At 74.4% G+C, this 54,655-nt stretch carries 51 protein-coding genes and 1 pseudogene; 31 read left to right on the top strand and 21 right to left on the bottom strand.

Annotated features, from left to right (window positions below):
* Positions 1–374: 374 nt before the first annotated feature.
* Entirely contained in the window at positions 375–1,001 is a 627-nt protein-coding gene (locus tag ACI79S_RS18300; protein ID WP_456594870.1) for an alpha-ketoglutarate-dependent dioxygenase AlkB, read from the bottom strand.
* 56 nt (positions 1,002–1,057) lie between these two features.
* Entirely contained in the window at positions 1,058–3,280 is a 2,223-nt protein-coding gene (locus ACI79S_RS18295) for a DEAD/DEAH box helicase (protein ID WP_456594869.1), read from the bottom strand.
* Positions 3,281–3,360: 80 nt separating this feature from the next.
* Between ACI79S_RS18295 and ACI79S_RS18290 the strand changes: the two genes are divergently transcribed.
* Positions 3,361–4,194, top strand: coding sequence for a PHP domain-containing protein (locus ACI79S_RS18290; RefSeq protein WP_456594868.1), 834 nt, complete (start codon positions 3,361–3,363; stop codon positions 4,192–4,194).
* Between the two features lie 12 nt (positions 4,195–4,206).
* Here the strand turns inward: ACI79S_RS18290 and ACI79S_RS18285 are convergent, their stop codons facing one another.
* Complete coding sequence (locus ACI79S_RS18285) at positions 4,207–5,388, bottom strand: benzoate/H(+) symporter BenE family transporter (protein WP_456594867.1); 1,182 nt, start codon at positions 5,386–5,388, stop codon at positions 4,207–4,209.
* Between the two features lie 104 nt (positions 5,389–5,492).
* Here ACI79S_RS18285 and ACI79S_RS18280 point away from each other — a divergent pair, with 104 nt between their 5' ends.
* From ACI79S_RS18280 to bar, 3 genes are read left to right on the top strand one after another with little or no spacing between them, the layout of a single operon-like run.
* Positions 5,493–6,026 carry an N-acetyltransferase family protein gene (locus ACI79S_RS18280; RefSeq protein ID WP_456594866.1) on the top strand — a complete coding sequence of 178 codons (534 nt, stop codon included), beginning with the start codon at positions 5,493–5,495 and terminating at the stop codon, positions 6,024–6,026.
* A 54-nt stretch (positions 6,027–6,080) separates the two neighbouring features.
* The gene (locus ACI79S_RS18275; RefSeq protein ID WP_456594865.1) at positions 6,081–7,034 is read left to right on the top strand and encodes a carbamate kinase; all 954 of its coding nucleotides are present in this window, start codon (positions 6,081–6,083) and stop codon (positions 7,032–7,034) included.
* Between the two features lie 11 nt (positions 7,035–7,045).
* Positions 7,046–8,149, top strand: coding sequence for a barbiturase (gene bar / locus ACI79S_RS18270; protein ID WP_456594864.1), 1,104 nt, complete (start codon positions 7,046–7,048; stop codon positions 8,147–8,149).
* 81 nt (positions 8,150–8,230) lie between these two features.
* Here the strand turns inward: bar and ACI79S_RS18265 are convergent, their stop codons facing one another.
* The gene (locus ACI79S_RS18265) at positions 8,231–8,662 is read right to left on the bottom strand and encodes a hypothetical protein (protein WP_456594863.1); all 432 of its coding nucleotides are present in this window, start codon (positions 8,660–8,662) and stop codon (positions 8,231–8,233) included.
* Positions 8,663–9,070: 408 nt separating this feature from the next.
* Between ACI79S_RS18265 and ACI79S_RS18260 the strand changes: the two genes are divergently transcribed.
* Both ACI79S_RS18260 and ACI79S_RS18255 read left to right on the top strand, forming a co-directional pair.
* On the top strand, positions 9,071–10,213 hold the full coding sequence (locus tag ACI79S_RS18260; protein ID WP_456594862.1) for a Cache 3/Cache 2 fusion domain-containing protein: 1,143 nt from the start codon (positions 9,071–9,073) through the stop codon (positions 10,211–10,213).
* Positions 10,214–10,302: 89 nt separating this feature from the next.
* Positions 10,303–11,394, top strand: a complete 1,092-nt coding sequence (locus ACI79S_RS18255; RefSeq protein ID WP_456594861.1) for a PP2C family protein-serine/threonine phosphatase — start codon at positions 10,303–10,305, stop codon at positions 11,392–11,394.
* A gap of 4 nt (positions 11,395–11,398) precedes the next feature.
* Here ACI79S_RS18255 and ACI79S_RS18250 read toward each other — a convergent pair whose 3' ends face one another.
* The 3 genes from ACI79S_RS18250 to rpsD form a co-directional block, all read right to left on the bottom strand.
* The gene (locus tag ACI79S_RS18250; RefSeq protein ID WP_456594860.1) at positions 11,399–11,920 is read right to left on the bottom strand and encodes an RNA 2'-phosphotransferase; all 522 of its coding nucleotides are present in this window, start codon (positions 11,918–11,920) and stop codon (positions 11,399–11,401) included.
* 17 nt (positions 11,921–11,937) lie between these two features.
* Positions 11,938–13,701, bottom strand: a complete 1,764-nt coding sequence (locus tag ACI79S_RS18245) for a SpoIIE family protein phosphatase (RefSeq protein WP_456594859.1) — start codon at positions 13,699–13,701, stop codon at positions 11,938–11,940.
* 297 nt (positions 13,702–13,998) lie between these two features.
* Complete coding sequence (rpsD, locus tag ACI79S_RS18240; RefSeq protein ID WP_456594858.1) at positions 13,999–14,601, bottom strand: 30S ribosomal protein S4; 603 nt, start codon at positions 14,599–14,601, stop codon at positions 13,999–14,001.
* 63 nt (positions 14,602–14,664) lie between these two features.
* Between rpsD and ACI79S_RS18235 the strand changes: the two genes are divergently transcribed.
* From ACI79S_RS18235 to ACI79S_RS18225, 3 genes are all read left to right on the top strand, one after another.
* Complete coding sequence (locus tag ACI79S_RS18235; RefSeq protein WP_456594857.1) at positions 14,665–15,420, top strand: DUF2470 domain-containing protein; 756 nt, start codon at positions 14,665–14,667, stop codon at positions 15,418–15,420.
* Between the two features lie 132 nt (positions 15,421–15,552).
* Positions 15,553–16,113 carry an RNA polymerase sigma factor gene (locus ACI79S_RS18230; RefSeq protein ID WP_456594856.1) on the top strand — a complete coding sequence of 187 codons (561 nt, stop codon included), beginning with the start codon at positions 15,553–15,555 and terminating at the stop codon, positions 16,111–16,113.
* A gap of 26 nt (positions 16,114–16,139) precedes the next feature.
* Positions 16,140–17,015 carry a hypothetical protein gene (locus ACI79S_RS18225; protein ID WP_456594855.1) on the top strand — a complete coding sequence of 292 codons (876 nt, stop codon included), beginning with the start codon at positions 16,140–16,142 and terminating at the stop codon, positions 17,013–17,015.
* A 79-nt stretch (positions 17,016–17,094) separates the two neighbouring features.
* On the opposite strand, the gene ACI79S_RS18220 is transcribed toward ACI79S_RS18225, so the two are convergent.
* Positions 17,095–18,516, bottom strand: coding sequence for a DUF1116 domain-containing protein (locus tag ACI79S_RS18220; RefSeq protein ID WP_456594854.1), 1,422 nt, complete (start codon positions 18,514–18,516; stop codon positions 17,095–17,097).
* A complete protein-coding gene (locus ACI79S_RS18215; protein WP_456594853.1) occupies positions 18,513–20,018 on the bottom strand; it encodes an FdrA family protein in 1,506 nt (501 codons plus the stop codon). Before ACI79S_RS18215 ends, ACI79S_RS18220 begins: the two co-directional genes overlap by 4 nt.
* A gap of 181 nt (positions 20,019–20,199) precedes the next feature.
* On the opposite strand from ACI79S_RS18215, the gene ACI79S_RS18210 reads away from it, so the two are divergent.
* The 8 genes from ACI79S_RS18210 to ACI79S_RS18175 all read left to right on the top strand — a co-directional run bounded on the left by ACI79S_RS18210 (position 20,200) and on the right by ACI79S_RS18175 (position 29,234).
* A complete protein-coding gene (locus ACI79S_RS18210; protein ID WP_456594852.1) occupies positions 20,200–21,705 on the top strand; it encodes a uracil-xanthine permease family protein in 1,506 nt (501 codons plus the stop codon).
* A 278-nt stretch (positions 21,706–21,983) separates the two neighbouring features.
* Positions 21,984–22,856, top strand: coding sequence for an FAD binding domain-containing protein (locus tag ACI79S_RS18205; protein ID WP_456594851.1), 873 nt, complete (start codon positions 21,984–21,986; stop codon positions 22,854–22,856).
* Complete coding sequence (locus ACI79S_RS18200; protein ID WP_456594850.1) at positions 22,853–23,374, top strand: (2Fe-2S)-binding protein; 522 nt, start codon at positions 22,853–22,855, stop codon at positions 23,372–23,374. The genes ACI79S_RS18205 and ACI79S_RS18200 overlap by 4 nt, the downstream gene beginning before the upstream one ends.
* A 109-nt stretch (positions 23,375–23,483) precedes the next feature.
* Positions 23,484–25,907, top strand: coding sequence for an aerobic carbon-monoxide dehydrogenase large subunit (gene cutA, locus ACI79S_RS18195; protein ID WP_456594849.1), 2,424 nt, complete (start codon positions 23,484–23,486; stop codon positions 25,905–25,907).
* The gene (locus tag ACI79S_RS18190) at positions 25,904–26,593 is read left to right on the top strand and encodes an SRPBCC family protein (RefSeq protein WP_456594848.1); all 690 of its coding nucleotides are present in this window, start codon (positions 25,904–25,906) and stop codon (positions 26,591–26,593) included. Before cutA ends, ACI79S_RS18190 begins: the two co-directional genes overlap by 4 nt.
* 269 nt (positions 26,594–26,862) lie before the next feature.
* The gene (locus ACI79S_RS18185; RefSeq protein WP_456594847.1) at positions 26,863–27,495 is read left to right on the top strand and encodes an NYN domain-containing protein; all 633 of its coding nucleotides are present in this window, start codon (positions 26,863–26,865) and stop codon (positions 27,493–27,495) included.
* Positions 27,496–27,629: 134 nt separating this feature from the next.
* Positions 27,630–28,262, top strand: coding sequence for an MMPL family transporter (locus ACI79S_RS18180; RefSeq protein WP_456594846.1), 633 nt, complete (start codon positions 27,630–27,632; stop codon positions 28,260–28,262).
* 141 nt (positions 28,263–28,403) lie between these two features.
* Positions 28,404–29,234 carry an SDR family oxidoreductase gene (locus tag ACI79S_RS18175; RefSeq protein WP_456594845.1) on the top strand — a complete coding sequence of 277 codons (831 nt, stop codon included), beginning with the start codon at positions 28,404–28,406 and terminating at the stop codon, positions 29,232–29,234.
* 6 nt (positions 29,235–29,240) lie between these two features.
* Here ACI79S_RS18175 and ACI79S_RS18170 read toward each other — a convergent pair whose 3' ends face one another.
* A complete protein-coding gene (locus ACI79S_RS18170) occupies positions 29,241–29,711 on the bottom strand; it encodes a GNAT family N-acetyltransferase (RefSeq protein ID WP_456594844.1) in 471 nt (156 codons plus the stop codon).
* 218 nt (positions 29,712–29,929) lie between these two features.
* Between ACI79S_RS18170 and ACI79S_RS18165 the strand changes: the two genes are divergently transcribed.
* Together ACI79S_RS18165 and ACI79S_RS18160 are read left to right on the top strand one after the other, a co-directional pair.
* On the top strand, positions 29,930–30,376 hold the full coding sequence (locus ACI79S_RS18165; protein ID WP_456594843.1) for a MarR family winged helix-turn-helix transcriptional regulator: 447 nt from the start codon (positions 29,930–29,932) through the stop codon (positions 30,374–30,376).
* Entirely contained in the window at positions 30,373–31,047 is a 675-nt protein-coding gene (locus ACI79S_RS18160; RefSeq protein ID WP_456594842.1) for a hypothetical protein, read from the top strand. Before ACI79S_RS18165 ends, ACI79S_RS18160 begins: the two co-directional genes overlap by 4 nt.
* 19 nt (positions 31,048–31,066) lie before the next feature.
* On the opposite strand, the gene ACI79S_RS18155 is transcribed toward ACI79S_RS18160, so the two are convergent.
* Complete coding sequence (locus ACI79S_RS18155) at positions 31,067–31,813, bottom strand: thioesterase family protein (RefSeq protein ID WP_456594841.1); 747 nt, start codon at positions 31,811–31,813, stop codon at positions 31,067–31,069.
* A gap of 92 nt (positions 31,814–31,905) precedes the next feature.
* On the opposite strand from ACI79S_RS18155, the gene ACI79S_RS18150 reads away from it, so the two are divergent.
* Together ACI79S_RS18150 and ACI79S_RS18145 are read left to right on the top strand one after the other, a co-directional pair.
* Positions 31,906–32,376, top strand: coding sequence for a winged helix-turn-helix transcriptional regulator (locus ACI79S_RS18150; RefSeq protein ID WP_456594840.1), 471 nt, complete (start codon positions 31,906–31,908; stop codon positions 32,374–32,376).
* Between the two features lie 10 nt (positions 32,377–32,386).
* Complete coding sequence (locus tag ACI79S_RS18145) at positions 32,387–32,842, top strand: hypothetical protein (RefSeq protein WP_456594839.1); 456 nt, start codon at positions 32,387–32,389, stop codon at positions 32,840–32,842.
* Between the two features lie 38 nt (positions 32,843–32,880).
* On the opposite strand, the pseudogene ACI79S_RS18140 reads toward ACI79S_RS18145, so the two are convergent.
* Positions 32,881–33,444, bottom strand: a pseudogene (locus tag ACI79S_RS18140) (peroxiredoxin family protein); the annotation flags it as partial.
* Between the two features lie 328 nt (positions 33,445–33,772).
* On the opposite strand from ACI79S_RS18140, the gene ACI79S_RS18135 reads away from it, so the two are divergent.
* Positions 33,773–34,441: a maleylpyruvate isomerase family mycothiol-dependent enzyme gene (locus ACI79S_RS18135; protein ID WP_456594838.1), complete on the top strand. Its 669-nt coding sequence runs from the start codon at positions 33,773–33,775 to the stop codon at positions 34,439–34,441.
* An 81-nt stretch (positions 34,442–34,522) separates the two neighbouring features.
* Here the strand turns inward: ACI79S_RS18135 and ACI79S_RS18130 are convergent, their stop codons facing one another.
* Both ACI79S_RS18130 and ACI79S_RS18125 read right to left on the bottom strand, forming a co-directional pair.
* Entirely contained in the window at positions 34,523–35,077 is a 555-nt protein-coding gene (locus tag ACI79S_RS18130; protein ID WP_456594837.1) for a hypothetical protein, read from the bottom strand.
* Positions 35,077–36,210 carry a serine hydrolase domain-containing protein gene (locus ACI79S_RS18125; protein ID WP_456594836.1) on the bottom strand — a complete coding sequence of 378 codons (1,134 nt, stop codon included), beginning with the start codon at positions 36,208–36,210 and terminating at the stop codon, positions 35,077–35,079. The genes ACI79S_RS18130 and ACI79S_RS18125 overlap by 1 nt, the downstream gene beginning before the upstream one ends.
* Positions 36,211–36,398: 188 nt before the next feature.
* Here ACI79S_RS18125 and ACI79S_RS18120 point away from each other — a divergent pair, with 188 nt between their 5' ends.
* Positions 36,399–37,040, top strand: coding sequence for an NAD(P)-dependent oxidoreductase (locus ACI79S_RS18120; RefSeq protein WP_456594835.1), 642 nt, complete (start codon positions 36,399–36,401; stop codon positions 37,038–37,040).
* Between the two features lie 583 nt (positions 37,041–37,623).
* Here ACI79S_RS18120 and ACI79S_RS18115 read toward each other — a convergent pair.
* The gene (locus ACI79S_RS18115; protein WP_456594834.1) at positions 37,624–38,532 is read right to left on the bottom strand and encodes a GGDEF domain-containing protein; all 909 of its coding nucleotides are present in this window, start codon (positions 38,530–38,532) and stop codon (positions 37,624–37,626) included.
* Between the two features lie 162 nt (positions 38,533–38,694).
* Between ACI79S_RS18115 and ACI79S_RS18110 the strand changes: the two genes are divergently transcribed.
* The gene (locus ACI79S_RS18110; RefSeq protein ID WP_456594833.1) at positions 38,695–39,903 is read left to right on the top strand and encodes a globin domain-containing protein; all 1,209 of its coding nucleotides are present in this window, start codon (positions 38,695–38,697) and stop codon (positions 39,901–39,903) included.
* Positions 39,904–39,941: 38 nt separating this feature from the next.
* Here ACI79S_RS18110 and ACI79S_RS18105 read toward each other — a convergent pair whose 3' ends face one another.
* Together ACI79S_RS18105 and ACI79S_RS18100 are read right to left on the bottom strand one after the other, a co-directional pair.
* Positions 39,942–41,024, bottom strand: coding sequence for an alkene reductase (locus tag ACI79S_RS18105; RefSeq protein WP_456594832.1), 1,083 nt, complete (start codon positions 41,022–41,024; stop codon positions 39,942–39,944).
* Positions 41,025–41,188: 164 nt separating this feature from the next.
* Positions 41,189–43,036 carry an ABC transporter ATP-binding protein gene (locus tag ACI79S_RS18100; protein ID WP_456594831.1) on the bottom strand — a complete coding sequence of 616 codons (1,848 nt, stop codon included), beginning with the start codon at positions 43,034–43,036 and terminating at the stop codon, positions 41,189–41,191.
* An 87-nt stretch (positions 43,037–43,123) separates the two neighbouring features.
* Between ACI79S_RS18100 and ACI79S_RS18095 the strand changes: the two genes are divergently transcribed.
* The 4 genes from ACI79S_RS18095 to ACI79S_RS18080 all read left to right on the top strand — a co-directional run bounded on the left by ACI79S_RS18095 (position 43,124) and on the right by ACI79S_RS18080 (position 48,291).
* Entirely contained in the window at positions 43,124–43,540 is a 417-nt protein-coding gene (locus ACI79S_RS18095) for a MarR family winged helix-turn-helix transcriptional regulator (RefSeq protein WP_456594830.1), read from the top strand.
* A 117-nt stretch (positions 43,541–43,657) separates the two neighbouring features.
* On the top strand, positions 43,658–44,239 hold the full coding sequence (locus ACI79S_RS18090; RefSeq protein ID WP_456594829.1) for a DUF421 domain-containing protein: 582 nt from the start codon (positions 43,658–43,660) through the stop codon (positions 44,237–44,239).
* Between the two features lie 99 nt (positions 44,240–44,338).
* Positions 44,339–46,411 (top strand): hydantoinase/oxoprolinase family protein, encoded by a 2,073-nt coding sequence (locus tag ACI79S_RS18085; protein ID WP_456594828.1) that lies wholly within the window; start codon positions 44,339–44,341, stop codon positions 46,409–46,411.
* Positions 46,408–48,291, top strand: coding sequence for a hydantoinase B/oxoprolinase family protein (locus tag ACI79S_RS18080; protein WP_456594827.1), 1,884 nt, complete (start codon positions 46,408–46,410; stop codon positions 48,289–48,291). Before ACI79S_RS18085 ends, ACI79S_RS18080 begins: the two co-directional genes overlap by 4 nt.
* Before the next feature lie 135 nt (positions 48,292–48,426).
* Here the strand turns inward: ACI79S_RS18080 and ACI79S_RS18075 are convergent, their stop codons facing one another.
* A complete protein-coding gene (locus ACI79S_RS18075; protein WP_456594826.1) occupies positions 48,427–48,594 on the bottom strand; it encodes a hypothetical protein in 168 nt (55 codons plus the stop codon).
* Between the two features lie 116 nt (positions 48,595–48,710).
* On the bottom strand, positions 48,711–49,187 hold the full coding sequence (locus ACI79S_RS18070) for a DnaJ family domain-containing protein (RefSeq protein ID WP_456594825.1): 477 nt from the start codon (positions 49,185–49,187) through the stop codon (positions 48,711–48,713).
* A 38-nt stretch (positions 49,188–49,225) separates the two neighbouring features.
* On the opposite strand from ACI79S_RS18070, the gene ACI79S_RS18065 reads away from it, so the two are divergent.
* From ACI79S_RS18065 to ACI79S_RS18055, 3 genes are all read left to right on the top strand, one after another.
* Positions 49,226–49,759 carry an NUDIX domain-containing protein gene (locus ACI79S_RS18065; RefSeq protein ID WP_456594824.1) on the top strand — a complete coding sequence of 178 codons (534 nt, stop codon included), beginning with the start codon at positions 49,226–49,228 and terminating at the stop codon, positions 49,757–49,759.
* Positions 49,760–49,880: 121 nt separating this feature from the next.
* Entirely contained in the window at positions 49,881–50,891 is a 1,011-nt protein-coding gene (locus ACI79S_RS18060) for an ATP-dependent DNA ligase (RefSeq protein WP_456594823.1), read from the top strand.
* 69 nt (positions 50,892–50,960) lie between these two features.
* A complete protein-coding gene (locus ACI79S_RS18055; protein ID WP_456594822.1) occupies positions 50,961–52,802 on the top strand; it encodes a diguanylate cyclase domain-containing protein in 1,842 nt (613 codons plus the stop codon).
* Positions 52,803–52,817: 15 nt separating this feature from the next.
* Here ACI79S_RS18055 and ACI79S_RS18050 read toward each other — a convergent pair whose 3' ends face one another.
* Both ACI79S_RS18050 and ACI79S_RS18045 read right to left on the bottom strand, forming a co-directional pair.
* Positions 52,818–53,321, bottom strand: a complete 504-nt coding sequence (locus tag ACI79S_RS18050) for a MarR family winged helix-turn-helix transcriptional regulator (RefSeq protein WP_456594821.1) — start codon at positions 53,319–53,321, stop codon at positions 52,818–52,820.
* A gap of 46 nt (positions 53,322–53,367) precedes the next feature.
* Entirely contained in the window at positions 53,368–54,372 is a 1,005-nt protein-coding gene (locus ACI79S_RS18045; RefSeq protein ID WP_456594820.1) for an anti-sigma factor RsbA family regulatory protein, read from the bottom strand.
* Between the last annotated feature and the right edge of the window lie 283 nt (positions 54,373–54,655).

The following is a 54,655-nucleotide window of genomic DNA, read 5'->3' as shown; positions in this document are numbered from 1 at the left end:
GAGCTGACACTCGCGATATCAATCAACCAAAGGAATCCCTGCCACAACCACAAGAGCCATGGCACGGGGTATTACTTGGCACTGACTTTCGGCACGCTGTTGAGTTCTCAAGGAGCGGACGCGCAAGGATTCTGGCCAATTTCTTGGCCTTCGTTCGAGGCGGTTTCTCCACTGTACACCGGGCTCCGCATCGGTGAACCTCGGGGGTTCGACCGGCGGTTTCCCGGGCCTCGCGGCCCGGTCCGTTCTCGCTCGGTGCAGGGAGAACCATACACGCCTCGGGAGGGGTCGTGCAGGGGGGTCCCCCGCCCCCCGTCGGCCCCGCCGCAGAGCCTCGTCGCGGGCGTGCGAGCGGTGGGGGAACGGGGCCTCCCTCAGGCGACCCCGGCCGGCCGGAACTGCACGCTGACCCGGGGCCCGACCGGTCGTGTCGTCTTGGGGATGCAGTGCTCCCAGGTGCGCTGGCAGGAACCACCCATGACCACGAGGTCGCCGTGGCCGAGGGGGAAGCGCAGCGACTCCCCGCCGCCCACCGGCCGCAGGAGGAGCGGGCGGGGTGAGCCGAACGAGACGATCGCGACCATCGTGTCGGCCGACCGCCCGCGGCCGATGCGGTCTCCGTGCCAGGCCACGCTGTCCCGCCCGTCCCGGTAGAGGCACATCCCCGCGGTGACGAACGGCTCGCCCAGCTCGGGCAGGTAGTGGCGGCTCAGCCGCTCGCGGGCCTCGACGAGCAACGGGTGCGGCAGCTGCTCGCGGCCGGAGTACCAGCGGAGCAGCCGGGGGACTGCGACCTCGCGCTCGTACATCTGCCGGCGGTCCTCCCGCCAACCGATGTCACCGAGCAGCACGTCGAGCACCTCGTCGGACCCGGACACCCAGCCCGGGAGGTGGTCGACCCAGGCACCACCACCGAGCACGTGCCGCGTCACGCCGTCCAGGGGCTGGAGCGTCACCTCGTCGGCGAGGTCCCACATCGAAGGCTGGTGCGCCAGCGTCATGGAAGGCACGCTACCCGGACCTTTCGCACATGTGTGCGAAAAGCTGTGGACAAGGTTCAGGCGGTGAGAGCCAGGGCGAACGGGAGGACGGCCGAGGCGCCGGCCCGGCGGAGCTCGCGCCCCGCGACGGTCATGGTCCAGCGCGAGTCGGCCAGGTCGTCGACCAGCAGCACCGGGCCGGCCAGCTCCGCCAGCCGGTCGCGCAGCTCCGGGCCCACGACGATCCGGTCCCACACGGCCGCCAGCCGGAAGGCGCTGTTCCCGCCGGGCTGCCCGGTCGGCCCACCGTGCGCCAGGGAGAGCTCGCCCAGGTAGGGGAGCCGACCCATGCGGGCCAGCCCCTGCGCGACGCCCGCCACCAGCCGGGGGCGACGGCGCGAGGGCACCGCCACCACGGCCGCCGGGCGCTCCGCCCAGTCCCAGGCGGCGAGCACCCGGCCGCACGCCCGGAGCAGCTCCTCGTCCGGCGGGACGTCGGAGACCGAGCGGCGCACCGGCACGTCGAAGGCAGCGTCCGGGTCCTCCTCGATGCTGGGCGCCTCGAGGTCGAGCTCCACCACACCGCCGACGCCGTCGTCACCGAGCAGGGAACGCAACCGCTGGCCCCAGCCGAGGTCGGTCAGCCGGGCCACCGCCCGGCCGGTCGCCAGCTGCTCCCCCGGCGGGATCTTCCCCTTCACCTCGACGCCCAGCCGGTCCGCTCCGGTGGGCCACATCGCCCGCGGCGCCAGCTCCACGCCCGGCCGGTCGAGCGCGGCCGACGCCTTCTCGGACGCCGCCTCCGGCACGTCGGTGGCGTACCAGGGCCCGGCGCAGACGTCGCACCGCCCGCACGGCGCCGCCGTCGGGTCGTCCAGCGCCGCCTGCAGGAAGGCCATGCGGCACTCGGCCTCGTCGACCGGCTTGGCGTAGGCGAGCATCGCGCGCTGCTCGGCCTCCCGGGTGCGGGTGACCCGGGCGTAGCGGTCGGCGTCGTAGACCCACGGCTGCCCGGTCGAGCGCCAGCCGCCCTGCACCCGCTCCACCGCGCCGTCGACGGCGAGGACCTTGAGCAGCAGCTCCAGCCGGGACCGCCGGACGTCGGCCACCGTCTCCAGCCGCGCGACCGACCAGGCCTTGCCGTCGGCCATCGCCGTCAGCACCGCGGCGGCGTGGTCCTCCCGCGGCATGGACGACGTGGCGAACCACTGCCAGATCGCGATGTCCTCGGGGCCGGGCAGGAGCAGGACGTCCGCGTGCTCGACGGCGCGGCCCGCACGGCCGACCTGCTGGTAGTAGCTGACCGGCGACGACGGCGCGCCGAGGTGGACGACGAAGCCGAGGTCGGGCTTGTCGAAGCCCATGCCGAGGGCGGAGGTGGCGACCAGCGCCTTCACCTCGTTCTTGCGCAGCGCCTCCTCGGCGTCCTTGCGGTCGGCGTCGTCGAGCCGGCCGGTGTAGGCGCGCACCTCGTGGCCGGCGTCGCGGAGCAGGTTCGCCGTCTCCTCCGCCGCCGCCACGGTGAGCGTGTAGACGATGCCGCTGCCCGGCAGGTCGCCGAGGTGCGCGGCGAGCCAGGCCAGCCGGGCCCGGTCGCTGGGCAGCCGCAGGACCCCGAGGCGCAGAGAGTCGCGGGAGAGCGGGCCGCGGACGGTGGTCACCTCGACGCCCCCGGCGCCCAGCTGCTCGGCGACGTCGGCCACCACCCGCTCGTTCGCCGTCGCGGTGGTGGCCAGCACGGGAGTCCCCTCCGGCAGTGTGCCCAGCAGGTCGCGGATGCGGCGGTAGTCGGGGCGGAAGTCGTGCCCCCAGTCGGAGACGCAGTGCGCCTCGTCGACGACGACCAGCCCGCAGCGGGCGACCAGCCCGGGCAGCTGCTCCTCCCGGAAGCGGGGATTGGTGAGCCGCTCGGGCGAGACGAGCAGGACGTCGACGTCGTCGGCGGCCAGGCGGGCGGCGATGTCGTCCCACTCCGTCATGTTGGCGCTGGAGATCTCGACCGCCCGGATGCCGGCGCGGGCCGCGGCGGCCACCTGGTCGCGCATCAGCGCCAGCAGCGGCGACACGAGCAGCGTCGGGCCGGCCCCGCGGCGGCGCAGCAGCGCGGTGGAGACGAAGTAGACCGCAGACTTGCCCCAGCCGGTGCGCTGGACGACCAGCGCCCGCTGGGAGCGCTCGACCAGCGCGGCGACGGCGGCGTCCTGCCCTTCGCGGAAGACCGCGTCGGGGCGGCCGGTCAGCTCGCGGAGGATCTCCAGGGCCTCGTCGGCGATCGAGGACGGCGGTGCGGCGGTGCTCATGCCGACGACAGTAGGCACCACCGCCGACAGCGACGGCCCCCCGCGCGCGACCGGTGGACGACGGGGAGAATCCACAGTCGATGGACCACCAGGGGCAGCTTCCGGCCGACAACCACGTGCACACCCACTGGTCGTGGGACACCCCCGACTCGTCGACCATGCGCCGGGCGTGCGAGCGGGCGATCGCCCAGGGCCTGCCCGCGGTCGCGTTCACCGAGCACCTCGACTTCACCGTCTGGCACGACGAGGACCGGGCCACCGCGGAGGGGCTGGTCGACCGCTACCCGGCCCACCAGCTGCCGATCGACGTCGAGGGGTACTTCGCCGAGCTGGCCGAGGTGCGCGACCGGTTCCCGGAGCTGCGCATCTGGTCGGGCATCGAGACCGGCGAGCCGCACCTGTTCGCCGCCAGCATCGCCCGCCACCTCGAGGACTCCCCGGTCGACCGCGTCCTCGGCTCGCTGCACTCGCTGTCCGACCAGGGCCGGCTGGTCGGCGTCGGCCGGCTGCTGCACGTCGACCCCGACGCGACCATGCGCCGCTACCTGGGCGAGATGGTCGGGATGATCGAGAGCAGCGACGTCTTCCAGGTGCTCGCCCACGTGGACTTCCCGCGCCGCTACTGGCCCGGCGGCTCGCACCGGTACGTGGAGAAGGACTACGAGGAGGAGTACCGGGCGGTGTTCCGGGCCCTGGCCGGCACCGGCCGGGCGCTGGAGATCAACACCAGCAGCCCGCTGGCGTCGGCGGACCAGGTGCGCTGGTTCTACGAGGCCGGCGGCGAGGCGGTCAGCTTCGGCAGCGACGCGCACGCGCCCGCCGCCGTCGGGCAGAAGTTCGACCTCGCCGTCGCCGTCGCGGAGGCGGCCGGGTTCCGCCCGGGACGGGACCGCTTCGACTTCTGGCGGCGCTGACGGGGGCTCCCGTCAGGCCGGGGCGGCGGGCTCCGCTGCGGCCGGGGACGGCCGGTACCAGGCCCAGCAGGCCAGTCCGACGACGAGCGACCAGAACGCCGACCCGATGCCACCCACGGTGACGCCGCTGATCGCCACCAGGAAGGTGGCGACGACCGGGATCCGGTCCTCCGCCCGCGCCAGCGCCGCGCTGAGGGACGAGGCCAGGACCGGCCACAGGGCGAGGCCGGCGGCCGCCGCGACGAACCCGGCGGGTGCGGTGACCACCAGGGCGGCGACGGCGGCCGAGACGAGCGCGAACCCGACGTAGGTCAGGCCTGCGGTGCGGGCGGCGAGGTAGCGGCGCGACGGGTCGGCGTCCGCCTCGGGTCCGGCCGCCAGCGCCGCGCTGATGGCGGCCAGGTTGATCGCGTGGCCGCCGAACGGGGCGCCGAGCAGCGTGCCGGCGCCGGTGACGGCCATGGCCGGGCGCCACGGCGCCCGGTAGCCGTAGGCCGCCAGCACCGCCATGCCGGGCACGTTCTGCGAGGCCATGGTGACCAGGAACAGCGGCAGGGCCAGCCCGACGACGGCGGTCGAGGTGAAGTCCGGCGTCGTCCACTCGAGGACGGGCACCAGGGCGGCGGCGTCGACCCCGCCCTCGCGGGCAGCCAGCCAGCCGATGATGCCGAGGGTGACGGTGAACGCGGCCGGCACGGCCCAGCGCGGGGAGAACCGCAGGAGCACCACCCAGACCAGCACGACGGGCACCACCAGCCAGGGGATCTCCAGCGCGGCCCGGACCGGCTGCAGGCACAGCGGGACCAGGACGCCGGCCAGCATCGCCTGCGCCAGCACCGGCGGGATGGCCGCGATCGCGCTCCCCAGCCGGGGCCACGCCGCGGTGAGCAGGACCAGGACGCCGACCAGGGCGAAGGCGCCGACGGCCACCTCCCAGGACGGCGCCGAGGCCGTCGCCAGCAGGGCCGCGCCGGGCGTGGACCAGGCGACGGTGATCGGCATCCGCGTCCGCTGGGCCAGCAGCACGGTCGCGAGCCCCATCGCCAGCGACAGCACGACCAGGCCCGAGGCCGCCTGCCCCGGTGTCGCGCCGACCGCGCGGAGCCCGGTGAGCACGACGGCGAAGGAGCTCAGGAAGCCGACGAGCGCGGTCACCAGCCCCGCGACGGTCGTCGACGACGGAGCGGCGGGCACGGCGCGGGACGCTAGCCCAGCGGACCGCAGCGCTCCGGCTGCGGCGGGGCGAGGTGGCGGAGCTCACCTCCGTGCGACGACGCGCCCCGCCTACGTTGCTGCTCATGGGTGCCTCCGCTCCGACGATCCGGGACGCCACCGAGGCCGACGCCGCGGCGTGCGCCGCCATCTACGCGCCCTACGTCACCGGCACCGCGATCACCTTCGAGCTCGAACCCCCGACACCGGCACAGATGGCGGAGCGGATCGCGGCGGCCCGGCGGGCGCACGCCTGGCTGGTCCTCGAGGACGACGGCGCCGTCGTCGGCTACGCCTACGCCGGGCCGTACAAGGAGCGCGCCGCCTACCGGTGGAGCTGCGAGGTGAGCGTCTACCTGGACGGCGGGCGACGACGGCGCGGCGGCGGGCGCGCCCTCTACGAAGCGCTGTTCGAGCGGCTGGCCGCCCGCGGGTTCCGCACCGCGATCGCCGGGATGACGCTGCCCAACGAGCCGAGCGAGGGCCTGCACACGGCGATGGGCTTCGAGCCGATCGGCACCTACCGGCGGATCGGGTTCAAGCACGGCCGGTGGCGCGACGTGCTCTGGGCGCAGCGACCGCTGGGCGCCTACGACGACGACCCGGCCGAGCCGAGCTGACCTCCTTCGGAGAAGTACTTCACCGCTAAGGGAAATGCGGCTAGGGTCGGCGGGGTGACGTCGACGCGCGTGGTGATCGCCCTGGGCGGCAACGCCATGACCGGGGCCGACGGCTCCGCGACCCCGCAGGCGCAGCGCGATGCGATCCGGCAGGCCGCCGGGCACGTCGCCGAGGTCGTCGCCGCGGGCGTCCAGGTGGTGCTCACCCATGGGAACGGCCCGCAGGTGGGCAACCTGCTGGTCAAGAACGAGCTCGCCGCCCACGAGGTGCCCCCGGTGCCGCTGGACTGGAACGTGGCGCAGACCCAGGCCACCATCGGCTTCACCGTCGCCGACGAGCTGGACGCCGCCCTGGCCGTGCGCGGCCTCCCCCAGCGCACCGCCGCGCTGGTCACCCGCACCCGCGTCGACGCCGACGACCCGCGCTTCGCCGAGCCCTCCAAGCCGGTGGGCCGCTTCCTGCCGCGGGAGCGGGCGGAACAGTTCGTCTCGCTCGGGCAGACCTGGGAGGACCGCGGGGAGAAGGGCTGGCGGCGCGTCGTCGCCTCGCCGGAACCCCGGGCCGTCGTCGACTCGCCCGCCATCCACGCCCTGGCCGCGGCCGGGTTCGTCGTGGTGTGCGCCGGCGGTGGCGGCATCCCGGTGATCGACGACCACGTCGACGGGCACGCGCTGCGCGGCGTCGAGGCGGTCATCGACAAGGACCTGACCGCCGCGATCCTCGCCCGCGACGTGGACGCCGACACCCTGGTCATCGCCACCGACGTCCCGAACGTGATGGTCGACTTCGGCGCCCCGTCACAGCGACCGCTGGGCCGGGTCACCGTCGCCGAGCTGCGTGAACTGGCGGCGGCCGGGCAGTTCGCCCGAGGATCGATGGGCCCGAAGGTGGAAGCAGCTCTCCGTTTCGTCGAAGCCGGCGGAGCCCGCGCCGTCATCACCTCGCTCCAGCACATCGCCGACGCCGTCCGTGGCGACGACGCCGGCACCGTCCTCACCCACTCCTGAAGGGAACCCGCATGCCCGCACCGATCGAGGTCCGCAAGGTCCCGCTGCACAACGTCAGCGACGCCTCCGAGCTCGCCAAGCTGATCGACGACGGCGTCATGGAGGCCGACCGCGTCATCGCCGTCATCGGCAAGACCGAGGGCAACGGCGGGATCAACGACTACACGCGGATCATCGCCGACCGCGCCTTCCGCGAGGTGCTGCTCGAGAAGGGCTCGCGGAGCAAGGAGGAGGTCGGCGACATCCCGATCGTGTGGTCCGGTGGCACCGACGGCGTCATCAGCCCGCACGCGACCGTCTTCGCGACGCTGCCCGAGGACTCGGTCGAGAAGACCGACGAGCCGCGGCTGACCGTGGGCTACGCGATGAGCGACGTCCTGCTGCCCGAGGACATCGGCCGCGTCGCGATGGTCGAGAAGGTCGCCGAGGGCGTGAAGAAGGCGATGGAGGCCGCGGGCATCACCGACCCGGCCGACGTGCACTACGTGCAGACCAAGACGCCGCTGCTGACGATCGACACGATCCGCGACGCCCACCAGCGCGGGGAGACGACGATCCTGGAGGAGCCGCACGGCTCCATGGACATCTCCAACGGCACGACGGCGCTGGGGATCGCGGTGGCGCTCGGCGAGATCGAGATGCCGAAGCAGGAGCAGATCATGCGCGACCTGTCGCTGTACTCCTCGGTGGCGTCCTGCTCCTCGGGTGTGGAGCTGGACCGGGCGCAGATCGTCGTCGTCGGCAACGCCCGCGGGCACGGCGGCAGCTACCGCGTCGGCCACTCGGTCATGACCGACGCCCTCGACCAGGACGGCATCTGGAACGCCATCCGCGACGCCGGCCTCGAGCTGCCCGAGCGCCCGCACCACACCGACCTCGGTGACCGGCTGGTCAACGTGTTCCTCAAGTGCGAGGCCTCGCCCGACGGCAAGGTGCGCGGGCGGCGCAACGCGATGCTGGACGACTCCGACGTCTCCTGGCACCGCCAGATCAAGGCGTGCGTCGGCGGCGTGACCGCCTCGGTGACCGGCGACCCGGCCGTGTTCGTCTCGGTGGCCGCGGTGCACCAGGGCCCGTCCGGCGGTGGCCCGGTGGCCGCGATCGTCAAGGCGTAGTCCCCAGCTCTGGCCTGCTTCGGGGAAGTGGGGCTCCGGACGACGTTCCGGAGCCCTGCTTCCCCGAAGTCGTCCCGGGGATCAGGCGTAGCTGCCGCGCAGGCCGACCGGCGGCAACGGTGACGTGAGGTCCTCCTCCGCGAGCGCCTGCGCGCGGGACGGTGCCGGTACCGGCGGCCGCCCGCGGCGCTCGGCCCCACCGGGGACCACGAAGCGGTAGGTGGCGTCGACGTCGCGGACGGCGAAGACGTCCGCGTCCGGGCCAGCGTGGTGCAGGACGACGGTGTCGAAGCGCTCGGCGACCCGGCGCAGGGAGTCCGCGTCGGAGACGTCGATGACGGTTCCGCTCGCGGCGAGCCCGGCGACCGGCACGATCCGGTCGGCGTGCCGCACGAGGAACTCGTCGGCGGCGTCGCCCCGGCCGGCCCGGCCGAGCAGCGCCCCGACCCCGGCGACGAGCAGCGCGAGGGCAGCCAGGGCGAGGACCGCGCCCCGCGCGACGCCGATCGGCACCGACAGCGCCAGGACGTCGAACGAGCGGGCCCGACCGTCGTCACCGGCACCGACGTCGGGATCACCGCGGTCAGCACGGTCTCGGGGTCGCCGGCCAGGCGCAGCGCCGTCGGGTCGAGCGCGAAGTCCAGGGTCGCCGGGGAGCCGGCCTCGAACGCCGCGCCCCGCGCGGTACCGGTCGGAATGGTCGCGCCGCTACGGGGTCGGCCGGCGCCCGGCGCGCCTTCCCGGGCCCGGCGACGGGCGGCCTACGGTTCCGGAACGGCCCGTCCGCGGGCCGGTCCGCCGGTCGACTGCAGGGAGGAACAGGTCGTGCGCTCGCCCACGTCGTCAAGCTCCGTGCCCCTGCCCCCGGCGGTCGCCCCCACACCCCCGGCCCCGCGGCGCGCGCCCGAGCGGGACACGAGCTTGGAGGACGCGGCGCAGCAGGCCGGCGTCCTCGCCCAGGCCTCCCGGGAGGTCTCCGGCACCTCCGCCCAGGCCGCCGCGTCCCTCGCCGAGCTGCGGGCCGCCATCGGCGACATCTCCGCGAGCACCGGCCGCGCGTCCGCCGTCGCCGAGGAGGCGGTGCGTGACGCGCAGGCGGTGGACGACCGCATCGTCGCACTGCAGGCCGCCAGCGAGTCGATCACCCAGTTCGTGCGCCTGATCAGCGCGATCAGCCAGCAGAGCCGCTTCCTCGCGCTGAACGCCTCGGTCGAGGCCGCCCGCGCCGGCGACCTCGGCCGCGGCTTCGCCGTCGTCGCCGACGAGGTCAAGGAGCTCGCCGACCGGACGGCCCAGGCCGCCCGGGACATCGACGCCCAGATCACGGCGGTGCAGCGGGAGACGCAGCAGGCCGTCGAGGCGGTGCAGCGGATCACCGGGACGCTCGGCTCCATCGCCGAGGCGCAGGACACCATCGCCGCCGCCGTCGAGCAGCAGCGGGCGGCCACCGAGCGCGTCGTGGAGAACGTCGACCGCGCGGCCAGCGGCTCCGCGCGGATCAGCGAGGCCGTCGGGCAGCTGGCCGAGAGCCAGCGGGTCGTCTACGTCCGCCGCGCCCTGGCGGTGGCCGAGCAGCGGCTGGCCGACCTGGGTGGCGCACGGCTCGGCGACGCCCGGGCCCCCTTCACGGTGCGCGACCAGACCACCGGCGCCACGCACACCGCCGCGCTGCCCGACCTGCTGCTCGGCGACGCGCCTCTGGAACGCAGCGACGACCCCCGACGGCCGTCGCTGCTCGTCGACGAGGTGGTGCGGCAGGTCGGGGGCAGCTGCACGCTGTTCCAGCGCCTGGACGACGGCGGCATGGTGCGGGTGGCGACGACGGTGCTGAACCCCGCCGGCCGGCGCAACGTCGGCACCGCCATCGCGCGGACCGGTCCCGACGGCCGCCCGAACCCGGTGCTCGCCGCCGTGCTGGCCGGCGGCACCTACACCGGTGCGGCCACGGTCGCCGACCGGCCGTACTTCACCGCCTACACCGGTCTGCGGGACGACGGCGGGACCCTCATCGGCATGCTCTACGTCGGCCTGCCCCTGGACTCGATGCCCGGCACCGGCAGCTGATCGCTCCGGGGGTCGACGGCGAGCCCGCCGCCGTCCTCTAGGTTGACCGGGGGACGCGCCGCGCTGCTGGCGGGCACGAGGGGGATGCGGTGAAGCGGTTCGGGCGCGTGAACACCGCGCTGCCGGCCATCGTGCTGCTGCTCGTCGTGGTCGCCGAGGTGATCACCGGCCGCGGCCAGGTGGTGCTGGGGCTCACCGTCATCGCCCCACTCGCGTCGGCGACCTTCCTGAGCCGGCAGGCCACCGTCGCGTACGCGGCGTCCGCGTTCGTCGTCACCACGCTCCTCGGCCTCTACAGCCAGCAGTACACCGCCGACACCGCGGTGGCGCAGACCGTCCGGCTGGTCGCCGTCGCCCTCGGCGGCATCCTCGCCGTGGTGACCTGCGAGCTGAGGCTCCGGCGGGAGGCCCACGTGGCCCGGCTCGGCGCCGAGGCCGCCGCGACACGGGCCGCCGTCCGCACCGGCGAGACGCTGCAGCGGGCGCTGCTGGGTGGCGTCCCGCAGGTCCCGGGGCTCGAGACGGCCGCCCGCTACCTCCCCGGCGCGCGGGAGGCGCAGGTCGGCGGTGACTGGTACGACGCCTTTCCGCTGACCGACGGCCGCACCATGCTGGTCATCGGCGACGTCGCCGGCCACGACGCCCCCGCGGCAGCCACCATGGCGCAGACCCGCGGGATGCTCCGCGCGCTCGCCCGGGTGGGGCACGGCTCCCCCGCCGCCGCGCTGACCGTGCTGGACGACGTCCTCGAGGGCCTGGGGCTGGACACGTTGGTGACCGTGGCCGTGGCGTCCGTCGACCCGCGGGGCGTGGCCGGGGACGCGGTGCCGCTGCAGTGGTCGAACGCGGGGCACCCGCCCCCGGTGGTCGTGCGGGCCAACGGCTGCGTGGAGGTGCTGGAACGGGAACCCGACCGGCTGCTCGGAGCCGGCCCGGCCGACGGGCCACCGCGCACCGACCACGAGCTGGTGCTCCGGCGGGGTGACACGCTGCTGCTCTACACCGACGGGCTGGTCGAGCGGCGCGGCATGACCCTCGACGACGGCACCGCCTGGCTGGTGCGAGCGCTGGAGGAGCGCGGCCGGGAGCCGCTGGACCGCATGTGCGACGGCCTGCTGAGCGCGCTGGGCACCCGTGGCGACGACGACATCGCCCTGCTGGCGCTCCGGGTGCCGTCCTGACCGGTCAGCCGCCGAGCACGGTCAGGTAGCGGGGCGGTACCGCGGCGACCAGCCAGACCCCGTTGGCCGAGCGGGTGAACCGGGCGCCCTCGCGGGCCATCGCGGCGGCGTCGACGCGCAGCACGACGGGGGCGCCGCGGCGGCTGCCCACGGCGCGGGCGGTGACGACGTCGGCGCTCAGGTGGACCGCGTGCCGCCGTCCCGGGCGCAGCCCCTCGGCGAGGACGGCCGCCAGGAACCGCTCCACGGTGCCGTGGAAGAGCTCGTCCGGCGGCGTCTCGTCCGCGTAGCCCAGGTCGACGGCGACGCTGTGCCCCTGGCTGGCGCGGATGCGGTCACCCCGGAGCTCGTACCGGCGCTTGTCGTCGCCGGCCACGACGCGCTCGAGCTGCTCGCGGGTGAGGTGCAGCGCCGCCAGCAGCTCGTCGACGTCGGCCCAGCCGGCGGGGTCCAGGGTGATCCCCACCGAGTCGGGGCGGTGCCGCAGGACGAAGGAGAGCCGCTTGCTCACCCGGACGACGTCCACCCCCGGCTCCGCGGGCCTCAGCTGCAGCGGAAGAGCACGAAGGCGACGTCGTCGTCCGGCGCGTCGCCGAGCAGCCGCTCGGTGAGCCGCGCCTTCAGTTCGGCGGGGCCGAGGTGCCGGCCGTCGACCAGCGCATCGACGGCCCGGCCGATCCCCTCGTCCAGCGCCTCGCGCCGTCGCTCGACCAGGCCGTCGGTGTAGAGCAGCAGCGTCGAGCCGGCCGGCAGCGCCATCTGGACCTCCAGGCGGACGCCCCCGCCGGCGACCGCGAGCGGCAACCCTCGCCCGGCCTCCAGCAGCTGGACGGCACCGCCGTCCTCGACGAGGATCGCCGGCAGGTGCCCGGCGCTGCTGTAGCAGAGGGTGCCCGCGAGCGGGTCGACGACGGCGCAGAACACCGTGCTCACAGCCGCACCAGGGACCAGCGCGGCGAACCGGTCGAGGGCCGTCAGCGCGTCGGCGGGCGACCGGCTCTCCAGCAGCAGCGCCCGGCCGGCGCTGCGCAGCTGACCCATCACCGCCGCGGCCGGCAGGCCGCGGCCGACGACGTCGCCCACCATCACGCCGTAGCCGGCGCCGGGGAGGTCCACCACGTCGTACCGGTCCCCACCGACCTCGAGCGTGCCGGTGGCTGGTTCGTAGTGGACGGCGAACCCCTCGGGCAGCGCGGTCGGACCGAGGACCGCGCGCTGCAGGGTGACGGCGACGTCGGTGAAGAACTGGGCGCGGGCGCGTTCGGACCGTGCCCGCTCCTCGGCCCGGCGGCGCTCGGCCGCGACCGCCTGCGCATCGGCGACCGCCGCGGCGACCTGCCCGGCGGCCAGCGCCAGGAAGATGCGGTAGTCCCCGTCCAGGGGGAGGTGCGGGCTGACGCCCAGCACCAGGGCGCCGATCGGCCGCTCGGCGCCGGCGGCGGTGAGCGGCAGCGCGACGGCGGTGTCGACGTCGGCGTGCCCGGCCGGGCTCGCGCCGGCGCTGGACAGCCCCGGCAGGACTCCCGCCAGCCCGGTCACCGTCTGCGCCTCGCCGGTCGCCATCGCGCGGAGCACCTGCTCCGGGATGGCGCTCGTGGCCAGGTCCCCGTGCACGCCCAGGCCCTGCCCGGCGACGAAGCGCGGCTTCCCGTCGTCGTCCACCAGGTAGACCCGCCCGAACGGGCAGTCCGTGCGGGCGTCGGCGAGCACCCCGAGCGCGCTGGACACCGCCTCGGTCGTGTCGCCGTGCGAGGCGCGCGGCAGGCTGCCCAGCCGCTGCAGAATGCCGAGGCGGCGCGCCGCCAGCACCCGGCTGGTGGTCTCGACGACCGTGTCGAGCAGGCCGACGACGGCGCCGCCCGGCTCGGCCACCGGGCTGAACGAGAAGGAGAAGTAGGTCTCCTCCTCGAACCCGTGGCGGGTCATGACCAGGGGCAGGTCCTCCGAGTACGTGGCCCGCCCCGCCATCACCTCGGCGACCATCGGGTCCAGGGCGGGCCAGATGTCGGCCCAGACCTCCCGCGCCGACCGGCCCAGGGCCGCGGGGTGCCGGGCGCCGAGCATGGGGGCGTAGTCGTCGTTGTAGACCATGACGAGCTCCGGTCCCCACATCAGCAGGAACGGGAAGCGGGAGTTCAGCGCGGTGCTGACCGTGGTCCGCAGCGTCGGTGACCAGTCCGCCTGAGGGCCGAGGGCGGTCGTTCCCCAGTCGCGCTCGAGGACCAACCGCTGCAGCTCGGTACGGGGGCCACCGGGGATCTGCTCCGCCAGGTGCCTGTTCAGCGCCGCCTCCCGATGGCCCGGCACGCGCCGGACCACCGTGGCGGCGGCCGTTCGTTCGTGCTGCAGGCATCCTCGCACCCGTGCCCGCACCGGATGCATTGGGCACGATCTTTCCCCACGACAGGGTCCGCGGGCGCCGTTCTTCGCCCTCGCCGACGACCTGCTCGCGGCAGCCCGGGAGCCAGCCGGTGAACCAGCTGTCCGGCGGCACGTCGGGGTGGCACCGCCCCGGCGCCACCCCGACAAGGCTGACCGCCGGGCGGGATCTGCGCACTGGCCCCTCAGGCGGCCGATGGGCGGTGCGCAGCTCCCGCCCGGCGGTCAGCGGGAGTAGTACTCCACGACCAGCTGCTCCTCGCAGACGACCGGCACCTCGTCGCGGGTGGGGATCCGGTCGTAGCGGGCCACCAGGTCGGCCAGCCGCACCTCCAGGTACTTCGGCGCCTCGGCGTGCGCCCCGGACGCGGCGACGACGAACGGCTCCTTCGTGCGCGACTTCTCGGCGATCTGCACGAAGTCGCCGGGCTTGAGCCGGTAGGAGGGGCGGTCGACCCGCTTGCCGTTGACCAGCACGTGCTGGTGGGTGACGAACTGGCGGGCCTGGTAGATGGTGCGGGCGAACCCGGCGCGCAGCACGGTGGCGTCCAACCGCGACTCGAGGTCCTGGATCAGCGCCTCGCCGGTCTTCCCGCCGGTGCGCTTGGCGCGGTCGAAGGCGGCGCGCAGCTGCGTCTCGCTGATGTCGTACTGCGCGCGCAGCCGCTGCTTCTCCTTGAGCCGGGTGGAGTAGTCGCTGTCCTTGCGACGCTTCCGCCCGTGCTCGCCCGGCGGGTACGGGCGGCGCTCGAAGTACTGGACGCACTTCGGGGTGAGCGGGATGCCCAGCGCGCGGCTGAGCCGGACCTTGGGACGGGGCGTGTTCACTCGGGACCTCCGGTTTGGTTAGGCTCACCTTACTACTCGCCCACGAGCTCTCCGAGGTGGTCCATGACGGCCGGTCCGACCCACTCGTCCGCGGCCGTCGACCGGCAGCCGCCGGCGGCCGAGCGCGCCCGCACCGTCGCCGCGCGCCCGGCGGCCTCCCTGCACGTCGCCGGGGTCGGCGCCTGCCAGGTGACCGCGGCGACCACCACCGACGTCGGCGACGTCCTGCTCGTCGTGCCGGCCGACGGCGGTGTGATGACGGCGCTGCGCTCCTCCCCGCTGGGCGACGTCCCCGCCCGGTTGACCGTCGCCGACCGCGCCCCCCTCCCGCTGCGCCACCCGGTCCGGGGCCTCGTGCAGTTGACGGGCTGGCTGACGCCCGTGGCGGGGCAGGAGGTCCCCGAGCTGGTGCTGGCCTTCGCCGACTCCTCGCCCGTCGACGCGCTCTTCGACGTGGGTCTCGGCGCATCGCTGGTGCGGCTGGACCTGGCCGAGGTCGAGCTCGAGGAGTCCGGGACGCGCGCCGAGGTGGATCCCGACGACTTCCGCGCCGCCCGGCCCGACGTGGTCAGCGGCGCGGAGACCGAGCTCATGGCGCAGCAGGCCCCCGCGCTGGGCCGGCTGACGAGGCGGGTGCAGCACTGGGCCGGGCGGCACGACGACGTCCGGCTGCTGGGGCTGGACCGGTTCGGCGTCCGGTTCCGGGTGCAGGGCCGGAACGGCTGCTACGACCTGCGGGTGCCGTTCGCCGAGGGGCTGGACGCCGTCGACGGGTTCGCCGCCGCCGTGGACCACCTGCTCACCTGCGGCCCGGCCTGACGTCGTCCCCTCGCGGACGTCGTCTCCCCTCGCCGCGGACAGGCCTCCGGAGGCCGGGGTCCTCCGGAGGCTCACGTTCCCGCACCGACTTGCCGATGACGTGGCTGACCCCACGCCGGCAGGAGGTGCGCGATGGCGATCGGGACGACGTTCCCCGAGGTCCTCGCGGCCGCCCGCACGGGGGCCGCCTGGGCCTTCGAGGTGCTGTACCGCGACCTCGCGCCGTCGGTGACCGGGTATCTGCGGCTGCACGGTGCGCTGGAGCCGGACGACCTCGCCAGCGAGACGTTCATCGGCCTCTTCACCGGCCTGTCCTCGTTCGACGGGGACGAGGGCGCCCTGCGGGCGTGGGTCTTCACCATCGCCCACCGGCGGCTGGTCGACGACTGGCGCAGGCGCAGCCGCCGTCCCCAGCTCTCCGGCACTGAGGACGACGACCTGCTCGGCGCGACCCCGGGCGGGAACGTCGAGGACGACGCGCTCGCGGCCCTGGGGTCCGGCGCCGTGCACGAGCTCTGCGCCACGCTCCCCGACGACCAGCGCGCGGTCATCCTCATGCGGATCGTGGGCGACCTCTCGCTGGATCAGGTGGCCGCGGCGATGGACCGCTCGGTCGGCGCGGTGAAGGCGCTGCAGCGTCGCGGTCTCCTCACTCTCCGGAGTGAGCTCGAGCGCACCGGCGTACCCCGGTGAACCGCGCCGGCGATGTGGGGGATGAGATGACCACCAGCCAGCTCGACGAGGCCTTCGAGGCCTACTTGGCCGGACGCCCCGTCCCGGTCCAGGCGGCACCGCTCGTGGGGTTCGCCGACTCGGTCCGGGAGATGTCCTCCCGGCCGGGCCGACCCTCCGCGGGGCTCGCCGAGCTGCTGGCCACCGGTCTTCTCACCGATCCCGCCGCCCCGTCGGCGGACTCGGTCCACACCGCCCGGAGAGCGGCCACCACCGCTCGCGGGCGCTCCAGAAGGAGACCCCGCATGTTCACGATCCTCGCTGCCGCCATCGCCAAGTTCGGCGCCGCCGGAGCCGTCGCCCAGGCCGCCGCCGGGCTCGGTGTCGCCGTCGCCGGTGTCACGTCCGCCGGGGCGATCGGCGTCCTGCCGGGCGCGCTGCAGGACGGCGTCGCCGCCACCATCGAGGCCGTCACCCCGTTCGACGTGCCGGACTCGGCCGACGCCGAGGGCACCACCCCGGACCCGGCCTCCGAGGAGGGCACGACCGAGGAGCAGCCGGAGCCCGGCACCGGCCCGGCCGACATCCCCACCGTCCCCGACTTCGGCACCTCGGTCAGCGAGGACGCGAAGGACGGCGGGGTGGACGGCGCCCAGGTCAGCGAGGACGCCCGTACCGCTCACCAGCCCGAGCAGACCGGCGCGCCCGCGGACCGGGCGACCACGGAGCGTCCGGCCACCGCTGTCCGGCCGACGCAGGCCCCGGCGCCCGCTGTCCGGCCGACGCCGGCCCCGGCCCCTGCGCCGGCCCCGGCCCCTGCGCCGGCCCCGGCTCCGGCTCCGGTCGAGCGCCCCGCTGCGGGGAACGACGCCGGCACGGTGACCCCGGGCGGCCCGGCGCAGGCCGGCACCGGTCGCCCCTGACCCGACGCTCCCCGAGTGCGACGAACTCGTGGCCATCAGCTGCTGATGGCCACGAGTTCGTCGCATTCGTGAGTCGGTGTCAGGCGGTGCGGGCCTCCTCGGCCAGCGCCGCGAGCGCCTGCTCGAAGCACTCCTGCGGCGGCTGCACCAGGCCCGCGCCCACCTGGCCGGTGCCGGCGATCCGCCCGGCCATGCCGGTGTTGATCTGCGGCAGCCAGCCGGTGCGCGCCACCTTGAGCACGTCGATGCCGGTCGGCGAACCGCGGAAGCCCATGATCGGGATCTGCATCGCCGGGTTCTCGGCCAGGGTCAGCTGGTACATGCGCTCCGTCGTCGCCAGCGCGTCGGGCACCGTGCCACCCACGAACCGGACGATCGCCGGCGCCGCCGCCATCGCGAACCCGCCGATGCCGTAGGTCTCCATGATCGCGGAGTCGCCGATGTCGGGGTTGGCGTCGTCCGGCCCGTAGTCGCCGAGGAACAGCCCGACCGGGGTGTTCGCCGGCCCGGTGAACCAGCGGTCGCCGGTGCCGGCGGTCTGGATGCCGAACTCGGTGCCGTTGCGCGACATCACGGTCAGCATCGTCGAGCCGGGGATGCCGCGGGCGGCGTCGAGCGCGAGCTTCGCCGTCGGCATGCCGAGGTTGAGGAAGAAGTGCTCGTTGCCGCCGATGAACTTCAGGACGGCGGCGATGTCCGACGACGGCACGCCCTCGACGGCCACGATCGACGGCGAGAGCTCGCGCAGCGCCATGAGCGACCCGGCACGGTTGCGGTTGTGCCCCTCGTCCCCCATCTGCAGCATCTGGGCGAGCACGGCCTTGACGTCGAGCGGGTCGTTGCCGGCGTCGATCGAGCCGCGCACCGCCTTCGACAGCACCGGGCCGAGGACGTCGCGCATCCAGCGCAGCCGGGTCAGCACCTCCTCGTTGAAGGCGCCCATGCGCAGCACCTTGCCCAGGCCCTCGTTGAGGTTGCAGTAGGCCGTGCCACCGGTGACCGGGTCCTCCAGGCACCACATCCACATCGACGGGCTGGTCACGCCCGCCATCGGGCCCACGGTGCGGTGGTGGTGGCACGGGTCGAGGGTGACCGCGCCGGTGGAGAGCAGGATCTCCGCCTCCTCGACGTCGGCCGCCCACCCCTCGAAGAGGCAGGCGCCGATCAGCGCACCGCGCATCGGCCCCGAGGCGTTCTCCCACGCCAGCGGCGGGCCGGAGTGCAGCAGCGTGCGGTCGGTCAGGCCGATGACCTCGCGGGCGGGGCGGACGTCGACCAGCACGGAGCCGGCGGCCATCAGTCGCTCCACGGCGGTGCGGTTGGCCGCGGCCCGGCGGGCGTCGAGAGCGAGGGCGGCGAGGTCGGCCGGGTCGCCGAAGCCCGGCGGGCGCCAGTCGACGTCGTGCACGTCGGCGCCCTGGGCGCGCAGCGCATCGGAGAAGACGTCGACGCCGGCGGCGACGATCGCCGGCGGGCCGGAGAGCAGGTTCCCGAGGGTCATGCCGAGGCTCCCAGCAGGTCGAGGGCGTACCGCGTGGCCGCGGCGTTGGACGAGAAGACGGCGGCGCCGGCGGCGGCGAGGGCGTCGGCCTGCCGGGACCAGCCCTGCGGATCCCCCTCGGTGCCGATCAGCGCGACGACGACCGGGAGCTGCTTCTGCGCCCGCGCCGCCTCCAGCGCGGGGACGAGCGCGCCCGCCGGGTCGGGGTCGGCGCCGTGCCCGAGGACGACGTCGAGCAGCAGGACGGCGGGCTCGTCGCTCGCGGCCACCCCGGCGATCGCCTCGAGCCGCAGCGTCGGGTCGATCATCGGGTGCGCGCGCCCGACGGTGAGGGCGTCGTCGCCGAAGTCGACGACCAGGTGGCCCGAGGCGGACAGGTCCGTCCCGACATCGAGCCCGGGCTCCAGCGGCGTGTTCGAGCGGATGCCGCCGAGCACCGGCGAGGCGATCAGCATCGCCTCGTCGGCGAGCGTGCCGCCGGAGAAGAGGCCCTTGAGCACCGCGCCGGGGACGGCCGCCTCGGCCGGGCCGGGGCGGGAGGGCCACACCGGCACGTCGAGCCCCATGTCGGTCAGCAGCGCCTCGACGGCGGCGGTGAGGTCGGGCGTCTCGGCGGACAGCGCTGCGCTGCGGACCGGGACGGAGAGCCCGTCGGCGAAGGACGTCACCGCGGCGGCCACGGACGGCGCGGGGGGCTTGGACACCAGCAGCACCCGCTCGGTGGCGGGGTCGGCGTCCAGGGCGGCCAGCGCGTCGAGGGTGGCCAGGCCGCCCACCGCCTCCGAGAGGTCCCGCCCGCCGACGCCGAGCACGTGCGAGACGCCGACGCCGGCCATGTCGAGCAGGCAGGAGACCTGCTGGGCGCCGGTGCCGCTCGCCGCGACCAGACCGACCGGCCCGGGGCGGACGACGTTGGCGAAGCCGAGGGCGACGCCGGAGACGATCGCCGTCCCGCAGTCGGGACCCATGACCAGCACCCCGGCGTCGTGGGCGGCGCGCTTGAGCGCGACCTCGTGCTCGACCGGGACGCCGTCGGAGAACACCAGCACGCTGCGCCCGGCAGCGATGGCGTCGGCGGCCTCGGCGACCGCGTAGGCGCCGGGCACGCTGACGATCGCCAGCACCGGCGCCTCGGGGGAGAGCTCGTCGAGGCCGGCACCGACGGTGCGGTGCGGGATCGCGGCGGCGCTGCCGGTGGAGCGCTCGCGCTCGGCCAGGGCGGCGTCGACGTCGGCGAGCGCAGCGGCCAGCGTCTCGTCGTCGGCGGCGCGGATGGCGATCAGCAGCTGCTCGGGGCTCGGGGCGCCCTCGGGCGCCAGCCCCATGTTCGCCGCGAGCTCGAGGTTCAACGGGGTGGCCATGGCGACGAGGACGGCGCCGACGCCCTCGCGGGCACTGATCCGGCGGCTCACCTGCATCAGCTTCACCGAGTCGGCGTACACGCCGGATCGCAGCTGCACCGAGACCGCGGCGTCTCCACCGGGAGGGGCTGAGGAGCTCATGCCCGGACCGTACCGAGAGATCTCTCAACGGTGAAGTATCGGCATCTCGATGCAACAACGATTTAGCACTGAGGTACTTCCGCCAGGCGTGTGCCCAGTGACACAGTGGCGCCTCGCGATCGGGCCGACAGCCGTCGACCGACGCCGGACCGAGTCGGACAGGCACGTCGAGGAGGCACTCATGTCGTTCGGGTGGAAGCTCTACGGGGACGGTAAGACGCCCCCACTCGGAGAGGCCGTCGCCCCCGACGAACGCCTCTCCTGGCCGCGCACCGTCGGGATCGGCGCGCAGCACGTCGTCGCCATGTTCGGGGCGACCTTCGTCTTCCCGATCATCATGGGCCTGGACCCCAATCTCGCCATCATGATGAGCGGCGTCGCCACGATCATCTTCCTGCTGATCGTGAAGAACCGGGTACCGAGCTACCTGGGCACCAGCGCCGCGTTCGTCGGTGGCGTCGCCGCGATCCGGGCCAACGGTGGTGACTCCAGCGACGTCGTCGGCGCGCTGCTCGTGGCCGGCGTCGTGCTCGCCCTGGTCGGTGTGCTGATCCACTTCGCGGGCCTGGGCCTGATCAACAAGGTGCTGCCGCCGGCCGTCACCGGCGCGGTGGTCATGCTGATCGGCTTCAACCTCGCGCCGGTCGCCGCCGGCGTGTACTGGCCGCAGGACCAGTGGGTCGCGCTGGCCACCATGACCTTCGTCATCGTCGCCTCCCTGGCGCTGCGCGGCTTCCTGGCCCGCATCTCGATCCTGCTCGGCCTGGTCTTCGGCTACCTGCTCTCGGTGCTGCTCGACGCCACCGCCGGCCAGATCACCTCCGTCGACGGCACGGGCGCGGTCAGCACCCGGGACCGGATCAACTTCGACTCGGTGGCCGAGGCCGACTGGTTCGGTCTTCCCGACTTCACCGGCCCGTCGTTCTCGCTGAACTTCAGCCTGCTGGTCATCCCCGCGGTGATCGCACTGGTCGCCGAGAACGCCGGGCACGTGAAGGCCGTCGCCGAGATGACCAAGCGCGACCTCGACCCGTACATGGGCCGCGCCGTCGCGGCCGACGGCATCGCGACCGTCGTCGCCACCTCCGTCGGCGGCTCCCCCACCACCACCTACGCCGAGAACATCGGCGTCATGGCCGCCACCCGCGTCTACTCGACGGCGGCCTACTACGTGGCCGCGCTGGTGGCGATCCTGCTGGGCCTGATCCCCAAGTTCGGCGCGCTGATCAACATCGTCCCGGGTGGCGTGCTCGGCGGGATCACCGTCGTCCTCTACGGGATGATCGGCCTGCTCGGCGCCAAGATCTGGAAGGAGAACCGGGTCGACTTCGCCAACCCGATCAACCTGGTGCCGCTGGCCGCCGGGATCATCATCGGCATCGGCAACGTGACCCTCACCTTCACCGACGACTTCGTGCTCAACGGCATCGCGCTCGGCTCGATCGTCGCCGTCGTCGCCTGGCACGTCGCCCGCGCCCTGGCCCCGGCGGACATGAAGGCCGCGCTCCTGCGCGAGGGCACGCACCCCGCCGCCGGCAGCACGTTCGGCCACGGCGCCGGCGCGGAGGGCCCGGCCGGCGGCTACGCCGACGAGCGGGGCGGCACGGACCCGTCGTCGGTCGACGAGGTCGGCCGCCCCGGCGTCCTCGGCGGGCACACCCCCGGCAGGGACACGCGCGACCGGTAGCACCCGCCCCTCCGCCGCCCCCGGCCCCCGGACGACACAGCCCGTCGTCCGAGGGGCCGGGGGCGGCGTGCGTTCCGGCGCCGGGGCGCCGACGGGAACGGGTCGACGACCCGCTCGCCGTCGACGACGGGCGTTACCGGCCCCTGCCCAGCGGGAACGGGACGGAGCCGGAACGGGAAGCAACTCCGCAACAAAGTTTTAGCGCTGAGGTACTTTCGCCCGCTCCGTGCCGGTGACAGAGTGACGTCTTCCAGCACGCACGGAGGTGACCGCAGCCGGTGAAGCCCGCCCCCTTCCGCTACGCGGATCCGAGCACGCTCGACGAAGCCCTCGCGCTCCTGTCCGAGGACGGCGCCAAGGTGCTGGCCGGCGGCCAGTCGCTGCTGCCCCTGCTGTCCATGCGGCTGGCGGCACCGGCCACGCTGGTCGACATCAACCGGATCCCCGGCCTGGACACCGTCGGGGTGACCGGCGAGGGCGTGACGGTGGGTGCCCTCGTGCGGCACGACGCGCTGCTCCGGCACGAGGGCGCGGCCGCCACCCAGCCCCTGCTCGGCCGCGCCACCGCGAACGTCGCCCACCCGGCGATCCGCAACCGGGGCACCACGGTGGGCTCCATCGCGCACGCCGACCCCTCGGGCGAGATGACGTCGGTGCTGGCGCTGACCGACGGCTCGGTCACGGTGGCGACGACGTCGGGCACCGAGGTCGTCGGCTGGCGGGACTTCTTCGTCGGCCCGCTGGAGACCTCCATCCCCGGCGGCGCCGTCGTCACCTCCGCCACGTTCCCGGCCCTGCCGGCGCGCGCGGGCACCGCGTTCGCCGAGGTCGCCCGGCGCAAGGGCGACTACGCGGTCTGCGGCGCGGGCGTCGTCGTCACGCTGGACGCCGACCGCCGGGTGGAGTCGGCGCGCGCCGCCTACGTCTCGGTGGGGCTCACCCCCGAGGTGCACGACCTGACCGAGGCCGTCGCCGGCTCGCCGGTGGAGCAGGCCGACTGGGCCGCCGCCGGGGCGCTCGCGCGCACCCTGGTCGACCCGGACACCGACATCCACGCCAGCGCCGACTACCGGCGGCTGCTGGTGGGGGTGCTGACCGAGCGAACTCTGGCCGAGGCTGCCGCCGAGGCTGCTGGGAGGACCGCCGCATGACCGCCTCCGTCGACACCGAGCGGACCATCACCGTCACCGTGAACGGTGTTCCACGTGAAGCCACGGTGCCGGTGCGCCGGCTGCTGTCGGACGCGCTGCGCCACGACCTCGGGCTGACCGGCACGCACGTCGGCTGCGAGCACGGCGTCTGCGGGGCCTGCACCGTGATCGTGGACGGCGCCCCGGTGCGCTCGTGCCTGATGCTCGCCGTCCAGGTGGACGGCGCGGAGGTGCGCACGGTCGAGGGGCTGGCGCGCGAGGACCACCAGGGCGGGCAGGTGCTGCACCCGGTGCAGGAGGCGTTCCGGGAGTGCCACGCGCTGCAGTGCGGGTTCTGCACGCCGGGCTTCCTCATGACGATCGCGGCCGGGCTCGAAGAGCGCGACAACTCGGCGGAGCTGACCGAGGACGAGGTCGACGACATGGTCGGCGGCAACCTCTGCCGGTGCACCGGCTACGCCAACATCAAGAAGGCCGTGCACCACGCGGCCGCCGCGATGAAGGACGGCGCCCCGTGACGCCGTCCGGCTACGGCCGCGTCGGCCGACGTCCAGCCGCGCCACGGCCCGGCTGCACGTTCCCTGCCGCGGCTGTCACCCCGTCCTGCGCGGCCGAGGAGGGCACCCGATGACCACGAAGCTGTTCGGCGAGCCGGTCCGCCGGCGCGAGGACCAGCGGCTGATCACCGGCAAGGGCCGCTACCTGGACGACATCGGGGCCCGGGCCCTGGCCGCCGCCTTCGTGCGTTCGCCGCACGCGCACGCCCGCATCGTCTCCATCGACGTGGACGAGGCGCTCGACGTCGAGGGCCTGGTCGCGATCTACACCTACGAGGACCTCACCGGCCCGATGGCCGAGCCGCTGCCGGTGCTCATCCCGCACCCGCAGCTGACCTCCCCGCGCACCGGCTTCCCGCTCGCCAACGGCGAGGTCAACCACGTCGGCGAGCCGGTGGTCATGGTCATCGCCACCGACCGGTACATCGCCGAGGACGCCGCCGAGAAGATCGTCGTCAGCTACGAGGAGCAGCCCGTCGTCGTCGGGGTGGACGCCGCCCGCGCCGCGCAGCACGCCGTGCACGAGGAGATCCCCGACAACGTCGCGGCCCGGCACCACCAGGAGACCGGCGACGTCGAGCCGGTGCTGGCCGCCAGCCCGCGCACGCTGAGCTTCACCCAGTACATCGAGCGCAGCGCCTGCATGCCGATGGAGGGCAAGGGCGTGCACGCGAAGTGGGACGCCGACGACTCCTCGCTGCGGGTCTACACGAGCACCCAGGCCTCGACGTCGGTGCGCGCGGCGATCGCGGCGAAGCTGGACCTCTCGCTGGACAAGGTCGAGGTGATCGCGCCCGACGTCGGCGGCGGCTTCGGCGTGAAGATCGTGCACCCGTGGCCGGAGGAGCTGCTGGTGCCGATGGCCGCGATCGCGCTCGGCCGCGAGGTGAAGTGGACCGAGGACCGCCGCGAGCACTTCATCGGCTCCGCGCACGAGCGGCAGCAGCGCCAGGAGATCACCGTCGGCTACGACGACGAGGGCCGGATCACCGCTCTCGACGTGCACATCTGGCACGACAACGGCGCCTACACGCCCTACGGGATCATCGTGCCGATCGTGACGGCGACCCAGCTGGTCGGCCCGTACGCGATCCCGGTGTACCGGGTGATCGTCGAGTCGGTGTTCACCAACACCGTCATCGTGACGCCGTACCGGGGCGCCGGGCGGCCGCAGGGCTGCTACGCGATGGAGCGGACCATGGACCGCATCGCCGACGAGCTCGGGCTCGACCGCGCCGTCGTCCGCGAGCGGAACCTGATCCAGCCCGACCAGTTCCCCTACGACCACCACCTGACGTTCCAGGACGGCCGGCCGGTCATCTACGACTCGGGCAACTACCCGGGGCTGATGGAGAAGCTGAAGACGCTCGTCGGCTGGGACGCCGCCGAGGAGCTGCGCCGCGACGCCGAGGCGCGCGGGAAGCTGCTCGGCGTCGGCATGGCCATGTACGTGGAGGGCACCGGGCCCGGCCCGTACGAAGGCGGGCACGTGCAGGTGCTCGGCAGCGGCAAGGTGCTCGTCTCGACCGGGCTGACCTCGCAGGGGCAGGGCCACGAGACGGCGTTCGCGCAGATCGTCGCCTCGGAGCTCGGGGTGCCGATCGAGGACGTCGAGGTGACCACCGGCGACACCCGGCGTTTCGGGTACGCCGTCGGCACGTTCGCCTCGCGGGCCGCGGTGATGAGCGGCAACGCGATCGCGCTGGCCGCCCGCGGCGTGCGGGAGAAGGCGCTGCGGATCGCCGCCGACGTGCTGGAGGCCTCGCCGGAGGACCTGGAGATCGACGAGGGCCTGGTGCAGGTGAAGGGCGTGCCGGGGACGTCGATCCCGCTGCGCACCGTCGCCGTCCTGTCCAACCCGCTGCGGTACGCCTTCGACGAGGCCGCGAAGCAGGCGACGCAGTTCGCCGGCCCGGGCGACGACTCGAAGCCGCCGGTGGCCCCGGGCGACGCGCCCGGGCTGGAGCACCGCGACTACTACTCGCCGATCCGGTCGACGTTCGCGTCGGGCGCGCACGCCGCGATCGTGGAGATCGACCCGGCGACGTGGGAGATCGACGTCGTGAAGTACGCGGTGGTGCACGACTGCGGCAACGTGGTGAACCCGATGATCGTCGAGGGCCAGGTGCACGGCGGCGTCGCCCAGGGTGTGGGTGGGGCGCTGTACGAGCGGATGGCCTACGACGGTGACGGGCAGCTGCAGAACGCCTCGTTCATGGACTTCCTGATGCCGTACTCCTCGGAGATCCCGGACGTGGTGATCGACCACCAGCAGACGCCGTCGCCGCTGAACCCGCTCGGCATCAAGGGCGCCGGCGAGGCCGGCGTCATCCCGGGGACGGCGGCGCTGGCCTCGGCGATCGAGGACGCGGTGGGCCGGCGGATCGCCGCCATGCCGATCTCGCCCACCGAGCTGTACGACCTGGTGCGTTCCCCCGATTCGGAGAAGACCGCTGCGGCCGGGCGCCGCGCGGGGACTGGAGTGATGGCGTGAACCTCGACGGCTCTGCGGTTCTTTCGGGCGACCCGGAGAAGGTGTGGGCGGTGATCACCGATCCGGCCGTGCTGGCGCGCACCATCCCGGGCTGCGAGACGCTGCAGCAGGTCGGGGACGACGAGTACAAGATGAACGTCTCCGTCGGCGTCGGGGCGATCAAGGGCACGTACGCCGGCGAGGTGCGGCTGTCGGACCAGCAGCGGCCGTCGTCCTACGTGATGCACGCGTCGGGCGCGGGTGCGCCGGGGAACGCGCGGGCGACGGTGACGATCAACCTGTCGCCGGCCGAGGACGGGAAGACGAACCTGACCTACTCGGCGGATGCCGTGATCGGCGGCCCGGTCGCGGGCGTGGGCCAGCGGATGATCACCGGCGTGGCCAAGCGGATGGCCGGCCAGTTCTTCAAGGCGATCGACGACGAGCTGACCGGCGTCGCGGTGCCCGTCGCCGCTGCTCCGTCGGCCGCCGCGGTGAGCCCGACGACGGCGGTGACGGATGCGGATGTCGCCGGCAAGCACGCCGCCCCGGCGGCCGAGGCCGCGCCGACGGTGTTCGCGGGCAAGGCCGGCGTTCCCGCGGGAGCGTCCGGCGACGCGCAGACCCTGGCGCTCGGCGCGGTCGGGGGCGCCGTGCTGACGCTGATCGGCGTCCTCGTCGGCTACCGCATGGGTCGCCGGCGCTGACGCCGACCGCTACGCGCTGAGGGCCCTCGCCGGGATGCGGTGAGGGCCCTCAGCGCATCTCCGTCCGGCGCTTCGTCGCCTTCCGGTAACCGGCGAGCAGGTGGGCGCCCAGCTCGGTGAGTTCCTCGCGCAGCGTCTGCACCAAGTGGCCTGGTCAAAAAGAAACGGCCCGCCGAAGCGGGCCGTCTGACTGGCCGAGGCCAGCGGGGTATGTGCACAACATACACACTGCTGATGGCGATGTCTAGCCTTTGCCTAGAGTGAGCTAGGTGACTACAGCCGGGCAGCGCGTCTCCGCTTACGTCGATGGATTCAACCTCTATCGCGGCATGTATGACGCACGCAAGCGCCGGGGGCTCTGGCTCGACCTTGAGAGCCTCCTCGGTGCTCTTCTTCGGCCAGGACAGCAGTTGGTGGCCGTGAACTACTTCACTGCGATGGTGGTCGGGCCCGGAGGGGTGCGCCAGCAGGACTACCTCGATGCCCTAGGCGTGCACTGCCCTTCTACGACGGTCCACATGGGGCGCTTCCAGCAGAAGCGTCACGAGTGCAGGTCGTGTGGGAGCCAGTGGACGAGCTACGAGGAGAAGGAGTCTGACGTCAGCCTCGGGGTTCAACTTGTGGAGGATGCCGCTTCGGGGCTCATGGACGAGGCCTGGATCGTGTCCGGGGACAGCGATATGGCACCCGCCATCAGGTCAGCACGACGTATTGCCGTGAAGCAGGGCCGATCCCTACGAGTGGTAGCAGTCTTCCCACCCAAGCGCGGTAGCGTCACGCTCAGTCAGCTTGTGGACCACACACTGCGAATCTTCGACAAGGTCCCGGAGCGTCATCAGCTTCCCGACCCTGTGCTGCGAGCCACCGGCGCCCCAATACATCGGCCCGCGCACTGGAGCTAGTCGGAGGCCCTCGTCGGCGACATCCGCGACCTGCGCCCCGACCTGGTCGAGAGCACCGGCTCGGAGCTGGCGGTCACCGGCAACACCGCCCTGGGCATCGACATCTCCGAGAAGCTCGCCGACGCGTTGCGCCGGTGTTCCCCGCCGTCGTCGTCGGGCTGGCGTTCCTGCTGCTGATGCTCGCCTTCCGGTCGGTCCTGGTGCCGATCAAGGCGACGCTGGGCTTCCTGCTCAGCCTCGCCGCCACCTTCGGCGCGCTGGTCGCGGTGTTCCAGTGGGGCTGGGCGGCCGACCTGCTGGGCGTCGAGCAGACCGGCCCGGTGCTGAGCTTCCTGCCGATCCTGCTCATCGGCCTGCTGTTCGGCCTCGCCATGGACTACGAGGTCTTCCTCGTCAGCCGGATGCGCGAGGAGCACGTGCACGGCACCGAGCCGCGCGAAGCCGTGATCGGCGGCTTCCGCCACGGCGCCCGCGTGGTGACGGCGGCCGCGCTGATCATGGGCTCGGTTTTCGGCGGCTTCATCCTGGGCCACGACGCCACCATCAAGAGCATCGGCTTCGCGCTGGCTTTCGGTGTGCTGGTCGACGCCTTCGTCGTCCGGATGGCGCTCGTGCCCGCCGTGATGACACTGCTGGGCAAGGCGGCCTGGTGGCTGCCGCGCTGGCTGGACCGGGCCCTGCCCGACGTCGACATCGAGGGCGCGGCGCTCGAGCGACGGGAGCCCGCGACCCGTTCCGACGACGAGCTGGTCACCGCCCGACGCTGAGCACCGCACATCGAGGGCCGCCTCCCCGACCGGGAGGCGGCCCTCGATGCGTTCCCGCGGGAACACCCGGGGCGAGGGTTCGGAACAGGACGGGGAACACCGGCGCTGAGGTCGGCGGACGCCCGACGAAGGAGACCCCGCATGCCCAAGACCTGGTTCATCACCGGCGCATCCCGCGGTTTCGGCCGCGAGTGGTCGATCGCCGCCCTGGAACGCGGCGACTCCGTGGCCGCCACCGCCCGCGCCACGGCCGGCCTCGCCGACCTGGTGCAGCAGTTCGGCGACCGGGTGCTGCCGATCCGCCTGGACGTGGACGACCGCGATGCCGTCTTCGCCGCCGTCCAGCGGGCCCACGAGCACTTCGGCGGTCTCGACGTCGTCGTCAACAACGCGGGCTACGGCCAGTTCGGCATGGTCGAGGAGATCAGCGAGGCCGAGGCCCGCGCCCAGTTCGACACCAACGTCTTCGGCGCCCTGTTCGTCACCCAGGCCGCGCTGCCCTACCTGCGCGCCCAGGGCTCGGGCCACATCCTGCAGGTCAGCAGCATCGGCGGGGTCAGCGCGTTCCCGAACATCGGCATCTACAACGCCTCCAAGTGGGCGCTCGAAGGCTTCAGCCAGTCGCTGGCCGCGGAGGTCGCCGACTTCGGCGTCAAGGTGACGATCATCGAGCCCGGCGCCTACGCCACCGACTGGGGCGGCGCCTCGGCCAAGCACGCCGCGCCGAACCCGGCGTACGACGCCTTCCGCGAGAAGGCCGCCGAGCAGCGCCAGGCCCGCGCCGGAAACCCGGGCGACCCGCTCGCCACCCGCGAGGCGGTGCTGCAGCTGGTCGACGCGAAGAACCCCCCGCTGCGGGTCTTCTTCGGCGACGGCCCGCTGGCGATCGCCACCCGCGACTACGAGTCCCGGCTCGCCGAGTGGCGTGGCTGGGAGCCGCTCTCCGTCGCCGCCCACGGCACCAAGGCCTGACGCCTGTCAGCGGCGGCGCTCCATGATGTGGCCGGTCGCGGTGAACGCCTCGTTCCCGACCAAGGCGCCGGTCCTCGTCTCCACCAGCGTGAAGCCCTCCCGCTCGTACAGCCGCCGCGCCGGGTTCCCGTCCAGCACGGTCACCTCGACGCGCTCGATCCCGAGGCCGTCGGCGTGCGCCAGGAGGTGCCGGACCAGCGCCCGGCCGATCCCGCGATTCTGGACGTCGGGGTGCACGTACAGCCACGTCAGCTCCGCGTCGGCGAAGGCGGCGAACCCCACGACGGCGTCGTCCACGACGGCCACCCAGACCTGGTCGTCGAACAAGCCCTCGTCCTTCGCGGTGGCGGCCAGGTCCTGGAACGCCTCCACGCCCACGGTTGCAGCCAGCTCCTGCCACCGCGCCGCGTCGTGCGCCGCCGCGATCGCCTCCCAGTCCTCGGTGCGGTAGTTCCGGATCGTCGTCTCGGCAGCCATGCCAGGGACCCTGGTGACGATCCGGGCACCCCGTCCAGCGAATTGGCCGCCGTCCATCGCCGGTCACGGACGCACGTCGGCCCCTCCCGCGCCGGGAGGGCCTTGCTCCGCCGGTCAGCTCGCCGGGCGGCGCCGGGTCCCCGCATCCAGGCGGCGTCCTCGCCCACGAGGGCGGCCCTACCCTGTGCAGCGAGGTAATGGTGTACTAGCTTCACGGTGTGTCCCCGGAGTTGCAGGTCTTCGACCGCCTGCTCGAGATCGCGCTGCTCGTGCAGGACGACATGGCGCGCGAGCTGGGGCCGGCCGGGCTCACCCCGGCCCGCACCCACCTCCTCTGGGAGGTGCACAGCCGCGGCCCGTCCAGCCAGCGCGCGCTGGCGACGGCGCTCGGCGTCACCCCGCGGAACATCACCGGCCTGGTCGATGCGCTGGAGGAACGCGGGTACGTCCGCCGCGAGCCGCACCCCACCGACCGGCGGATCACCCTGGTGACCCTCACCGAGCTGGGCAGCCGGACGACGGCGCAGATGGACGCCGATCACCGCCGGATCGCCGCGCACCTGGTCGCCGGCTTCGACGCCGACCGGCTGGAGCGGTTCCGCTCCGACCTGGACACCATCGCCACCCGGCTGCACGAGCTGATGGACCCGGGAGCCCGGTCGTGACCGCCCCCGAGCGGCGCACGGGCCGACAGCGCGTCCGGTACGTGGGGATGCGGGCGGTCCAGCTGGAGGTCGGGGTCTGGCAGAGCCTCTCCCGGTTCGTGCTGCGCCGCCCCCGGGTGCCGGCGGGAGCGACCGCCTTCTCCTACCACCGGGTGGTGCTGCCGGTCATCATCACGTTCATCGTGGTGTCCGCGATCGAGCTGGTCGCCGTCGACGTCCTCACCCAGCGCTGGCCGCTGATCCGCTTCCCCCTGCTGGCGCTCGGCATCTGGGGCCTGGTCTGGATGTTCGGCTACCTCGCGGGGCTGGTCACCCGGCCGCACGCCGTGGGCCCGGAGGGCATCACCGTCCGGTTCTCGACGGACGTCGACGTCCAGGTGCCGTGGGAGGCGATCGACTCCGTGACCCAGCGGTCGCAGACGCGGCCGGAGAAGGCGCCACGGTTCGCCCGGGACGAGGACGGCGCGGCCACCCTCCAGCTGTGGATGCACGACCAGACGAACGTCGCCATCGCGCTCGACCGGCCCGTCGTCGTCCGCCTGCCGGAGCTCACCGCCCAGGTGCGCACCATCCGGCTGTTCGCCGACGACCCGGTGGCGTTCCTGGCCGAGGTACGCCGTCTGCGCCCCTCCGTCGCCGGGCCTCCGGGACGGGCTCCGCGGACGGCCTGAGAAGCCCCGGCCGGGCGGCTCACGGGCCGAGGAGCCGCCGGGTCTGCCGACCGCGGGCGACCAGCGAGCCGTCCTCGGCCCGCAGTTCCACCTCGTCCACCGCGGCGTCGTCGTCGCACCAGACCGTCCGCTGGTCGACCCGCACCCACGCCCCCGCTCCCGGCACCGGGCCCGTGAGGTGCGCGGTCAGCTCCACGGTGGGCATCGCCGCCGGCACGGTGCGGACGGCGAACAGCGACGGCGGCAGCGCGTCGAGCAGCACGCCCAGCTGCACCAGCGGCTCCAGCTCCGCACCACGGATGCGCACCCAGGCGTGCAACCGGGGTTCCGCGCCGCCGGCCAGCGGTCGCGACGTGTCGAGCGCCCGGATCTCGGTGTGCTCGGCGACCGGCACGTACTCCCGCGGCAGCTCGAACGGGACGCCGTCGGCGACCCGCGGGAGCTCCTCCCGCGGCCAGTGCTCGACGCCCGGGGACGCCGGCCGCGCGAGGGTGAGCACCTGCGCCACCGCCCGCAGGACGCCGTCCTGCACCAGCTCGCTGCGCACGCTGCCGGTGCGGCCGAGCCGGTCGGCCGTCGCCGCCACCACGACCTCGACGCCGGGAGCCACCCCGCCGAGCAGGTGTGCGGTCACCGCGCGGGGCGGCGCCCCGGCGAGCTCGGCGGCGGCGGCGAGGAGGTGGCCGACGACCAGGCCGCCCTGCGTGTGGGTGAACGACCGCCAGCTGGGGTCGAAGGCGAGCCGGTGGCCGGTGGCAAGGGTCATGGCGTGGTCCTCTCGACGGGACGTTGGTTCGACTTCCGAACCGACTAGGTCGGGACGCTACCCCACTCGGTTCGACATGCGAACCTGGTGGCATGACGACGCGACTGGACGAGCTCCCCGGCCGGCGCTGCTCCATCGCGGGCGCGCTCGACGTCGTCGGCGACCGGTGGGCCCTGCTCGTCGTCCGCGAGGTCTCGCTGGGCGCGCACCGGTTCAGCGAGATCCTGCGCGGTACCGGTGCACCGAGGGAGCGGCTGGCCGCCCGGCTGGCCGCCCTGGTGGGCGCCGGGGTGCTGGAGCGGCGGGAGTACAGCCGGAACCCGCCGCGCTCGGACTACCACCTGACGCGGGCAGGCCGCGACCTGCTGCCGGTGCTGCAGGCGCTCATGCAGTGGGGCGACCGCTACGTCGCCGACGTCCCACCGGCCGAGCTGCAGCACCACGGGCACCGCATCACGGCCTCGTGGGTGTGCGACGTCTGCGGCGAGCCGGTGGGTGCCGGGACCGAGCGCCGCGTCCCCGACGGCTCCGAGGCAGGGCAGGGGCCGCTGCCGGCCCCGTAGCCTCCGCCCCGTGGACCAGACGACGACGCACCGGCGGCCGCACCGGCTCCGCGAGGTGGCCGCCACCCGCCGCGGCTACGTCATCGCCTGGTGGGGGTTCACCGCCACCTTCGTGCTGCTGCGCCTGCTCACCTGGCTCATCCACATCGACGTCGACATCGCCGGCCTCGGCGACGTCGACGTGGGCGGGGTCCACCTGCACCACTACGTCTGGGGCATCCTGCTGCTGGCGCTGATCGGCTTCCTGGGCCTGGGCGACCGCAGCCCGAAGGTGCGCAGCGCCATGGGGCTGGGCTACGGCATCGGGCTGGCCCTCGTCGTCGACGAGGCGGCGCTGCTCATCCAGCTCGAGGACGTCTACTGGGACACCTTCGGCTGGGTCAGCGTCGGGCTCGCCGTCACCCTCATCGGCATCGCCGGCAGCGTGCTGGCGCTCACCCGGGCCCCACGGCAGCCCGGCACCTGAGCACGGGCCGGGGCTCACCGGGGCGAACACCGTCGGGCTCAGCGGCCGTCCGGCGGGTGCTCCGCGCGCCACTCGTCGAACGCGGCAAGGAACGACTCGGCCATCCGCTGCTCGGCGACCAACTGCTCGCGGTCGCGTTCGTCGACCATCCGCTCGCTCAGCGCCATCGTGTTGAACCGGATCGCGCGGAAGTACGGGATGAACGACGAGGGCTTGAACGCCCGCTTCGACGGCCGCGGCTCGACACCCCCCGGCGCCCACTCCGCCACGGGCACCGGGTCGAGCCCCAGCCCCTCGACCGCGGCGACCACGGGCTCGTCGTCGGTCCGGTCGGTGAAGTCCCGGGACAGCTCGTGGAACACCTCCCGGCCGTCCGGGGCCACCACGACGACGACCGGCCGGAAGATCGACGCGTCCTCGTCCCAGGCGTCGAGCGGCTTCGCCAGCCGCTCGCCGTCCGGGTCGCTGACCCAGCGGAACGGCAGGTGCCAGGTGCGGTTCATCGCCAGCTGCACCTCCGGCGGATCGACGGAGGCGAGCACCACCTCCGCGCCGGCGTCGGCGAGGCGGGACAGGGACCGGGCCAGGCGGACCGCCTGGGCGCAGCAGTAGGGCTACCAGTCGCCCCGCAGGCCGACGAGGACGAGGGCGGCGCGCTCGTCGGCGCGCAGGGCCAGGAGGTCGGTGGTGTCCATGCGCCGAGGCTACGGAGGCCCGGCGCCGCCCGCAGGGTCGTGCCGGCTCCAGCGGCCCGCCGGTGCGCCACCCGGTGCTGCGGCACTGCGGGCTGCGGCGGCGGGTCGACGGCTGTGGGCGGTCTCCCGGGGCGGGACGGGGTCTTCCTCGACGTCCCCACCGGCCGGCCGCTCAGTTCCTGGCGCTCCCCCGGTCTGCCCTGCGCATGCGCAGACGCCGACCACGAGGAGAACCATGCCGAAGCGCCCCCGGGTGGCGATGCTCGCCGCCGTCGCCGCCGAGCGGCTCGACCTGTGCGACGACCTCGAGACCCTCGACGAGCGCGACTGGGCCACCCCCTCGCTCTGCCGGGGCTGGACGGTGCACGACGTCCTCGGCCACCTGACGCTCTCCCACCGCCAGACGCTGCGCGCCACGCTGGCCCACGCGGTGCTCGCCCGCGGCGACTTCGACCGCACGGAGCTGATGTGGGCGCGCGAGATCTCGGCCGAGCACCCCCCGGCCGAGCTGATCGCCCTGCTGCGGGCCACCGCCGCCGTCGACCACCGGGTGCCGTCGAGCTCGCCCCTCGACCCGCTCACCGACGTCCTCGTGCACGGCCAGGACATCGCCCGCCCGCTCGGGCGGCGGCGGACGATGCGCCCCGACCGGGTCGTCCCCGCCCTCGACCACGTGTGGCGCAGCGGGTTCTACGGCCGCCCCGAGCGGAGGTTCGCCGGGCTGCGGTTCGTGGCGACCGACGTCGACTGGGCCGCCGGCGCGGGCTGCCGGGAGGTGCACGGCCCCGTGGGCGACCTGTTGCTGCTGGCGACCGGCCGGCCGGCCGCGCTCGACGCGCTCAGCGGCCCGGGTCTGGCCGAGGCCGCCGCGCGGGTGCTCGACCGTGAGCGCACCGCTGCCTGACCGGTTCGGCCGGATGTGCGCGCACCGTTCCCTCCGGGCAGCGGAGACGACGATTCGTGCACACGTCGGGCCGCGGGGGGCTCAGGGCAGCCGGCTGGTCGCCGCCAGCTCGACCGCGGTCAGCACCTCCCACCGGACCGCGGTGCTCCCCGGCCGGATCAGCCGCCAGTAGCGGTCGAAGCGGCGCCGGGTCACGGCGTCGGTCGCCGACACCCGGGTCTCCGAGCTGAGCTCCGTGCCGCTGCCCCGGGGCGTCAGCCGGAAGTCCATCGCCGCCTTGACCCAGCCGCGCTGCGTGAATCGGCGGAACTCCTCCGCGTCCAGCACCGGCCCGTCGTCGCCGCCGTCCAGCCGCCACGCCTGCAGCGCACCGCCGAACACCACCGACCGCGGCTCGTCCGACGCCAGCAGCGGCACCGGCAGGGCGTCGAGGAAGGGCCGGTCGTGCAGCTGGCCGACGCCGCCCCCGGCCAGCACCACCGGCAGGAACCGCGCGGCGCTCAGCACCAGCGTCACCGGCAGCCCGGAGAGCCGGACGGCGTGCAGCGCGTCCCAGACGGCGGCCGGCTCCGCCGCGATCCAGCGCGCCTGCCGGGTGACGTGCTCCGGCCGTGGCAGGACGTCGTCGAGCTCCATCAGCCCAGCGCGTCGTAGACGGCGCGCACGTAGGCCTCGCTGCGGGGCGAGCCGATCAGCCCGCTGCCCATCTTGTTCATCATGTAGGTGATCGTCAGCCGCCGGTCGAGGTCCATCACCGCCAGCGAGCCGCCCCAGCCGCCCCAGAAGCAGGTCCGGCCCGCCGGCACGTAGGGCACCGTCGGCGAGCCCAGGCAGAAGCCCGTCCCCCACCGGAACGGCGCGCCGAGCACCAGGTCCACGCCGTCGGCCTGCACCTCGAACACCTTCTCCACCGTCTCCGGGGAGAGCAGCCGCACGCCGCCGGCCTCGCCGCCGAGCGAGAGGGTCCGCAGCACCCGCATGACGCCGCGGGCGTTGGAGTGCCCGTTGAGCGCGCCGAGGTCCGCGGCCCGCCACTGCGGGGAGTTCGCGGCCTTGGCCGACGCCGTCGGCCCGGTGAAGGTCTTCACCGCGACCGACTCGGGGTCGAGGGTGCGCGGATCGACGTCCGGGGGCGGCGGGGGCACCACCGGCGCGATGCGGGTCACCTCCGACTCCCGCGCGCCGACCTGGAAGTCCGCGCCCAGCGGGTCGGCGATGTTGTCGGCCACGAACTTCTTGAACGTCGTGCCGGTGATCCGCCGGATCACCTCACCGACGAGGTGCCCCTGGTTGTTGGCGTGGTAGCCCGCAGCCGTCCCGGGCTCCCACCACGGCCGCTGCTGCGCCAGCCGCTCGGTGGCCGCCGGCCAGTCGTACATGTCCCGGATCGAGAAGGGCTGCTCCCAGCCCGAGACGCCGGAGGTGTGCGAGAGCAGGTGCCGCACCCGCACGTCCTTCTTCCCCTTGGCGCTGAACTCCGGCCAGTAGTCGCCCACCGGGGCGTCGAGGTCCAGCTCGCCGCGCTCGACCAGGAGCAGCGCGGCCAGCGCGACCACGCACTTCGTCGTCGACCAGACGTTGACGATCGTGTGCTCCGACCACGGCAGGGTCCGGGCCTCGTCGCGGTAGCCGCCCCACAGGTCGACGACGGTCTCCCCGTCCAGGTCGACGGCGACGGACGCGCCGAGCTCCTCGCCGTCCAGCTGCTGCGCCAGCGCCTCGCGGACTCCCGCGAACCGCTCGTCGCACCTGCCGTGGACCTCCGCCATGAACCCTCCTCGTCGTGGGCGACGCCGTCGTCGCGACCGGAACGGATCATGAACACACTCCCTGGCCCGGCTCCCGTCCGCCACCCCGCCGGTCGCGCCCGGAAGGCTGCCCGGCAGTGGTGGAATGCTCAACCAGTTCTCCGGGGTTCTCCCGCTCGACAGCACCACGAGGGACCGGAGGAGACGACATGGCACGGATCGGCGTGTTCGGCGGCACGGGCTACGCGGGTGGCCACCTGGTGGCGGAGGCGGCTCGCCGGGGGCACCAGGTGACGTCCTGGAGCAGGTCGCTCCCCGAGCAGCGGGCCGACGGCGTGCGCTACGAGCAGGGCTCGCTGCTCGACCCGGAGACCCGTGCCGCGGCGCTCGAGGGCGCCGACGTCGTGGTGGTCGCCGTCGCGCCGCGCGGCGACATGGCCGGTGCGGTGCGCGGGGGCATCGCCGCGCTGGCCGCCGAGGCGGAGCGGGCCGGCGTCCGGCTGGGCGTGGTCGGGGGCACGGGGTCGCTCCGCGTCAGCGAGGACGGTCCGCTGGTGTTCGACACCCCCGACTTCCCGGCCGAGTACCGCCCGGAGAGCGTCGAGATGGCCGGCGCGCTGGCCGAGCTGCGGGCGACGGAAACCCTCGACTGGTTCTACGTCAGCCCGCCGGCCGGCTTCGGCGCCTACGCCCCCGGGGAGCCCCGGGGCACCTACCGGGTGGGTGGGGAGGTCCTCCTGACCGACGACGAGGGCGGCTCCTTCATCAGCGGTGCCGACTTCGCCCGCGCCCTGGTCGACGAGATCGAGCGGCCGGCCCACCGGCGGGCCCACTTCACCGTCGCCTACTGACCCAGGGCCCCGGGCGGTGCGGCTGTCCACAGGCCCGTGGTCCGCACCCCGCCGGGGACGGCCACTCCGGCAGGATGCCCGCCGGGAGGTGCGGACGTGTTCAGGTGGTCGGCACGGCGGCGGGACGACGAGCCGGAGATCCCCGGCATGGTGTCGAGCGGGAGGCGGCGGCGCACCCGCGAGCGGTCACGACCGGTCGCCGGCCCCGAGCCCGCGGCAGTGCGGGAACCCCTGCTCATCGCCGTCCACGAGGACTATCACCTCCTCGAGCTCGTCCAGGGCGAGCTGGTCGACGACGCGGGCACCGACTGGGGACAGCTCGACGGCCGAGCCTGCTCCGACCAGCTGCTGCGCTGGTTCGACGCGGGGCTGCTCGAGCTGCGCGACGACAGCGGGACGCCCGCAGGGGACCTGGAGCGACGGCTCATCAGCGAGCTGCCGCTGCTGCCGCCCGACGCCGCGCGGGAGCTGCTGACCCGGCCTGACGTGTGGCTCGAGGAGGGCCCCGGCGCCTACACCACCCTGGCCCCCACCGAGCTCGGCCGCAGCACCCCCGCCGCCCCCGCAGCTCATCGCCCCCGGGTCACCGCAGCCGCGGTGCCCGCCGCCGCTGCGTGCTCTTCGCGCCGTACATGGCGCGGTCGGCGCGGGCGACGACGTCGTCGGCCGGCTCCCCCGGGCGCCCGACCGTCGCCCCGACGCTCACCCCGATCCGCAGCGGCCCGTCCGGGCCGGGGAAGGGCGCACCCAGCCGGATGACCACGCGACGTGCCAGGTCGGCCAGCTTCGCCTCGTTGCCGGCCGGGCACACGATCACGAACTCGTCGCCACCGAAGCGCGCGACCAGGTGCTCGGCGCCGGCCACCTCGACCAGCCGCGTCGCCGCCTCGACGAGCAACCGGTCGCCCACGCCGTGCCCGTACTGGTCGTTGACCGCCTTGAAGTCGTCGAGGTCGCAGAAGAGCAGCCCGCAGCCGCCCGTCTGCAGCCGCAGGCCCAGGACGTCGAACAGCGCCCCGCGGTTGGCGACGCCGGTGAGCAGGTCGGTGCGGGTCTGCTCGCGCAGCAGCGCCTCCCGTGCCCGCTCCTCGGTGACGTCGAGGCCGACGCAGGCGATCGCGTAGGGCTGCCCGTCGTCGTCCAGCAGGACGGTGTTGCGCATGGTCACCCGCCGCAGTCCGCCCCGGGCGTCGATCCAGTCGGCCTCCTGCGGGTAGGCCTTCCCGCTGGCCAGCGCCAGCCGCACGGCCTCCTCGGCGTGCGGCACGTCGTCGGGGATGACCCACACGTCCCAGAACCGGCGCCCCACCAGGTCCTCACCCGTGCGGCCGGTGAAGCGCTGCAGCGCCGGGTTGGAGAGCAGGATGCGGCCCTCGCCGTCGACGATGCACAGCAGCGCGTCGACCGCCTGCACGAACGCGTGCGCCAACCGGGTCTCCGACGCGGGGGAGTGCGCACCGACCGGCGGAGCCGAGCCTTCCTGCGCCGACATCCGTACGCGCTCCTGCCACTAATCGGACCCTGTGGTTCCGCGCCCGGGGCGGTGACCCTACGGCGCGGCGGACCCCTCCGGGCCCGTTCCGGACCTGCCCCGGCACCCCGTGTTGCCTAACGTGGGGCGCGCACCGCCGCATCGAGGGGGAAGGAAGTCCGCATGCTGTCCGACAGGTCCGCACCCGTCGTCCAGGCCACGCTGCCGGCCGTCGCGGAGAACATCCAGGAGATCGCGCGCCGGTTCTACGCGCACTTGTTCGGGGAGCACCCGGAGCTGTTCGACGGCACGTTCAACCGCGGCAACCAGGCCGAGGGCACGCAGCAGGTCGCGCTGGCCGGTTCCGTCGCGGTGTTCGCCAGCGCGCTGGTGAACCACCCCGACCGGCTCCCCGAGCACCTCATGAGCCGGATCGCGCACAAGCACACCTCGCTGGGGATCACGCCCGAGCAGTACCAGGTGGTGCACGACCACCTGTTCTGGGCGATCGTCGACGTCCTCGGCGACGCCGTCACGCCCGAGGTGGCCGCCGCCTGGGACGAGGTCTACTGGCTGATGGCCAACGCGCTGATCAACCAGGAGCGCGGCCTCTACAGCGCCCGCGGGGTGCGGCCCGAGACCGTGTGGCGGCAGTGGGAGGTCGCGGAGAAGACCCGCGAGACCGACGACGTCGTCACCTTCCGGGTGCGACGGGTCGACGACCGGCTGGTGAAGACCTCCCTGCCCGGCCAGTACGTGACGGTGCGGCCGCTGATGCCCGACGGCGTCCGCCAGCCCCGGCAGTACAGCCTGACCCGCGCCGACGACGGCGAGCACCGCCAGTTCTCCGTCAAGCGGGTGCACGGCGACGGCAAGCCCGACGGCGAGGTCTCCAACCTGCTGCACGACTCGGTCGGCGTGGGTGACCGGCTGGAGCTGTCGGTGCCGTTCGGCGACGTCGTCCTGGACGACTCCGGGCGGCCGGTGGTCTTCGCCAGCGCCGGCATCGGCATCACGCCGATGGCCGGGATGCTCTCGCACCTCGCCCACGCCGGCTCCGGCCTCGACGTCCGGCTGTGGCACGCCGATGTGGACGAGGCGTCCTGGGCGCTGCGGCACCAGGTGCTCGGCGACGTGGAGACGCTGCCCAACGCCTCGGCCCACGTCTGGTTCGAGCGGGGTGCGGAGTGCTCGCTCCCGGTCGACGGCCTGCACGCCGGCCAGATGGACCTGTCGCAGATCGACCTGCCGTGGGGCGCCGTCTACTACCTGTGCGGGCCGCTGCCGTTCATGCAGGCCGTGCGGAGCACGCTCCTCGACCGAGGCATCCCGGCGCAGGACATCCAGTACGAGGTGTTCGGCCCCGACCTGTGGCAGGCCGACCTGGACTGAGGGGCACGGGGCCGGGCGGTGCGCCGCCCGGCCCGTGCTCAGCGCCCGGCGGCCGCCAGCGTCGGGTAGTCGGTGTACCCCTCCGGCCCGGAGGTGTAGAAGGTGCGCGGGTCGGCCTGGTTCTCCGGGTGCTCACCGGCCCAGCGCTCGACCAGATCGGGGTTGGCGAGCACCGGCCGGCCGACGGCGACGGCCTCGGCGTGCGCCTCCTCGATCAGCCGCACGGCCTCCTCGCGGGTGGTCACCGTGCCGAAGCCGCTGTTGGCGATCAGCGGCCCACCGAAGCGCCGGCGCAGCTCCTGCACCAGCTCCCCGGCGGGCTCCACGTGCAGCACGCTGAGGTAGGCCAGGCCCAGCGGGCGGAGCCCGTCCAGCAGCGCGCCGTACGTGGCGAGCACGTCGGCGCGGTCGGTCTCCAGCGCGCCCTGGATGTTGTGCTCCGGGGAGATGCGCAGGCCGACCCGTCCCGCGCCGATCTCATCGGCGACGGCGGTGGCGAGCTCCAGCACGAACCGCGCGCGGTTCTCCGGGCTGCCGCCGTAGCCGTCGTCCCGCCGGTTGGACGCCGGGGAGAGGAACTCGTGCAGCAGGTAGCCGTTGGCGCCGTGCAGCTCCACCCCGTCCAGGCCGGCGTCCACGGCGCGGCGCGAGGCGGCGACGAAGTCGGCGATCGTCGCGCGCGCCTCCTCGGTGGTCAGCGCGTGCGGCACCGGGAACGGCTTCTTGACCCCGCCGCCGACGTGCACCTCGCCGTCGATCGCGACGGCGCTGGGGGCGACGACGCGCGTACCGGTCAGCTCGGGGTGCGAGACGCGCCCGCCGTGCATGACCTGCATGACGATCCGGCCGCCGCGGGCGTGGACGGCGTCGGCCACCCGCCGCCAGCCGGCGGCCTGCTCGTCGGTGACGATGCCGGGCTGCCCGGCGAAGGCGCGCGACTCGTCGTTCGGGAAGGTCCCCTCGGTGATGATCAGGCCGACGCCGGCGCGCTGCTCGTAGTGCTCGACGACGACGTCGCGCGGGATCGCGGCGCGGCCGGAGCGCATCCGGGTGAGCGGGGCCATGACGACGCGGTTGGCCAGCTCGAGCTCGCCGAGCCGCACGGGGGAGAACAGGTCCATGCCGGGCGCAACCGGCGGCCGCGCGCAGGAGATTCCGACGTGCGTCGTTCGTCACCCTCGCCGGCGCGCCGGCTGACCTCGACCACGCGGTACGGCAGCCGTCCTCGCGGTCTGCGGCGTGAACGGCGGTCGCGCGGCGAGGACGAGCGGGGAACCGGGGCCGGTCAGCCGACGAGGACGGCCTCCCGCTGCGCGATGCCGGCGAGCCGGGCGTACCGGCCGCCGAGGGCGAGGAGCTCCTCGTGGGTGCCCTGCTCGGCGACCCGTCCGGCGTCGAGGACGACGATCCGGTCGGCGTCGCGCACGGTGGAGAGCCGGTGCGCGATGGTGATCGTCGTCCGGCCGCGGGCGGCCTCGTCGAGCGCGGCCTGCACCGCCCGCTCGGTCTCGTTGTCCAGGGCGCTGGTCGCCTCGTCGAGCACGAGCACCCGCGGGTCGCGCAGCAGCGTGCGGGCGATCGCCAGCCGCTGCTTCTCCCCGCCGGAGAACCGGTGCCCGCGGGCGCCGACCACCGTGTCGTAGCCGTCGGGCAGCGCGGCGATGACCTGGTGCACCTGCGCGCGGCGGGCGGCGTCGACCAGCTCGGCATCGGTGGCGTCGGGCTTGGCGTGCAGCAGGTTCTCCCGCACGGTGCCGTGCAGCAGGTAGGTCTCCTGGCTGACGACGCCGACGATCTGCGCGAGGTCGGCCAGCCGCAGGTCGCGGACGTCGATGCCGTCGATCAGCACCCGCCCGGTGGTGGGGTCGTTGAGCCGGGCCACCAGCGAGGCCAGCGTGCTCTTGCCCGAGCCGGTCTCCCCCACCAGCGCCAGGGTCGAGCCGGCGGGCACGGTCACGTCGACGTCGGCCAGCGCGGGGCGGACGCCGTCCGGATAGCGGAAGCCGACGCGCTCGAAGCGCACCTCGCCGCGCACGGAGGCGCCGTCGACGACGACCGGATCGTCGGGGTCGTCGATGTCGACGGGCAGGTCGAGGTACTCGAACACCCGGCTGAACAGCGCCATGGAGGCGGTCAGCGAGACGCCGATGTCGAGCAGCTGCATCAGCGGGCGGAACAGCGCGCCCTGCAGCGTGGTGAACGCGACGAGGGTGCCGATGGTCATCCCGCCCGACGTCGCCGGCAGTCCGGCGGCCAGGTAGATCAGCGCCGGGATGCCGGCGAAGACGATGCTCATGGTGGCCATCCGCCAGCGGCCGGCCAGCTGCGAGCGCACCTCGAGATCGACCAGGAACTCCGACGTGCCGGCGAACCGCCGCGACTGCGCCGGGCCCGCGCCCAGCGTCTTGCCCAGCAGGACGCCGCTGACGCTCAGCCCCTCCTCGACCTGGGAGTGCAGGTCGGCCAGGTGCCGTTGCCGCTGGGCGGTGATCGTGCGGCGCATGCGGGCGACCCGGCGGGTCAGCCAGACGGCCGGCGGGAGCACGATCAGCGAGAGCAGCGACAACCGCCAGCTGAGCACCGCCATGGCCGCGACCGTGCCGATGACCGTGGTGGCGTTCGCGGCGAACGAGGTGGCGGTCGAGGTGACGACCGACTGCATGCTGCCGACGTCGTTCATCAGCCGCGACTGCACCTCGCCGCCCCTGGTGCGCGTGAAGAAGCCCAGCGACTGGCGCTGCAGGTGGGTGAAGACCGCCGTCCGGAGGCCGTGCATCACCCGCTGGCCGACGGTCGTGGACAGCCAGGTCTGCACCACGCCGAAGATCGCCGTGACCACGGTGACGGCGATCATCCCGGCGACGGCCCACAGCAGCAGGGGGACGTCCTGCCCGGGGATCGCCTCGTCGATGACCAGGCGGATGAGGAAGGGGGTGGCCAGCGCGACGACGGAGGACGCCACGATCAGCGCCACCACGACCCCCAGCTGCCAGCGGTAGGGCCGGAACAGCCCGGCGACCCGGCTCCAGCGGACCGGGGACCGCTCGAGCTGGGCGAGATCGGCCGGATCGGGCTTGCGGCCGGCGTTCTCGCCGCCACCACCCCGGCCACCGCCGCGGCCGCCGCCCGTCATCGTCTCGCTGATGTCGCCACCCCCGTCCTGGGTTGCTGAGGTTACCTCACTGTCCGGGAACCTCCGGATGATCGCTACCATTCCCCCGTGGCGGAGGACGGGACCGGCGAGCTGGGCGACCTGCTGATGCGCGTGGCCCGCACCCAGCGCCGTCGCTGGCGCGAGGCCCTCGCGCCCTGGGACCTCTCCCCGCACCAGGCCCGGGCCCTGCGGGTGGTCTGCGAGCGGGACGGCGTCCGGCTCTCCGACCTGGCTGAGGCGCTGCACATCGCACCGCGCTCGGCGACCGAGGTGGCCGACGGGCTGCAGCAGCGCGGCCTCGTCGAGCGCGCACCCGACCCCGGGGACCGCCGCGCCGTGCTGCTGCGCCCCACCGCGGAGGGACGGCGCGTCCGCGGCGAGGTCGGCCGGGCACGGGCCGCCGACTCCGCGGAGCTGTTCGCCCGCCTGGGCCCCGAGGACCGCGCCACGCTGGCCCGGATCCTGCGCACGCTCGCCGATTGAGCGCCACTGTGCAGCTCTCGGGCCTCCCGTCCCCCGGTGAGCCCCGGAAGCGCACAGCCGCCGCGGCGGACGCCCCCGAGAATGGGGCCGACCGTCCACCGCCGCCCGGGAGGCCCGATGAGCGACCAGCTGGGGATCGACTGGGGAACGGCCGGCCTGGTGGTGCTGACCACCGTGGCCATGTACCTGCTGCTGGTGCTCTGCGTCCGGCTGGTGGGGCAGCGCAGCCTGGCGACGATGTCGAGCTTCGACCTGGGGTGTGCGATCGCGCTCGGTGCCGTCATCGGCCGGACGGTGCTGCTGCTCGACCCCACCCTGGCCACGGGCGCCCTCGCCATGGTCACGCTGTTCGCGACCCAGACCACGCTGGCCCGGCTGCGGCGGAGCCGGTGGGCCGACCGGCTGATGAACCGCCCGCCGGTCCTGCTCATGGCGGGCTCGACACCGCTGCACGAGAACATGCGTGCCGCGCACGTCGCCGAGGACGAACTGCGGCAGAAGCTGCGGCTGGCCGGCATCCGGAACCTCGCAGAGGTGCGCTGCGTCGTCCTCGAGCGCACCGGGGCCGTGAGCGTGGTCCGCCGGTCCGAGCCCCTGGACCCCTGGCTGTTCTCCGACATCCCCGGCGCCGATCAGCTCGGCGACGACCGGCCCGCCGGCCGCCGGGGGGACGGGGCTGCCCACGGCGGGCCGGCCTGACGCCGGAGGAGGCCCCGCGCTCTCCGCGACGGAAGCGGTGCGGAAATCGTCGGACGGCGGCCTTCCGGACGAGGTATCTCACCGCTAAGATTTCTGCTCATGAGTGCACGCCGGGTTCGCATCGGCATCGACACCGGCGGGACGTTCACCGACGTCGTCGCCGTGGACGAGGAGACCGGGCGGACGACCACCACCAAGACCCCGTCCACCCCCGCCGACCCGGCCGAGGGCTTCCTCACCGGCGTCCGCAAGGTGCTCGACCTCATGGGGCTGACCGGCGAGGCGGTCACCGCCGTCAGCCACGGGACGACGGTCGCGACCAACCAGCTGCTCGAGGGCAAGCTCGACCGGCTCGGCTTCATCACCACCGAGGGCTACGAGTCGGTGCTGGAGATCGCCCGCCAGTCGGTGCCCGACGGCTACGGCAACAGCTACTTCTGGGTCAAGCCGCCGCGGATCGTCCCGGCCGACCTGGTGCGCACCGTCCGCGGGCGGCTGGACCACACCGGCGCGGAGGTGCGCCCCTTCGACGAGGACGACGCCCGCGCGGCGGCCCGGTTCTTCCGCGAGGCCGGCATCTCGACGATCGGCGTCTGCTTCCTGCACGCCTACGCGGACGACGCGCACGAGCGCCGCATGCTCGAGGTGCTCCGCGAGGAGCACCCGGGGGCCGTGGTGAGCATCAGCTCCCAGGTGCTGCGCGAGTACCGCGAGTACGAGCGGTCGGTGACCACGCTGGTCGACGCGGCCGTCAAGCCCAAGGTGGGCGCCTACGTCACCAACATCCGCACCCGGCTCGACGAGATCGCCCCCGGCGTGCCGTTCTACGTGATGAAGAGCAACGGCGGCGTGCTGTCGGCCGCCGAGGTCGTGCACCAGCCGATCACCACGATGCTCTCCGGCCCCGCCGCCGGCGCGCTCGGCGCCGCGCTGATCGCGGGCACCGCCGGGTTCGACCGGGTGCTCACCTGCGACGGCGGCGGCACCTCCACCGACGTCACCGTGGTCATCGACGGCGAGCCCGCGCTCACCACCGAGGGGTCGGTGGGCGACTACCCCAGCAAGATCCCGATGATCGACGTCGTCACCGTCGGCGCCGGCGGCGGCTCGATCGCCTGGCTCTCACCCGAGGGCACGCTCAAGGTGGGCCCGAAGTCGGCCGGCGCCGACCCCGGCCCGATCTGCTACCCGAACGGCGGCGACCAGCCGACCGTCACCGACGCGCACGTCGTCCTCGGCCGGATCCCCCCGCACCTGCTGGGCGGGGAGATCCCGCTGTCGGTCGACGCCGCCCGGGCGGGGCTGGAGCAGCTCGGCGCGAAGCTGGACCTCTCGCTGGAGCGCACCGCGACCGGGATCCTGGAGATCTCCGCTTGGAACCAGGCCAACGCGCTGCGCCAGGTGACGGTGGCCAAGGGCCTCGACGTCCGCGACTTCACGCTGACCACCTTCGGCGGCTCCGGCTCCCTGCTGGCGTGCCGGCTCATGGACATCCTCAACCTGCCGCGGACGCTGGTGCCGCCGAACCCGGGCAACGTCAGCGCGTTCGGGCTGCTCACCGTCGACGTCCGCAACGACTACGTGCAGACCGTGATCAGCAAGCACGTCGACCTGGACCTGGCGCGGGTGCGCGCGGTCTACGCCGATCTCGAGGCCCAGGCGCAGGACGCCCTGGACGGCGAGGGCTTCGCCCGCGACGCCCAGCGCATGCAGCGGACGGCGGACCTTCGCTACGTCGGTCAGGCGTTCGAGGTGCGCGTGCCGGTCGCCGAGGGCGACCTGGACGCCGCGGCCACCGAGCAGGTCGCCGAGGCGTTCCACGCCGCGCACCGCCAGCTCTACGGCTACGACTTCGCCGACGACCCGCGCCAGGCCGTGGAGTGGGTCAACCTCCGCGTGAGCGGCATCGGCCCGATCCGCCGGCCGGACCTGGTCGAGCTGGCACCCGGCGACGGCGGGACGGACCGGGCCGTCACGGGCTCGCGCCCCGTCTTCTTCGACGACTGGGTGGAGACGCCCACGTACAACCGCCCCGACCTCGCCCCCGGTGACGTGGTCAGCGGCCCGGCGATCGTCGAGGAGTTCGGCTCCACCGTCCCGGTGCACCCCGGCTTCGCCGCCACCGTGGACAGCTACGGCAACCTGATCCTCACGAAGGAGACCGGCCGATGAGCCTCACCGACAGCACCGTCGCCGCCGACCCGGTCCTGGTCGAGATCGTCGCCGGCACGCTGGCGGCGATCGAGAAGGAGGTCGAGACCTCCATCGGCCGAACCTCGCGCTCGCCGATGATCCGCGACGCGCACGACTTCCGGGCCGGCATCCACGACCGGCAGCTGCGCAAGCTCACCGGCCGCTCGTACTCGGCGCTCGTGCACCCCGTGGTGCGCGACTACCCGATCGAGACGATGAACCCCGGGGACGTCTACTTCCACAACGACGTCTACCTCTCCGAGGGCGGGATCGGGCACCTGCCCGACCTCTGCGTCACGGTGCCGGTGTTCGCGCGCGTGGACGGCGCCGAGCGCGTCGTCGCCTTCATCCAGGCGTTCGGCCACCACGACGACATCGGCGGCGCGGTGCCCGGGTCCATGCCGAGCGCGGCGACCAGCGTGTACGAGGAGGGCCTGATGGTCCCCCCGATCAAGCTGTGGGACCGCGGCGTGCCCAACGAGAGCGCGCTGAAGATCATGACCCGCAACTCGCGGATGCCCGACTCGCTCGCCGCCGACCTCGACGCCGAGTGCTCGGCCTGCCTGGCCGGCGCCCGACGGCTGGGCGAGCTGTTCGACCGGTACGGGGTCCCGGCGGTGGAGGCCGCGTTCGACGCGATTCTCGACAGCTCCACGGAGGTCTACCGGCGGGAGATCCTCAGCCAGATCCCCGACGGCACGTACGTGTGGGAGGACTACGCCGAGCACGACGGCGTCGAGGAGCCGCAGCTGCACCGCCAGCGGATCACGCTGATCATGGACTCCACCAAGGAGACCCCGCTGGTCATCGACTTCACCGGCACCGGCCCGCAGGCCAAGGGCCCGATCAACCACTGCGGCGACTACGCCGACGGCAACTTCCTCAAGAAGTGGCTGGCGCCGATCCTGCGCAACCTGGCCGAGAGCCCCGAGCGCATGGCCCAGCTGGACGTCAACGAGGGCGTCGTCCCGCTGATCGAGATGCGGTTCCCGGAGAAGGGCACGCTGCTCACCCCGATCTTCCCGGCGCCGACCAACGCGCGGACCTTCGTGATCCTGCGGCTGCTCGGCGTCCTCGCCGGCGTCCTGGCCAAGGCCACCGGCGGCCGGATGCCGGCCGACCAGGAGACGATCCGCTACACCGGCGTCTACGGGACGGACTTCGACGGCGAGCCGTACCTGATGCGCGAGGTGCTCGGCGGCGGCTCGGGCGGGCGGTACTACGCCGACGGCGAGGACACCATCCACGTCGTCCCCGACTCGCGGAACCTGCCGACGGAGTTCACCGAAGGGCGTTTCCCGCTGCGCGTCGAGCGCCTCGGGCTGGCGATGGACTCCGGCGGCCCCGGCCGCTACCGCGGCGGCTGCGGCTACGAGAAGCACATCCGGGTGCTGCGCGACGCGCACTTCATGTCGATCGCCGACCGCTCGATCCTCGCCTGCTGGGGCGTCAAGGGCGGCAAGGCCGGGCGGCCGTTCCAGATCACCGTCGACCCGGGCGGCCCCGACGAGCACGACGTCGACGCCCTGGCCGACGCCGAGCCGCTCAAGGCCGGCACGGTCGTGCGCATCCGGACCACCGGCGGCGGTGGCTGGGGCGACCCGCTGGACCGCCCGGTCGAGGAGGTGCTGCGGGACATCGCCTGGCGGAAGGTGTCGGTCGAGGGTGCGCGCGCGGACTACGGCGTCGCCGTCCGCGAGGACGGCACCGCCGACGAGGCGGCCACCGAGGCGCTGCGGGCGGAGCTGCGCGGCGCGCGGACCGGCGAGGAGCCGTTCTTCGACCGCGGCCCCGGCTACGCCACCCTCTCCGGCGGCGCGGCGTTCAACGAGTTCGACCTGCTGCACCCCGCTCCCTGACGCTCCGGGCACCGCGCCCGGCCGGGGGACCCGCTGCACGCACTCGGCCCCTGCCCACCACGGTGGGCAGGGGTCGAGTGCGTTCCCGGACACCGCCCCGGGCCTGCGACCGGGCACGGCGGGCGGAGAGCGTCCTCAGGTCCCGGGATCGGCGCTGCCGGCCTCCGGCTTGGCCTGGTCGCCGGTCTGCCCCTCGTCGCCCTCCGTGGAGGCGTCCCGCTCGACGCCCTCCGGCGTGAAGGGGGTCTCCTCGAGCACGTTCTCCCTGGCCTGGTCGCGGTCGGTCCCTGGTACTTCGGTCATCTCGGCCTCCTCTCGGCGGACCCAGCCCCTACCCGGGTCCGGCGCCTCCGACGCGGGATACGCCAGCGGCGAACGACGGCCGGCCTGCGCCGGCGCTGAGGCCGCGGCGGGACCGCTCAGCCGCGCCGGCGCCACCAGCGGCGGCGCACCGGGGGCGCGGGCGCGGCGGGAGCCGGCTCCGGGGCGGGACGGTCGCGCTCCCAGGCCGCCACCAGCGCGTCGACGTCGGCCAGGCCCGGCACCGGCGACCACCGGCTCTCCTGCGGACGGCGCCAGAAGGCCTCCACCCGGGCGTTGTAGTCCTCGGCGAGCGCCCGCACCTCCGCCTGCGTCGCCAGCCGCGCGGCCCGGTCGGGCAGCTGGTCGCGCTCCCGCCGCAGCGCCAGACCGGGCGGTAGCATGGCCGCGGTCTCGATGCCCTCCCGCCGGGCCTTGGCCACCGCCCAGTCGTAGGCGGTCTGCTCCCGGTCGAGGCCGGCGATCGGCTTGCCGGCGCCGCTCAGGCGGTCGAAGTCCCCGCGCTCCCGCGCCTGGGCGATCTGGGTCTCCACCCAGGTCTCGAACGAGACCCCCGGCGGCTTCCGCTCGGTCATCACCGTCCATCGTCCACGCATCTGCCAGGCTCGCCACCATGCGGACGACGAGCAGCCGAGAGGTGTACCGCAACCCCTGGATCCGGGTGCGGGAGGACAGCGTGGAGCGGGCCGACGGCTCCACGGGCGTCTACGGCGTGGTGGAGAAGCCCCACTTCGCACTGGTGCTGCCCGCCGAGCGGGACGGCTTCTGGCTCGTGGAGCAGTTCCGCCACCCCGTCGGCCGCCGGGCCTGGGAGTTCCCGCAGGGCACCTGGTCCCACGGCGCGCAGGGCACGGCCGAGGAGCTGGCCCGGGCCGAGCTCGCCGAGGAGACCGGGTTGCGGGCCGGGTCACTGACGCACCTCGGCCGCCTGGACCTCGCGCCGGGCCTGTCCACCCAGCAGTTCGACGTCTGGCTGGCCACCGACCTCACGGCCGGAGCCACCGCTCGGGAGGTGACCGAGGCCGACATGGTCTGCGCCTTCGTGCCCGAGGACGAGCTGCGCGCCATGATCATGGACGGCCGGTTCACGGACGGCCCCTCGCTGGCGGCCTACGCCCTGCTGGTGCTGGGACGGGCGACCCGCTGAGCTGACGCCGGCGCCGGGCGGCGCAGCCCGCCGACCCCGCAGCGTGGCGACCGGCCCTCGAACGGGTGTGACCTGCCGCTGTCGGCGTGCACGGCGCCCGGCCGGCCAGCAGGCTGTCCGGGTGCCCCTGTCCGCCCCGGGTCTGCCCGCGCTGCCGCCCGAGCTCGCCGGGCCGGTCGCCGTGGAGCTGGCCAAGCCGGTGCGCGACATCCCGCCACCCACGGCGCTGACCGGTGGCTGCCGGTACGAGCCCAAGTGGGACGGCTACCGGCTGGTGGTCGTGCGCGACCTCGGCTCGACCCGGCTGTGGTCCAAGCAGGGACGCGAGCTCACCGACCGGTTCCCCGACGTCGCGGCCGCCGCCCTCGCCCAGGTGCCCCCCGGCACGGTCGTCGACGGCGAGGTCGTCATCTGGCACGGCGACCGGCTGGACTTCGGGCTGCTGCAGCGGCGTTTGGTGACCTCGGCCGGCCGCATCGCCGCCCAGGTGGCGGCCGCGCCGGCCTCCTACGTCGCGTTCGACCTGCTCGCCGCCGGCGGGGAGGACCTCCGCGGCCGGACGTTCACCCGGCGGCGTGCCGCCCTCGAGCGGCTGGCCGGCGGCTGGGCCCCGCCGCTGCAGCTCTCGCCGGTGACCGCCGACCCCGTCGAGGCCCGGCAGTGGTTCGACGACTTCCGCCCCGCCGGCGTCGAGGGGCTGGTGGTGAAGGGCGCGGCGACCCGCTACGCGCCGGGACGCCGCGAGTGGCTCAAGGTCAAGAGCTGGGAGACCACCGAGGTGCTCGCCGGCGGCGTCATCGGCTCCCTCGAGCGGCCCGGACAGCTGGTGGCCGGCCGGTACCGGGACGGCGAGCTCGTCGTCGTCGGCCGCAGCAGCCCGCTCACGCCGGCGCAGTCGGCCGAGCTGGCCGCCGTCCTGCGCCCCGCCGGCCCCGACCACCCGTGGCCCGAGCGCATCGGCACCGGCCGCTTCGGCGGCGGACGCCTCGCCGTACCCCTCACCCGGGTCGAGCCGACCACCGTCGTCGAGGTGAGCGCCGACGCGGCCCTCCAGGCCGGGGTGTTCCGCCACCCGCTGCGCTTCGTCCGGGTGCGCCCCGACCTCCGCCCCGAGGACCTCCCGACCGTCTGACCAGCACGGACGTCACCCCTCGTGGGGTGAGGCGATCAAGGACCGCGTCGTCCCTGCCGATGGGTTCGCGTGACCGGCTCCGACGCCCCGACCGCACGTGCCGCATGGCTGCACACGGCGCTGGTGGTGCTGGGCATCGGCCTGGTCGTCACCCTCGTCCCGGTCGGTCCGTGGCGCCCGGCCGCCGAGATCCCGCTCTACGCCCTCGGGTTCGCCGGGGTGCTGACCGCGCTGCGGGTGCACCGGACCCCGCTCGTCGTGGCCTGGTCGGGCCTCGCGGCCGGTCTCGCCTTCTTCGCGCTCAGCTGCGTGGCGGACGTCGCCTCGCAGCTCGGCCTCGCGCCGGGATTGAGCACACCGCTGGAGGCCGCGCTCGACGTCGCCGCGTACGCGGCGCTCGTCGTCGGGGCGGTGGGCGTGGTCCGGGGCGGCCGGCGGCGACGGGACCTGGCCTCGTGGACCGACACCCTCACCTTCCTGCTGGCGGCCGGTCTCATCCTCCTCGCCGTGCAGGGCGACCGGCACGCGCATGCGGAGGACCTGGTCGAGGTCAGCGTCGGGACCCCCGTGCTCACCGCCGTCCTGTTCGTCGTCTGCGTGCCGCTGGCCCTCACCCGGGGCCGGACGGTCACCACGACGGCGCTGTTCGCCGCCGCCGCGCTCGCCGTGGCGGCGTACGGCGGCGCCATCCTCACCGGCTCCGTGCTGCGGGAGTCCGCGATCCTGGACCCGCTGTCCCTCCTCCCCGTCGCCGCGCTCTGCCTGGCCGGCCGGCACCCCTCGGTCACCGCGCTGGGGCCCGGCCCGTCCACGGACCCCGACACCACCTTCGGCCGGGTCGTCGCCGTGGGCGCCGTCCTGCTCGTCAGCCCGGCCGTGCTGATCCTGTGGACCGCGGACCACGGTGGGATCGGCTACGTCCTGGGCGGGGGCAGCGCGCTGCTGACCGGTCTGGCCCTCTGGCGGCTGTTCGCGCTCAGCCGGGAGCGCGAACGCACCCGGCTCGCGCTGGCCGCGAGCGAGGCCCGGCTGCAGCTCCTGCTGGAGAGCGCGGCCGACGTCATCGCCATCGTCGACGCCGCGGGGTCGGTCAGCTACATGAGCCCGGCCGTCCAGTCGCTGCTCGGCCGTCCCCCGGCGGACTACGTCGGGCGCGACGCCATCTCACTGGCCGACCCCCGCGATCAGCCTCGCCTCCGGGCCGCCGTCGCCGCGGCCGGCCGCTCGGCAGGCGGGGACTCCGGCGTCGTGGACACCGACATCCGGGTGCAGCACAGCTCGGGTGGCACCCGGTGGGTGGAGATGCGGATCAGCGGTCGCGTGGACGCCGTCGGCATCGAGGGCTGGGTCGTGAACTTCCGGGAGGTCACCGACCGGAAGCTCTTCGAGGACGAGCTGCGACGTCAGGCCCGCACCGACCCGCTGACCGGGCTGCTCAACCGCACCGCCTTCAACGAGCGGCTGGCCCTGGCCACCGCTGTGGCCGCGTCGGGCGCCGCTCCGGCGGTGCTGTTCGTCGACGTCGACGACTTCAAGAGCGTCAACGACACCCTGGGGCACGCGGCGGGCGACGAGCTGCTGCTGGCCGTCGCCGGCCGGCTGTCCGCGGACGTGCGGGGGGACGACGTGGTGGCGCGGCTGGGCGGCGACGAGTTCGCCCTCCTGCTCGACGACGCCGACGGCGACCGCCTGCGCGAGGTCGCCGACCGCCTGCTCGCGGCGCTCCGGGCCCCCGTGGAGATCGGCGACCGCACGGTCACCGTGACCGCCAGCATCGGCGGCGCGCTGGGCGAGGCCGGCTGCACCGCCGAGGAGCTGCTGCACCGGGCCGACACCGCGATGTACGCCGCGAAGCGGTCGGGCAAGGACTCGCGCACCCTGCTGGCGAGCACGGAGACCGTGCTCGGCTGAGCCCGCCGCGACGGGTCAGGGCTGCTGCGGCACCCGGCCCAGGCCCACGAGCAGGCGGCGCAGCAGCGCCGCGAGCTGCTCCCGCTCCCCCGACGGCAGGGCCTCCAGCAGCCGCCGCTCGGTCTCCAGGTGGTCGGGCAGCGCCGCGTCCAGGGCCGACCGGCCGGCGTCGGTGAGCGTCACGACGACGGCCCGCCCGTCGGCCTCGCTGCGCTCACGGGTGATCAGGCCCCGCTCCTCCAGCCGGTCCAGCCGCTGGGTGATCGCCCCGGAGGTGACCAGCGCCGTGCGCATCAGGGCGGTGGGCGTGAGCTGGTAGGGGGCGCCCGCCCGCCGGAGGGCCGCCAGGACGTCGAAGGACGGCGCGTCGAGACCGTGCCGGGCGAAGGTGTCCCGCTGCGCGAGGTGGACCTCCCGCTGCAGCTGCGTGATCCGCCCGATGATCCCCATCGGGGAGCAGTCGAGATCCGGACGTTCCCGGGCCCACTGCTCGAGGATCAGGTCGACGGCGTCCTCCACGTCGCTCACCGTAACCGCCCAGACGCCGCAGCTGGGCCGTCGCGCATCAGCGCAGCCGGCTGCTGAGGCGGACCGAGAAGCCGGACGGACCGGGGAGAAGGTCCACGTGGTCCCACAGCTTGCGGGCCAGCCACAGCCCCATGCCGCCGTTGGCGAGATCCACCCCGTGCGCGGGGCGGAAGCCGGCCCAGGGCAGGTCGAAGCCCTCGCCCTGGTCGGTGATCGTGCACACCAGCCCCTCGCCGTCGGCCCACACGCGCGCGGAGACCGGCCGGGCGCCGTGCCGGAAGGCGTTGGAGGCGATCTCGCTGGCGGCGAGGTGCAGGTCGGCGGCCTGGTCCGGATCGGGCACCCGGGCGGTGATCACCGCGCGGAGCTCCCGGCGCAGGTCCCCCAGCGACGGGGCGTCCTCGATCGCGAACGCCGGCGCACCGTCCTCCATCGGCTCCCGGGGGAGCGGCAGGCGGCGCACGTAGTCGGCGGGTTCCTCGAACGCCCCGCTCCGCTCCAGCCGGCCGCCGGTGAGCAGCTCGGGGTGCGTGGCGGCTGCGTCGGCCAGCACCTCGGCCGGGAGCTCGCGACGGTCGAACAGGCACAGCGCCGAGACCGGCCGCGCGGCGAGCAGGATGTTGACGGCGGCCTCGTAGCGCAGGCCTTCCCGCCAGTTCCGCGGTGCGGGGCCGAACTGCACCTGGCCGACGACGCGCAGCCGGCCCGAGCCGGTCTCCCTCGCTCGCCGCATCAGCTCCCAGGTGGCGGCGACGGCGTCGGGCACGGGGGTGTCGAGCAGGCACACCCGGGGGTCCGATGCCAGGGCGCCGGCGCGCTCCCCCAGCTCCCGGCCGATCGCCGCCGCCGTCTCCGGCGGGCAGCAGAGGACGACCAGGTCGTCGTCGCGCAGGCCGTCGTCCACGTAGGGCAGGGCGGCCGCGAGCAGCTCCGCGTCGGAGCCGACCAGCGCGGCGGTGTGGGTGTGCACCGGCGGTGCGGGCGCACGGTGACGGGCGGCCGGACCGGCCACCGCCGCGTCCCCGTCCACCACCTGAGCCATGCAGCCCCCTGCGCCCTCGGACCGGAGCGACCCGGCCGGCTGGTTGAGCATTCTGCGACATCCTCGGCCACGGGGCACCGGGCGCGCGCGGCGGGGTCGGTGCGGTTCACCCCTTGGGGCGGTCGGCGCCGGACGCGGGGGGGGGGGGGGGGGGGGGGGCCCCCCCCCCCCCCCCCCCCCCCCCCGCGCCGGCCCGACCGGCGGGGCGGGCATCAGCCCGCGGCCGCCCCCAGGGCGGACGACAGCTCCGCGCACAGCTCGGCGAGGGCCTGCGGTGCGCTGC

The sequence above is a fragment of the Blastococcus sp. SYSU DS1024 genome (assembly GCF_054050795.1).
The sequence above is the reverse complement of the archived record's forward strand: the minus strand, read 5'-3'. Positions and strand labels throughout refer to the sequence as shown.

Excerpts from the sequence above, each read along its gene's own strand:
- ACI79S_RS18300 (WP_456594870.1), bottom strand. The coding sequence starts at position 1,001 with ATGACGCTGGCGCACCAGCCTTCGATGTGGGACCTCGCCGACGAGGTG.
- ACI79S_RS18295 (WP_456594869.1), bottom strand. The coding sequence starts at position 3,280 with ATGAGCACCGCCGCACCGCCGTCCTCGATCGCCGACGAGGCCCTGGAG.
- ACI79S_RS18290 (WP_456594868.1), top strand. The coding sequence starts at position 3,361 with ATGGACCACCAGGGGCAGCTTCCGGCCGACAACCACGTGCACACCCAC.
- ACI79S_RS18280 (WP_456594866.1), top strand. The coding sequence starts at position 5,493 with ATGGGTGCCTCCGCTCCGACGATCCGGGACGCCACCGAGGCCGACGCC.
- bar (WP_456594864.1), top strand. The coding sequence starts at position 7,046 with ATGCCCGCACCGATCGAGGTCCGCAAGGTCCCGCTGCACAACGTCAGC.
- ACI79S_RS18235 (WP_456594857.1), top strand. The coding sequence starts at position 14,665 with ATGACGGCCGGTCCGACCCACTCGTCCGCGGCCGTCGACCGGCAGCCG.
- ACI79S_RS18230 (WP_456594856.1), top strand. The coding sequence starts at position 15,553 with ATGGCGATCGGGACGACGTTCCCCGAGGTCCTCGCGGCCGCCCGCACG.
- ACI79S_RS18225 (WP_456594855.1), top strand. The coding sequence starts at position 16,140 with ATGACCACCAGCCAGCTCGACGAGGCCTTCGAGGCCTACTTGGCCGGA.
- ACI79S_RS18220 (WP_456594854.1), bottom strand. The coding sequence starts at position 18,516 with ATGACCCTCGGGAACCTGCTCTCCGGCCCGCCGGCGATCGTCGCCGCC.
- ACI79S_RS18215 (WP_456594853.1), bottom strand. The coding sequence starts at position 20,018 with ATGAGCTCCTCAGCCCCTCCCGGTGGAGACGCCGCGGTCTCGGTGCAG.
- ACI79S_RS18210 (WP_456594852.1), top strand. The coding sequence starts at position 20,200 with ATGTCGTTCGGGTGGAAGCTCTACGGGGACGGTAAGACGCCCCCACTC.
- ACI79S_RS18200 (WP_456594850.1), top strand. The coding sequence starts at position 22,853 with ATGACCGCCTCCGTCGACACCGAGCGGACCATCACCGTCACCGTGAAC.
- cutA (WP_456594849.1), top strand. The coding sequence starts at position 23,484 with ATGACCACGAAGCTGTTCGGCGAGCCGGTCCGCCGGCGCGAGGACCAG.
- ACI79S_RS18175 (WP_456594845.1), top strand. The coding sequence starts at position 28,404 with ATGCCCAAGACCTGGTTCATCACCGGCGCATCCCGCGGTTTCGGCCGC.
- ACI79S_RS18170 (WP_456594844.1), bottom strand. The coding sequence starts at position 29,711 with ATGGCTGCCGAGACGACGATCCGGAACTACCGCACCGAGGACTGGGAG.
- ACI79S_RS18155 (WP_456594841.1), bottom strand. The coding sequence starts at position 31,813 with ATGACCCTTGCCACCGGCCACCGGCTCGCCTTCGACCCCAGCTGGCGG.
- ACI79S_RS18150 (WP_456594840.1), top strand. The coding sequence starts at position 31,906 with ATGACGACGCGACTGGACGAGCTCCCCGGCCGGCGCTGCTCCATCGCG.
- ACI79S_RS18135 (WP_456594838.1), top strand. The coding sequence starts at position 33,773 with ATGCCGAAGCGCCCCCGGGTGGCGATGCTCGCCGCCGTCGCCGCCGAG.
- ACI79S_RS18130 (WP_456594837.1), bottom strand. The coding sequence starts at position 35,077 with ATGGAGCTCGACGACGTCCTGCCACGGCCGGAGCACGTCACCCGGCAG.
- ACI79S_RS18125 (WP_456594836.1), bottom strand. The coding sequence starts at position 36,210 with ATGGCGGAGGTCCACGGCAGGTGCGACGAGCGGTTCGCGGGAGTCCGC.
- ACI79S_RS18120 (WP_456594835.1), top strand. The coding sequence starts at position 36,399 with ATGGCACGGATCGGCGTGTTCGGCGGCACGGGCTACGCGGGTGGCCAC.
- ACI79S_RS18115 (WP_456594834.1), bottom strand. The coding sequence starts at position 38,532 with ATGTCGGCGCAGGAAGGCTCGGCTCCGCCGGTCGGTGCGCACTCCCCC.
- ACI79S_RS18110 (WP_456594833.1), top strand. The coding sequence starts at position 38,695 with ATGCTGTCCGACAGGTCCGCACCCGTCGTCCAGGCCACGCTGCCGGCC.
- ACI79S_RS18105 (WP_456594832.1), bottom strand. The coding sequence starts at position 41,024 with ATGGACCTGTTCTCCCCCGTGCGGCTCGGCGAGCTCGAGCTGGCCAAC.
- ACI79S_RS18100 (WP_456594831.1), bottom strand. The coding sequence starts at position 43,036 with ATGACGGGCGGCGGCCGCGGCGGTGGCCGGGGTGGTGGCGGCGAGAAC.
- ACI79S_RS18090 (WP_456594829.1), top strand. The coding sequence starts at position 43,658 with ATGAGCGACCAGCTGGGGATCGACTGGGGAACGGCCGGCCTGGTGGTG.
- ACI79S_RS18085 (WP_456594828.1), top strand. The coding sequence starts at position 44,339 with ATGAGTGCACGCCGGGTTCGCATCGGCATCGACACCGGCGGGACGTTC.
- ACI79S_RS18080 (WP_456594827.1), top strand. The coding sequence starts at position 46,408 with ATGAGCCTCACCGACAGCACCGTCGCCGCCGACCCGGTCCTGGTCGAG.
- ACI79S_RS18075 (WP_456594826.1), bottom strand. The coding sequence starts at position 48,594 with ATGACCGAAGTACCAGGGACCGACCGCGACCAGGCCAGGGAGAACGTG.
- ACI79S_RS18070 (WP_456594825.1), bottom strand. The coding sequence starts at position 49,187 with ATGACCGAGCGGAAGCCGCCGGGGGTCTCGTTCGAGACCTGGGTGGAG.
- ACI79S_RS18065 (WP_456594824.1), top strand. The coding sequence starts at position 49,226 with ATGCGGACGACGAGCAGCCGAGAGGTGTACCGCAACCCCTGGATCCGG.
- ACI79S_RS18045 (WP_456594820.1), bottom strand. The coding sequence starts at position 54,372 with ATGGCTCAGGTGGTGGACGGGGACGCGGCGGTGGCCGGTCCGGCCGCC.